51 protein-coding genes and 1 riboswitch (1 of these 52 running past the window's edge) are annotated in these 57,671 nt (G+C 45.1%); of the genes, 34 read left to right on the top strand and 17 right to left on the bottom strand.

The genetic code is table 11. The features are described from left to right. Window positions 1-207, top strand: partial view of a YbfB/YjiJ family MFS transporter gene (locus LG368_RS03270; RefSeq protein ID WP_226753300.1) — the final stretch only. 999 nt of this gene lie to the left of the window's left edge; the window shows 207 of its 1,206 coding nt (coding positions 1,000-1,206); the start codon falls outside the window, past its left edge; its stop codon occupies window positions 205-207. Window positions 208-263: 56 nt separating this feature from the next. On the opposite strand, the gene LG368_RS03265 is transcribed toward LG368_RS03270, so the two are convergent. Beyond that, window positions 264-1,016, bottom strand: coding sequence for an IclR family transcriptional regulator (locus tag LG368_RS03265; protein WP_226753299.1), 753 nt, complete (start codon window positions 1,014-1,016; stop codon window positions 264-266). A gap of 206 nt (window positions 1,017-1,222) precedes the next feature. Here LG368_RS03265 and metC point away from each other — a divergent pair, with 206 nt between their 5' ends. From metC to LG368_RS03235, 6 genes are read left to right on the top strand one after another with little or no spacing between them, the layout of a single operon-like run. After that, window positions 1,223-2,404 (top strand): cystathionine beta-lyase, encoded by a 1,182-nt coding sequence (gene metC / locus LG368_RS03260; RefSeq protein ID WP_226753298.1) that lies wholly within the window; start codon window positions 1,223-1,225, stop codon window positions 2,402-2,404. Between the two features lie 51 nt (window positions 2,405-2,455). Further along, entirely contained in the window at window positions 2,456-3,100 is a 645-nt protein-coding gene (locus LG368_RS03255; protein ID WP_226753297.1) for a VOC family protein, read from the top strand. Window positions 3,101-3,145: 45 nt separating this feature from the next. Continuing rightward, window positions 3,146-4,444: an NAD(P)/FAD-dependent oxidoreductase gene (locus tag LG368_RS03250; RefSeq protein WP_226753296.1), complete on the top strand. Its 1,299-nt coding sequence runs from the start codon at window positions 3,146-3,148 to the stop codon at window positions 4,442-4,444. 29 nt (window positions 4,445-4,473) lie between these two features. Further along, window positions 4,474-6,567 carry a hydantoinase/oxoprolinase family protein gene (locus LG368_RS03245; protein ID WP_226753295.1) on the top strand — a complete coding sequence of 698 codons (2,094 nt, stop codon included), beginning with the start codon at window positions 4,474-4,476 and terminating at the stop codon, window positions 6,565-6,567. Between the two features lies 1 nt (window position 6,568). Further along, entirely contained in the window at window positions 6,569-8,215 is a 1,647-nt protein-coding gene (locus LG368_RS03240) for a hydantoinase B/oxoprolinase family protein (RefSeq protein ID WP_226753294.1), read from the top strand. A gap of 46 nt (window positions 8,216-8,261) precedes the next feature. Next, entirely contained in the window at window positions 8,262-9,017 is a 756-nt protein-coding gene (locus tag LG368_RS03235; RefSeq protein WP_226753293.1) for an SDR family NAD(P)-dependent oxidoreductase, read from the top strand. A 72-nt stretch (window positions 9,018-9,089) separates the two neighbouring features. Here LG368_RS03235 and dxs read toward each other — a convergent pair whose 3' ends face one another. The 3 genes from dxs to LG368_RS03220 are packed head-to-tail and all read right to left on the bottom strand — an operon-like array spanning window position 9,090 to window position 12,135. Continuing rightward, window positions 9,090-10,967, bottom strand: coding sequence for a 1-deoxy-D-xylulose-5-phosphate synthase (dxs, locus tag LG368_RS03230; RefSeq protein ID WP_226753463.1), 1,878 nt, complete (start codon window positions 10,965-10,967; stop codon window positions 9,090-9,092). 50 nt (window positions 10,968-11,017) lie between these two features. After that, a complete protein-coding gene (locus LG368_RS03225) occupies window positions 11,018-11,896 on the bottom strand; it encodes a polyprenyl synthetase family protein (protein ID WP_226753292.1) in 879 nt (292 codons plus the stop codon). After that, window positions 11,893-12,135, bottom strand: coding sequence for an exodeoxyribonuclease VII small subunit (locus LG368_RS03220; protein WP_226753291.1), 243 nt, complete (start codon window positions 12,133-12,135; stop codon window positions 11,893-11,895). Before LG368_RS03220 ends, LG368_RS03225 begins: the two co-directional genes overlap by 4 nt. A 175-nt stretch (window positions 12,136-12,310) precedes the next feature. Here LG368_RS03220 and pomA point away from each other — a divergent pair, with 175 nt between their 5' ends. The 3 genes from pomA to dapB all read left to right on the top strand — a co-directional run bounded on the left by pomA (window position 12,311) and on the right by dapB (window position 15,015). Further along, window positions 12,311-13,066 (top strand): flagellar motor protein PomA, encoded by a 756-nt coding sequence (pomA, locus tag LG368_RS03215; RefSeq protein ID WP_226753290.1) that lies wholly within the window; start codon window positions 12,311-12,313, stop codon window positions 13,064-13,066. Window positions 13,067-13,092: 26 nt separating this feature from the next. Further along, window positions 13,093-14,085 (top strand): flagellar motor protein MotB, encoded by a 993-nt coding sequence (locus tag LG368_RS03210; RefSeq protein ID WP_226753289.1) that lies wholly within the window; start codon window positions 13,093-13,095, stop codon window positions 14,083-14,085. A 129-nt stretch (window positions 14,086-14,214) separates the two neighbouring features. Further along, on the top strand, window positions 14,215-15,015 hold the full coding sequence (dapB, locus tag LG368_RS03205) for a 4-hydroxy-tetrahydrodipicolinate reductase (RefSeq protein WP_226753288.1): 801 nt from the start codon (window positions 14,215-14,217) through the stop codon (window positions 15,013-15,015). A gap of 104 nt (window positions 15,016-15,119) precedes the next feature. Here the strand turns inward: dapB and LG368_RS03200 are convergent, their stop codons facing one another. The 3 genes from LG368_RS03200 to LG368_RS03190 all read right to left on the bottom strand — a co-directional run bounded on the left by LG368_RS03200 (window position 15,120) and on the right by LG368_RS03190 (window position 18,267). Beyond that, a complete protein-coding gene (locus tag LG368_RS03200) occupies window positions 15,120-16,292 on the bottom strand; it encodes a quaternary amine ABC transporter ATP-binding protein (RefSeq protein ID WP_226753287.1) in 1,173 nt (390 codons plus the stop codon). After that, window positions 16,285-17,184 (bottom strand): ABC transporter permease, encoded by a 900-nt coding sequence (locus tag LG368_RS03195; RefSeq protein WP_226753286.1) that lies wholly within the window; start codon window positions 17,182-17,184, stop codon window positions 16,285-16,287. Before LG368_RS03195 ends, LG368_RS03200 begins: the two co-directional genes overlap by 8 nt. An 81-nt stretch (window positions 17,185-17,265) precedes the next feature. Further along, window positions 17,266-18,267: an ABC transporter substrate-binding protein gene (locus tag LG368_RS03190; protein ID WP_226753285.1), complete on the bottom strand. Its 1,002-nt coding sequence runs from the start codon at window positions 18,265-18,267 to the stop codon at window positions 17,266-17,268. A gap of 266 nt (window positions 18,268-18,533) precedes the next feature. Between LG368_RS03190 and LG368_RS03185 the strand changes: the two genes are divergently transcribed. Further along, window positions 18,534-18,677, top strand: coding sequence for a hypothetical protein (locus LG368_RS03185; protein ID WP_226753284.1), 144 nt, complete (start codon window positions 18,534-18,536; stop codon window positions 18,675-18,677). A 29-nt stretch (window positions 18,678-18,706) separates the two neighbouring features. Here LG368_RS03185 and LG368_RS03180 read toward each other — a convergent pair whose 3' ends face one another. The 4 genes from LG368_RS03180 to LG368_RS03165 form a co-directional block, all read right to left on the bottom strand. Continuing rightward, window positions 18,707-19,189, bottom strand: a complete 483-nt coding sequence (locus tag LG368_RS03180) for a MarR family winged helix-turn-helix transcriptional regulator (RefSeq protein ID WP_226753283.1) — start codon at window positions 19,187-19,189, stop codon at window positions 18,707-18,709. 144 nt (window positions 19,190-19,333) lie between these two features. Then, a complete protein-coding gene (phrB, locus tag LG368_RS03175) occupies window positions 19,334-20,746 on the bottom strand; it encodes a deoxyribodipyrimidine photo-lyase (protein ID WP_226753282.1) in 1,413 nt (470 codons plus the stop codon). A 13-nt stretch (window positions 20,747-20,759) separates the two neighbouring features. Further along, the gene (locus LG368_RS03170) at window positions 20,760-21,740 is read right to left on the bottom strand and encodes a YbgA family protein (RefSeq protein ID WP_226753281.1); all 981 of its coding nucleotides are present in this window, start codon (window positions 21,738-21,740) and stop codon (window positions 20,760-20,762) included. Window positions 21,741-21,782: 42 nt separating this feature from the next. Then, entirely contained in the window at window positions 21,783-22,808 is a 1,026-nt protein-coding gene (locus LG368_RS03165) for an NAD(P)/FAD-dependent oxidoreductase (RefSeq protein WP_226753280.1), read from the bottom strand. A gap of 157 nt (window positions 22,809-22,965) precedes the next feature. On the opposite strand from LG368_RS03165, the gene LG368_RS03160 reads away from it, so the two are divergent. Continuing rightward, complete coding sequence (locus tag LG368_RS03160) at window positions 22,966-23,871, top strand: MerR family transcriptional regulator (RefSeq protein ID WP_226753279.1); 906 nt, start codon at window positions 22,966-22,968, stop codon at window positions 23,869-23,871. Window positions 23,872-23,969: 98 nt separating this feature from the next. On the opposite strand, the gene LG368_RS03155 is transcribed toward LG368_RS03160, so the two are convergent. Then, complete coding sequence (locus LG368_RS03155; RefSeq protein ID WP_226753278.1) at window positions 23,970-25,328, bottom strand: sodium-dependent transporter; 1,359 nt, start codon at window positions 25,326-25,328, stop codon at window positions 23,970-23,972. Window positions 25,329-25,799: 471 nt separating this feature from the next. On the opposite strand from LG368_RS03155, the gene ectA reads away from it, so the two are divergent. From ectA to LG368_RS03135, 4 genes are all read left to right on the top strand, one after another. After that, window positions 25,800-26,297, top strand: a complete 498-nt coding sequence (gene ectA / locus LG368_RS03150) for a diaminobutyrate acetyltransferase (protein WP_226753277.1) — start codon at window positions 25,800-25,802, stop codon at window positions 26,295-26,297. A gap of 88 nt (window positions 26,298-26,385) precedes the next feature. After that, window positions 26,386-27,699 (top strand): diaminobutyrate--2-oxoglutarate transaminase, encoded by a 1,314-nt coding sequence (gene ectB / locus LG368_RS03145; protein ID WP_226753276.1) that lies wholly within the window; start codon window positions 26,386-26,388, stop codon window positions 27,697-27,699. Between the two features lie 110 nt (window positions 27,700-27,809). Continuing rightward, a complete protein-coding gene (locus LG368_RS03140) occupies window positions 27,810-28,199 on the top strand; it encodes an ectoine synthase (RefSeq protein ID WP_226753275.1) in 390 nt (129 codons plus the stop codon). A 317-nt stretch (window positions 28,200-28,516) separates the two neighbouring features. Beyond that, window positions 28,517-29,959 (top strand): aspartate kinase, encoded by a 1,443-nt coding sequence (locus LG368_RS03135; protein WP_226753462.1) that lies wholly within the window; start codon window positions 28,517-28,519, stop codon window positions 29,957-29,959. Between the two features lie 65 nt (window positions 29,960-30,024). Here LG368_RS03135 and LG368_RS03130 read toward each other — a convergent pair whose 3' ends face one another. Beyond that, entirely contained in the window at window positions 30,025-32,229 is a 2,205-nt protein-coding gene (locus LG368_RS03130) for a bifunctional diguanylate cyclase/phosphodiesterase (RefSeq protein WP_226753274.1), read from the bottom strand. A gap of 338 nt (window positions 32,230-32,567) precedes the next feature. Between LG368_RS03130 and LG368_RS03125 the strand changes: the two genes are divergently transcribed. After that, a complete protein-coding gene (locus LG368_RS03125) occupies window positions 32,568-33,155 on the top strand; it encodes a hypothetical protein (RefSeq protein ID WP_226753273.1) in 588 nt (195 codons plus the stop codon). A gap of 111 nt (window positions 33,156-33,266) precedes the next feature. On the opposite strand, the gene LG368_RS03120 is transcribed toward LG368_RS03125, so the two are convergent. Together LG368_RS03120 and LG368_RS03115 are read right to left on the bottom strand one after the other, a co-directional pair. Next, the gene (locus LG368_RS03120; RefSeq protein ID WP_226753272.1) at window positions 33,267-34,481 is read right to left on the bottom strand and encodes a ribose-phosphate diphosphokinase; all 1,215 of its coding nucleotides are present in this window, start codon (window positions 34,479-34,481) and stop codon (window positions 33,267-33,269) included. A gap of 149 nt (window positions 34,482-34,630) precedes the next feature. Beyond that, window positions 34,631-36,118, bottom strand: coding sequence for a DUF3612 domain-containing protein (locus tag LG368_RS03115; RefSeq protein WP_226753271.1), 1,488 nt, complete (start codon window positions 36,116-36,118; stop codon window positions 34,631-34,633). Window positions 36,119-36,311: 193 nt separating this feature from the next. Here LG368_RS03115 and LG368_RS03110 point away from each other — a divergent pair, with 193 nt between their 5' ends. From LG368_RS03110 to LG368_RS03095, 4 genes are all read left to right on the top strand, one after another. Then, entirely contained in the window at window positions 36,312-38,480 is a 2,169-nt protein-coding gene (locus LG368_RS03110) for a malate synthase G (protein WP_226753270.1), read from the top strand. 68 nt (window positions 38,481-38,548) lie between these two features. Next, a complete protein-coding gene (locus tag LG368_RS03105; RefSeq protein WP_226753269.1) occupies window positions 38,549-40,144 on the top strand; it encodes an isocitrate lyase in 1,596 nt (531 codons plus the stop codon). A 242-nt stretch (window positions 40,145-40,386) separates the two neighbouring features. Beyond that, window positions 40,387-41,028 (top strand): TetR/AcrR family transcriptional regulator, encoded by a 642-nt coding sequence (locus LG368_RS03100; RefSeq protein ID WP_226753268.1) that lies wholly within the window; start codon window positions 40,387-40,389, stop codon window positions 41,026-41,028. Window positions 41,029-41,041: 13 nt separating this feature from the next. Next, a complete protein-coding gene (locus LG368_RS03095) occupies window positions 41,042-41,659 on the top strand; it encodes a LysE family translocator (RefSeq protein ID WP_226753267.1) in 618 nt (205 codons plus the stop codon). Between the two features lie 134 nt (window positions 41,660-41,793). Here LG368_RS03095 and upp read toward each other — a convergent pair whose 3' ends face one another. After that, complete coding sequence (upp, locus tag LG368_RS03090; RefSeq protein ID WP_226753266.1) at window positions 41,794-42,450, bottom strand: uracil phosphoribosyltransferase; 657 nt, start codon at window positions 42,448-42,450, stop codon at window positions 41,794-41,796. Window positions 42,451-42,768: 318 nt separating this feature from the next. Between upp and lon the strand changes: the two genes are divergently transcribed. The 10 genes from lon (at window position 42,769) to LG368_RS03040 (ending at window position 53,176) form a co-directional block, all read left to right on the top strand. Beyond that, window positions 42,769-45,222 carry an endopeptidase La gene (gene lon, locus LG368_RS03085; RefSeq protein WP_226753265.1) on the top strand — a complete coding sequence of 818 codons (2,454 nt, stop codon included), beginning with the start codon at window positions 42,769-42,771 and terminating at the stop codon, window positions 45,220-45,222. Window positions 45,223-45,323: 101 nt separating this feature from the next. After that, a riboswitch (TPP riboswitch) is annotated at window positions 45,324-45,432 on the top strand. Between the two features lie 82 nt (window positions 45,433-45,514). Beyond that, window positions 45,515-46,372, top strand: a complete 858-nt coding sequence (thiD, locus tag LG368_RS03080; protein WP_226753264.1) for a bifunctional hydroxymethylpyrimidine kinase/phosphomethylpyrimidine kinase — start codon at window positions 45,515-45,517, stop codon at window positions 46,370-46,372. A gap of 3 nt (window positions 46,373-46,375) precedes the next feature. Further along, window positions 46,376-47,236, top strand: coding sequence for an ABC transporter ATP-binding protein (locus LG368_RS03075; protein WP_226753263.1), 861 nt, complete (start codon window positions 46,376-46,378; stop codon window positions 47,234-47,236). Beyond that, window positions 47,230-48,003, top strand: coding sequence for an ABC transporter permease (locus LG368_RS03070; protein ID WP_226753262.1), 774 nt, complete (start codon window positions 47,230-47,232; stop codon window positions 48,001-48,003). Before LG368_RS03075 ends, LG368_RS03070 begins: the two co-directional genes overlap by 7 nt. 108 nt (window positions 48,004-48,111) lie before the next feature. Further along, a complete protein-coding gene (locus LG368_RS03065) occupies window positions 48,112-49,050 on the top strand; it encodes an ABC transporter substrate-binding protein (RefSeq protein WP_226753261.1) in 939 nt (312 codons plus the stop codon). A gap of 5 nt (window positions 49,051-49,055) precedes the next feature. Continuing rightward, window positions 49,056-50,063, top strand: coding sequence for a glycine oxidase ThiO (gene thiO / locus LG368_RS03060; RefSeq protein ID WP_226753260.1), 1,008 nt, complete (start codon window positions 49,056-49,058; stop codon window positions 50,061-50,063). Beyond that, a complete protein-coding gene (gene thiS, locus LG368_RS03055) occupies window positions 50,047-50,244 on the top strand; it encodes a sulfur carrier protein ThiS (protein ID WP_226753259.1) in 198 nt (65 codons plus the stop codon). The genes thiO and thiS overlap by 17 nt, the downstream gene beginning before the upstream one ends. Further along, the gene (locus tag LG368_RS03050) at window positions 50,244-51,023 is read left to right on the top strand and encodes a thiazole synthase (protein WP_264193956.1); all 780 of its coding nucleotides are present in this window, start codon (window positions 50,244-50,246) and stop codon (window positions 51,021-51,023) included. Before thiS ends, LG368_RS03050 begins: the two co-directional genes overlap by 1 nt. Window positions 51,024-51,035: 12 nt before the next feature. After that, window positions 51,036-51,638: a thiamine phosphate synthase gene (locus tag LG368_RS03045; protein ID WP_226753258.1), complete on the top strand. Its 603-nt coding sequence runs from the start codon at window positions 51,036-51,038 to the stop codon at window positions 51,636-51,638. Window positions 51,639-51,796: 158 nt separating this feature from the next. After that, window positions 51,797-53,176: an MATE family efflux transporter gene (locus LG368_RS03040; RefSeq protein ID WP_226753257.1), complete on the top strand. Its 1,380-nt coding sequence runs from the start codon at window positions 51,797-51,799 to the stop codon at window positions 53,174-53,176. A gap of 115 nt (window positions 53,177-53,291) precedes the next feature. Here LG368_RS03040 and LG368_RS03035 read toward each other — a convergent pair whose 3' ends face one another. After that, on the bottom strand, window positions 53,292-54,053 hold the full coding sequence (locus LG368_RS03035) for a TlyA family RNA methyltransferase (RefSeq protein ID WP_226753256.1): 762 nt from the start codon (window positions 54,051-54,053) through the stop codon (window positions 53,292-53,294). A 118-nt stretch (window positions 54,054-54,171) separates the two neighbouring features. On the opposite strand from LG368_RS03035, the gene LG368_RS03030 reads away from it, so the two are divergent. The 3 genes from LG368_RS03030 to LG368_RS03020 all read left to right on the top strand — a co-directional run bounded on the left by LG368_RS03030 (window position 54,172) and on the right by LG368_RS03020 (window position 57,253). Then, window positions 54,172-55,011: a sulfurtransferase gene (locus LG368_RS03030; protein WP_226753255.1), complete on the top strand. Its 840-nt coding sequence runs from the start codon at window positions 54,172-54,174 to the stop codon at window positions 55,009-55,011. Window positions 55,012-55,114: 103 nt separating this feature from the next. Beyond that, window positions 55,115-56,143, top strand: coding sequence for a glycosyltransferase family 9 protein (locus tag LG368_RS03025; protein WP_226753254.1), 1,029 nt, complete (start codon window positions 55,115-55,117; stop codon window positions 56,141-56,143). A 3-nt stretch (window positions 56,144-56,146) separates the two neighbouring features. Beyond that, the gene (locus LG368_RS03020; protein ID WP_226753253.1) at window positions 56,147-57,253 is read left to right on the top strand and encodes a glycosyltransferase family 4 protein; all 1,107 of its coding nucleotides are present in this window, start codon (window positions 56,147-56,149) and stop codon (window positions 57,251-57,253) included. Window positions 57,254-57,671 lie beyond the last annotated feature (418 nt).

Below are 57,671 nucleotides of genomic sequence, written 5' to 3'. Positions count from 1 at the left end.
ATGGGTAAAATGACGCTGGCTTATGGTTCCGCGCAGATTATTGCGCCTATGTTTACCGGATTGTTGGCATCGTGGTTTGGGTCTTACGCTCTTAGTTTGTATTTGTCTGGCGGTGTGATGTTACTGGGCGTTGGCTTGGTGGGTGTATTAATCCGATTAGACGCACAAGAGCTCGAAGGGCGCCGTATCTTAGCAGCCAATGCATGAAGCAGAGAGCACAACACAGAAGTGGCACCTGCTGCTAAGAGAGTGATATTGAACACTTAAATATCTTTTAAAGTGTTGCTTAGGCTTTGAGCGGCCAGTATTACTGTGCGTGACATGTTTTCGATATCGTCTTCAGAGACATTAATGGCGGGAGCAGACACGCCAATGGCGGCAATGACGTCGTTGTTTGCCGAAAAGACCGGTGCTGCGATACTGAGCACTTCTGCTCGGTATTCTCCCCTATCGATCGCGACGCCTTGTGCTTTTATAGTGTCGACTTCTTTGTCCAATACTTCGATGCTGGTAATGGTCTTATCTGTGTACAGTGTCAGGTTGTCGATTAATTTTTCACGCAGCGTGTCGTAGTGGAAAGCCAGCAGTGCTTTTCCTGTGGCGACGCAATGAATGGGCGCATTGCCACCCTTTGGTGTATAGGTTCGTACGGCTTTGGTGCTTTCTATTTTTTCGATATAAAGAGTGGACAGCCCATCGAGAACAGCCAAATACACCGCTTCACCTGTCATGCTAGAGAGGTACTGCATTTGACTGATGGAAAGCCCCGGTAAGTCGAGTTTTTCCATGATCATCTGACCTATCTTCCATGTTTTCATCGATGCAAAATACTGTTTGTTCGCATCTTGAGTCACATACCCCACCGCGATCAATGTCTGTAATAACCGAAAGGTATTGGACTTTGTCAGTTCTAAATTACGTGCCAGCTCAGAAACCCCTATGCCTTTGGGTTCTGCTGCCAGAGCTTCGAGAATGGATAGCCCTTTCGATAGTGTTGAATCTACCTTTCCTACCATGACTGTGTTGCCTTTAAGAATCTATTTGAATGACACGCAGTATAAAGAGATCCCCCTTCAAATTAAAGACAAACCCAGACCAACAGGGTAGAGGATATTTTGATCAAAACAGTTATCTTGTATCTTTTAGTAAAACTTTTGTTTCGTATATTGACACGAATGTTTTATTAATATTAAAGTGAGGCTTCTTTAATAAGGAATCTACTGTGAAAACGAGCGACGCTAACCTAACAAACGCACTGATTCATCTTGGCCGTGATCACCAAAGTCGTGGTCGCTCGGTGAATCTTCCCATCTATCAAGCTTCCACGATGTTGTTCAACAACCTAGAAGAATTTGAACAAGCCCGTGATACACGTTACGAAAAAGGCACCCTGTACTACGGACGCTACGGCACACCAGCCACGTTTGAGCTGGAAAACATGATGACAGAACTGGAGCATGGCGTTGGCTGTGTGGCGGTATCATCTGGCTTGACTGCCTGCGTGGTGTCTTTAATGGCCTTCGCAAAAGCGGGGTCGCACGTATTGGTGGCCGATACGGTATACGGTCCGACTCGGGCATTTTGTGACAATGTGCTGACGGGCTATGGTGTAGAAATAACCTATTTCGATCCCATGTTAGGGGCTGACTTAGCGTTGCTGGTTCAAGCGAATACGGCAGCGGTGTTCTTTGAGGCGCCAGGTTCTGGGTCATTTGAAGTGCCCGACATTCCAGCGATTGCACACGTGGCCAGCGCCGCCGGTGCGGTAAGTATTCTTGATGGTACTTGGGCAACCCCTTTGTTGTGTCAGCCGTTAACACTTGGTGTGGATGTCGTGGTGCATTCCGGTTCCAAATACATCAGTGGCCATTCAGATGCCATGCTCGGGCTCATCGTTGCAGGGTCACAGGTCCATTATGACAAAGTGAGAAAAATGAGCTTATCGATCGGTGATCGAGCTGGCGCGAATGATGTTTTTTTAGCCTTGCGTGGATTGCGCACATTGGCAGTACGTCTGCGTCAACACGCACAAAGTACCGTCGCCTGCATCGCTTGGTTGGAGCAACAACCGAGTGTGGATCGCATACTGCATCCTTCCCATTCCGATTGCCCTGGCCATGAACATTGGCATCGAGATTTCAGCGGCTCCGCTGGGCTATTCAGCGTGGTGTTTAAACCCGGTTTAGAAAATAAAGTCCGCCATATGATCAATAATTTGAGCCTGTTTGGTATTGGCCTCAGTTGGGGCGGCTTTGAGAGTTTGATTCTTCCTGTTGATCCAAGTCCTTATAGAACCGCAACAACGTGGAGCGCTACGGGGCCCACGGTACGGTTCAATATTGGTTTGGAAGACGTCGATTCTTTGCTCAGCGATTTAGACGCTGGCTTTGCTTATTTATCTTAAACACGACTTACCCCAAGACTTACTCCAAGACAACAAATAGAGGTTATGACGATGACGATACAGAACAAAATTGATCACATTGTGATTGGCGCAGACAGTCTAGAGCAAGGCATAGCCTCGCTTGAAGCATCCCTTGGTGTGACGCTGCCAAAAGCCAGCAAGCATGAAGCGATGAGCACTCATAACGCGGTCGCGCCGGTTGGCAACGAGAGTTTTATTGAGGTGCTCGCTATTGACCCAGAAGCGCCGAATCCTGGTCGAGCCCGTTGGTTTGATATGGACAACCCTCAAGTACAGGCGCGTTTTAAAGACTCAGCTCAGTCCTACCATTGGGTAGTGGGAACCAGCGACCTTAACGCCGTGGTTGAAAATAGCTCGATCGATTTAGGGGAAATTGTGACCTTTACCCGAGGGGAGCGCAGTTGGCGTTTGACGATTCCCAAAGACGGCTCCTTGTCTGAACAGGGTCTTATCCCGACCTTTATTGAATGGTCCCCTGGCGCGCATCCGTCAACAGGGATGAAAGACTTAGGCATCACATTGAACCGCGTAGTGTTAACACACCCAGATCCAGCTTCGCTGCAACAGAAGCTCGATGAGTTGGGCGTTTCTCATTTGGCAAGCGTATTGGCTGGCGACACCGCCGGTATTGCGTTTGAAATGCAAAATGACCAAGGTGACATCGTGTTGCTGTAAACGATTTGAGTGTTCATTGAGTAGGCTAAACAGAAGGGTGGTCAGATGACGTTAAAAGACAGTGAAAAAACAACAGGGGCAAGTCAGCCAATTTCTTTATGGGATCTATCGGCCCCTTCTTCTTCAGAAGAAGCACCATTAGAGGGCGGTATTGTCACAGACGTCGTCATTATTGGTGGCGGCTACACGGGTTCTTCCACCGCGTTGCATTTATCAGAGATGGGCATTGAGTGTGTGGTGCTTGAAGCTGAAAAAATAGGCTTTGGTGGTTCTGGCCGAAATTGTGGCATGGTCAACCCTGGTATTTGGCTACCACCTCAAGATGTGCGTACGGTATTGGGCGACGAATCGGCTGATCGCTTTCTGGATGTGATGGGCCGCGCACCCGATACGGTTTTTTCACTGATCGACCGTTTCAAAATGAAATGCGAGGCGACACGAAATGGCACCATTCATGCAGCCCATTCTCCGGCTGGCTTTAAAGAGCTGTCTGCCCGAGCCCAAGAATGGCAACGTCGTGGACGCGAGGTGATACTGCTCGATGAAGATCAAACGCAAGATAAAATTGGTACGTCTTATTTTTATGGTGGGTTACTTGATCCGAAAGCGGGCACCGTTAATCCAATGGGGTATGCCCGTGAATTGGCAGCCGCAGCGGTATCGAAAGGCGCCGTGATCTACTCGCAGACACGGGCATTGAACTTGACTCAGGTGAACGGCAAATGGCAAGTGCGCACCCAGCGTGGCACGGTAACGGCGAATCAGGTCGTGATCGGTGGTAATGCGTATAACGATGATTTATGGCCTGGATTAAAGCAGGCTTATACGCCGATCCACTTTTATCAGGTAGCAACCAAGCCTTTGGGTAAGATAGCCGACAAAATTTTACCGGAAGCGCAAAGTGTATGGGACACCGGGCTGGTAATGTCTTCGGTACGAAAAGACCAGTTTGGGCGTTTAATCGTTGGCAGCATGGGCAAATTGGCTGGCAAAGACAATAATCAGTCAGAATATTGGGCACAGAAACGCATCAATCAAATGTTTCCGTTTCTTGGCAAGGTAGAGTTTGAAAAGGCATGGCATGGAAAAATCGCCATGACACCAGACCATTTGCCGCGCATCCATATTTTGGCCCCTGGCTTGTACACGGCTGTTGGCTTCAATGGTCGAGGCATTACCACAGGCACGGTGTGTGGTGAAGCCATGGCGCAATTATTAACCGGCGCACCAGAACAAGACATTATGTTGCCGGTAACCGGATTAATAAAAGATCGAGCCGCGTTCATTCGAGAGCCTGCGTATGAGGCTTGTTTCAAAGCATGGTGCTATTACAAAAGCATTTAACGCAGTATCAGAATTAGGAGAAGTGAGATATGACGCAACAGCAAGCTCGAGTCGGTGTGGACATTGGTGGCACCTTTACGGACATCGCACTGGATTTAAACGGCACGCTTTTCACGGGTAAAGTGCTGACGAATTACCACCAACCAGAACAAGCGATTTTAGACGGTATTCATCTAGTGTGTGAGCGCGCTGGTATTGCCGAAACCGACATTACCACGGTGATTCATGGCACCACCTTGGTGACCAATTCCTTGATCGAACGACGCGGTGCTCGTACGGCGTTTATTACTACGGACGGTTTTAGAGACGTGGTGGAAATGCGTACGGAAAACCGTTTTGAACAATATGATTTAAACTTGACCTTACCAACGCCATTGGTCAAGCGAACCGATCGTTACACGGTAAAAGAACGTGTGAGTGCGTCTGGTGACGTCATTACCGATATAGATCCTAGCGAGTTAGCGGCGTTAGTGGAACGGATTGTGGCCGAAGGCTATGAAGCGATTGCGGTGGGTTTTATTCATTCCTATGCCAATGATGTCAATGAAGTAACCGTACAAAAAGCCTTTGCCAAAGCGGCGCCTGAGTTAAGTGTGTCTATTTCTAGCCATGTATCACCACAGATGCGTGAGTTTCAGCGCTTTAATACGGTGATCGCCAATGCTTATGTCCGACCACAAGTCGCGGCGTATTTGGGACGTTTGGTTGAACGATTAAAGGCAACGGGCGTGACTTGTCCTGTTTTCATGATGCACTCTGCGGGCGGTCTAATCAGTGTAGACACCGCGTCAGAGTTTCCTGTCAGATTGTTAGAATCGGGTCCAGCGGGTGGAGCAATTTTTGCCGCGAAATTTGCTGCCAGTTATGGTGAGAATCAAGTGGTGTCTTTTGACATGGGGGGCACGACGGCCAAAATTTGTCTTATTGAAGACGGCAAGCCTAAAACCGCCAATACCTTTGAAGTGGCCAGAACCTATCGTTTTGCGAAAGGCTCTGGCATGCCATTGTCGACCCCAGTGGTGGAAATGGTCGAAATCGGAGCGGGCGGCGGTTCCATTGCCCACGTTGATGACATGAAGCAGATTCGAGTCGGGCCCAAATCGGCCGCATCAGAACCTGGCCCAGCGTGTTACCAACGTGGCGGTCAGCATCCAACGGTCACCGACGCGAATTTATTGTTGGGGCGTTTAGATCCAGACTTGTTTGCCGGCGGCGATATTCCTTTGTCCGTTCCTTTGGCGGGTGAGGCAATGACGAACAAGGTGGCCTCTGTTGCCGGACTGGATCAGGAGCAAGCGGCCTTTGGGGTAACAGAAGTGGTCGATGAAAACATGGCCAACGCAGCCCGCGTACACACGGTTGAAAACGGCAAAGAAATTGGCAATTTCGCCATGATCGCCTTTGGCGGTGGCGCGCCCTTACATGCTTGTCGTTTGTGTGAAAAATTGAGCATGGATTATCTGGTTATTCCACCGGGGGCCGGTGTGGGCTCAGCGATTGGTTTCTTAAATGCGCCATTTTCTTATGAAGCGACCAAAGGCATGTACCAGCGCCTCACGGAGTTTGACCCACAACGCATTAACGCTTTACTTAGCTCGTTACGCGCCGAAGCCTTGGAGTTTGTTCAGCGTGGTGCGGGCGACATAGACACAACGACGCGTGTTCAAGCCTTTATGCGCTATACCGGACAAGGTGGCGAAATTGCCATTGATATTGATTACAAAGACTATGTTGCAAGCGATGTTGAGACGTTCCGTACTCAGTTTGAAGCGGGTTATCACCGTTTATTTGGTCGTACAATCGACGGTTTAGGCATTGAAATTACCAATTGGTCGATTACTGTTGCCTCAACATTAGCGCCTGTCGAGCCGATCACATTGCGTCGCTCAGGCAAGCAAATTGCCATCACTAAGACACGTGAGTTTTTTGACGCGGCGCTGCGCAAAGTGGTTACCGCGGCCGAAGTACAGCGTCACACCTTGCAACCCGGAGACGCCGTTTCCGGTCCCGCGGTTATTGTGGAGGATGAAACCTCGACCATAGTGACAACAGGTTATACCGTCGTCGCACAGGATGATAAGTCCATGTTGCTGGTGAATAAAAAAATCATGGGGGCTATTTAAAATGACATTAAGCAATGTTGATTATCAAATTATGTGGAACCGCTTAGTGGCGGTGGTGGAAGAGCAAGCGACGACGCTGATTCGAACCGCGTTTTCAACGTCAGTGCGAGAAGCTGGAGATTTGTCGGCAGGCGTGTTTGATTGCCGTGGTCGAATGATCGCACAAGCCGTTACCGGCACGCCCGGTCACGTGAACGCCATGGCGGAATCTGTGCCGCACTTTATTGAAGAGATTGGTTCGGACAACATTTGCGAAGGCGATGTGTATCTAACCAATGACCCTTGGAAGGGTACGGGGCATTTGCACGATTTCACTATGGTGTCGCCCGCTTTTTACCAAGGCAAGCATGTGGGCTTTTTTGCCGCGACAGCGCACGTTGTCGATATTGGCGGTCGGGGCTATGGACCTGATGCTAACGAAGTGTACGAAGAAGGTTTGCTGGTGCCGATTATGAAGTTCATCGACCGAGGTGAGGTGAATAAAGGGCTGGTAAACATCATTCGTAATAACGTCCGCGAACAAGATCAGGTGATTGGGGACTTGTACTCATTGGCGGCCTGTAATGCGGCGGGCGATGCACGCTTAATGGACATGATGAATGAATTTAATTTGCTGGAGTTAGAAACCCTGTCTGATTTCATCATCGACAACAGTCGTGCCGCCACCTTGGCGCGTATCGCGGCTTTACCCGATGGTACCTATCATAATGAGATGATGGTGGATGGCTATGAAGCGGCGGTGGACATGCGTGTGGCCTTGACCATTGCAGGCGATACCTTATTGGCTGATTTTGCCGGTACGTCTGGCCCCAGCAAATTTGGTGTGAACGTTCCCATGGTGTACACCCGCGCCTACGCTTGTTATGGCTTAAAGTGTGCGATTGCACCGGATATTCCAAACAATACTGGCTCATTAAAACCCTTTGATGTGACTGCGCCAGAAGGCTGTATCTTGAATGCGCCTCATCCGGCACCTGTGTCAGTGCGTCATGTATTGGGGCATTTTGTACCCGATGTGGTGTTAGGCGCCTTGCATAAATGCATTCCTGGCGTGTCACCCGCCGAAGGCGCCAGTGCCTTATGGAATGTGTTATTAAGCGCGCGTCCGACGGACCCGACTTCAGGCTTGCGATCTTCTGAAATCTTGATGTTTAACTCAGGTGGCATGGGCGCGAGAGCGACCTTGGACGGTCTGAGCGCGACCGCGTTTCCATCAGGTGTTAGCACCATGTCAGCAGAAGCCACTGAGCATGTTGGCCCATTGACGATTTGGCAAAAAGATTTATTGGAAGGCTCTGGCGGCAGCGGAGAGTTTCGCGGCGGCCTAGGGCAAACCATCGTCATCAGTGCGAACGAAGGTTATGAACTGTATTTTAATGCCATGTTTGACCGCATTCAGTTTCCTGCCCGTGGGCGTGAACAAGGCAAAAATGGAGGAGTAGGCAGCGTCATGCTGGACGACGGCACCGTTTTAAAAGGCAAGGGCCGCCAACTGATTCCTGCTGGACGAAAATTGATTCTGCAACTCCCTGGCGGTGGTGGTTATGGCGATCCGAAAAAACGACCAGAAGCCTTGGTGCGAGCCGATCTAGAAGCGGGCTACATTACACAAGATCAAGCGGTGAACGACTACTGTCTGACACTCTAAACATTGAATACTGAATACTGAAACACTTTATGATTTGGAGGAAAGCATGACAAATAAAACGAAATTGGCATTAGTAACGGGTGCGGCACAAGGCATTGGTTTGGCCTGCGCAGAAGCCTTGGCGGAAGACGGTTATAAAATCCTCCTAGCGGACATACAAGAAGAGACGGTTCAGCGTGCGGCTGAGACGATGGGAAATGGCACCGCGGCGTACGTTTGTGATATGGGGGATTCTGCACAAATTCTAGCCATGTTTGATCGTATCGAAGCAGAGCATGGCCCAGTGCATTGTTTGGTTAATAATGCAGGCATTGCCAATCCTGGCGACTTTTTAACCTTGGAAGAATCACAATTTCGTAAAGTCATTGATGTGAATTTAACCGGCACATTTATCGCCTTACAGCGTGCTGCGAAAAGCATGGTAGAACATAATATCCATGGCTCTATTGTGAATATGACTTCGATTAATGCGCAAGTAGCGATTCCAAGTATTGCCGCTTACTGTGCTTCTAAAGGGGGCGCGATGCAGTTGACCAAGGTCGCGGCGCTTGCCTTGGCAAAAAATGGCATTCGAGTGAATGCGGTCGGTCCAGGCTCTATTGATACGGAAATGATGGCAGGGGTGAACGCAAACCCAGAGGCGATGAAAAATGTCTTGAGTCGTACACCATTGGGTCGTATCGGCACACCGCGTGAAATTGGTGATACGGTTGCTTTCTTGGCCAGTGATAAAGCCAGCTATATTACCGGGGAAACCATTTATGTAGACGGTGGACGCTTAGGTCTAAACTACACCTGTTAATATTCAGTAAATAAAAAAAACACCATGACGACTTGATGCATCATGGTGTTTTTTATGTCGTTATCAAACAGATTACAGCGTGCTGAGTTTGTCCTGAATGCTTTTCAAAATCCCTGCTTCATCTAAGCCTACGCGTTCTAACATAGATTGATGGCTGGCGTGTTCTTCGTATTGGTCAGGTAAACCTAGGTGTAACACAGGCACCAATATGTCGTTGGCTTGTAGGAATTCACTCACAGCGGACCCCGCCCCGCCCATGATGGCATTTTCTTCTACAGTCACAATTAACTTGGCGTCTTTCTGTGCGAGCAGCGCTTCTTCGTCGATGGGTTTCACAAAACGCATATCCAATAAGGTGGCATCTAACGTTTCGGCCGCTTTCTTGGCATCGTAGGTTGGACGACCAAACGCACAGATAACAACGCCTGACTGGCCGCTACGCAACGTGCGTGATTTACCCAGTACCATGGTATCGAATGTTGGCTCGATAGGCGCACCAGGACCCGTTCCACGGGGGTAGCGTACCGCTGCAGGGCCTTTGTACTCATACCCTGTTTGCAACATCTTACGGCACTCGTTCTCGTCAGATGGTGCCATTACTACCATATTAGGAATGCAGCGTAGGTAACTTAAGTCGTATACGCCTGCGTGGGTCGGACCGTCTTCGCCCACTAAGCCAGCACGATCAATGGCAAACAACACGTCTAAGTCTTGCAGGGCCACATCGTGGATCAGTTGGTCATAGGCACGTTGTAAAAATGTGGAATAAATCGCCACAACCGGTTTAATACCGTCGCACGCCATACCAGCGGCTAAGGTGACAGCGTGTTGTTCCGCAATGGCAACATCGAAGTAACGATCAGGAAAACGCTCGGCGAAGGCGATCAAATCCGAGCCTTCTTTCATGGCCGGAGTGATTCCTACCAGCTTGTCGTCTTGTTCAGCCACATCGCACAGCCATTCACCAAATACATTACAGTATTTAGGACGTTTTACTTTTTGGACATTCGGTTTTGGATCAGGCTCTATTTTGTTGATGGCGTGATAACCAATAGGATCGCCTTCAGCAGGTTCAAAACCTTTGCCTTTTTTAGTGATCACATGCAGAAACTGTGGGCCAGTGCGGTCTTTCAAATTTGCAATGGTAGCGAGCAAATGGTCGATGTCATGACCGTCGATTGGGCCAATGTAATTAAACCCTAGCTCTTCAAACATCATGCCTGGCGATACCATACCTTTCATGTGTTCTTCGGCTTTGCGAGCCAACTCAAGAGCAGAAGGCAAACCAGAGAAGACTTTTTGTCCACCTTTACGAATATGATCATAGGTTTTGCTTGCCCAAATACGAGCGAAATAACTTGAGAGTGCACCAACTGGTTGAGAAATCGACATTTCGTTGTCGTTCAAAATCACCAGCATATCTGCCTTTACATCACCGGCGTGATTAAGGGCTTCGAATGCCATGCCTGCGGACATAGCACCATCACCAATAATAGCAACGGCTTTACGGCCTGTTTTAAGTTGGCGAGCCGCCAATGACATACCCAAAGCGGCACCGATAGAAGTACTGGAATGTCCCACACCAAAGGTGTCATATTCACTTTCTTCACGCTTAGGAAACCCAGAGATACCGTTTTCTTGACGGATATTCAGCAAAGCATCCCGTCGACCGGTGAGTATTTTATGGGGATAGGCTTGATGGCCCACATCCCAAACGATGCGATCTTCTGGTGTGTTGTAAATATAATGAAGAGCCACGGTCAATTCGACTACCCCAAGCCCTGCACCAAAATGCCCCCCTGTTTGTCCGACGCTGTACAGCATAAATTCACGCAGTTCACGCACCAGTGTTGGCAGTTGCTCTTTTTTTAAGGCACGTAAATCGGCTGTTGCGTTGACTTGATCAAGCAAGGGCGTGTGGGGTCGTGCTGTAGGGATTTCTTCGAACATAGGCACAGGTATCATCACGTATAGGTCAGTCTAATTAGCCGATTATTATATCAGTGGTTGCGGCCAATAATATAGTTAGCAAGCTCAACTAATGGTTGCGCAGCATCACCAAATTGAGAAATAGTCGTTATAGCCTGTTTGTTCAAGTCTTGCGCCAAGGCTTGTGCGCCCTCTAGTCCGAGTAACTTAGGGTAGGTGGGCTTGTTGGCGTCCTCATCGGAAAACTGGTTTTTCCCCAGCGTTGTGGTGTCACTGGTGATGTCGATGATGTCGTCTTGAACTTGAAAAGCCAATCCGATAGCGTTGGCATAATGATCAAGGGCGATAAGGTCATTCGCTGTTGCCCCTGTGCTGATGGCACCCATACGAATGCTGGCTCTAATCAAGGCGCCTGTTTTGTGTTGATGCATTTTTTCTAAGGCGTGAATATCCATGCTTTTATTGACGTTTGACAGATCAATCATCTGGCCTGTGACCATACCGTGCCGACCTGATCCATAGACAAGCTCCTGGATAAGCTGGAGTTGGCGATCTAGGTGTTCGTGTTTAACGTGACTGAGTAATTCAAAAGCAAAGGTTTGCAAAGCGTCGCCGGCTAAAATCGCTGTCGCCTCGTCAAACTGTATATGGCAAGTGGGTTTGCCACGACGTAAGTCATCGTCGTCCATGGCTGGAAGATCATCATGGACTAAGGAGTAAGCATGAATAGACTCGACGGCCGCAGCGCTGGCGTCGGTCAAGGTGTTTGCCTCACCAAATAATGCCGCAGCGGCATAGGTCAGCATTGGACGTACACGCTTGCCACCATTAAACAAACTGTAAGCCATCGCACTTTGCAAATGGGTTGCAGGCTCATAATTTCTGAGTGATTGAGTTAAGTAGTTATCCACTCGAGAGCGTGCATAAAGAGAGAAATCATCAAGGGTCACGAAGTATGCTCCGGATCAAAGGGTTCTAGTTGCTCGCCATGTTGTTTTTCCATCAAAATTTGAACTTTCTGCTCTGCCTGTGTCAGAACAGACTGGCATTCTTGGCTAAGCTTAACGCCTTTTTCAAAGGCTTTTAACGCTTCTTCTAAAGACAGTTGATTGGATTCAAGTTGAGTAACTAGGGTATCCAATTCACCAAGGTTTTCTTCAAAGTATCGGACGCTGGTTTTTCGTGACATAGTGACGACTCTTATTTAAACCCTCGCTTTTTAGCAGAAAAAGGCATGCTGTTCGAGAGGCTGTTAATGGAAAATTACAAATTATCTGTAAGAAGATGTCATTCTTCATCGGTCTTTCGTATAGAATTGTATCAATATGTGGGTTGTATTATAGCTTTATTGTTAGGAGACGTGTGTGGATATCGCAACGTTAATAGGACTTGTAGGATCGTTTATCGTTATTATCGCGGCCATCTTTGTGGGTGGATCGGCTGGGATGTTTCTCGATGTTGCCTCGACACTGATTGTGCTGGTGGGGTCATTGTTTGTGATATTGATGCAATACCCTTTGTCTCAGTTCTTGGGCGCAGGCAAGGTTGCAGCAAAAGCCTTCATGTTTAAAAGTGTTCCTTTGGACACCTTGATTGATGAAATCTATGGACTAGCCGACGAAGCACGTAAGGGTGGACTGCTTTCATTAGAAGGCAAAGAAGTCAGCCACCCCTTTTTGTCAAAAGGGATTCAAATGCTGGTGGATGGCCACGACGGTAATGTGGTCAAAAGTCAGCTGTCGAAGGATATGAATCAATCCTACGCGCGGCATGTCTCGGGTGCCAAGGTGTTTAAATCGTTCGGTGATGTTGGGCCTGCTATGGGCATGATAGGTACCTTGGTGGGTCTGGTGCAAATGCTGGCTAATATGTCTGATCCTAAAGCGATTGGCCCTGCTATGGCGGTGGCCTTGTTGACGACCTTATACGGTGCCATGTTGGCAAACATGGTGTGCTTGCCTATTTCTGCCAAGCTCGGTATCCGAGCGGATGAAGAGCTGCTTTGTCAAAAAATGATTATGGATGCCTTGTTAGCCATTCAGTCTGGTCAGAACCCTCGTATTTTGGATGGTGCGTTGAAAACGTACATTCCTGAGAGCAAAAGAACCGAACGTGAATAATATTTTATGGGTAAGCGGATAAAATAATGAGTGATGAAGAAGAACAAGATTGTCCCGAATGTGTAGAAGGCCTGCCCGCTTACATGGGAACCTTTGCCGATTTAATGTCGTTGCTGATGTGTTTCTTTGTACTCTTGCTGTCTTTTGCGGAAATGGACGTGATTAAGTTTAAGCAAATTGCAGGTTCTTTAAGCACCGCGTTTGGTGTCCAGCGTGATGTCGAAGCGGACGCTATTCCTATGGGAACGTCGGTGATTGCTCAGGAGTTTAGTCCAGGTAAAACGGAACCGACTCCGATTAACGAGGTAAAGCAAACAACCGATGATGTGCCTGAACAGACACTGGAAGTGATTTGTAAACCTGAAACCGCCAGTACAGATCAAAGAGAGTCGTCTGGTTCACCTTCACCCGATACCTTTGTGGATAAATCTCGTGCTGATTTGGAGCGAGAAAAGAAGATTCAACAGACGGAAGAAGACGCGAAGATGATTGCGGCCTTGATGGACGAAGAGATTTCAAAAGGCCTGGTTGAAATTGAAACACAAGAAGAAACCATTACTATTCGAATCAAAGACCAAGGCTCATTTGAGTCCGGTTCGGCAGAATTAAACTATGACTTTATTCCTGTGGTCGCGCTTATTCGTGATGTGTTAGTTGGCATTCAAGGGACAATTTCTGTTGAAGGGCACACTGATAATATACCAATAGACAGTCGTCGTTTCCGGTCAAATTGGCAGTTATCATCGGCGCGTGCTATTTCCGTCGCAGAAGAACTGTTTGCTACAGGGCAGCTGGACCAAGGCCGATTTGCTGTAACGGGATACGCTGATACCAGACCTTTGGTCGCAAACGATACGTCGGCTAGGCGTGCCACCAATCGACGTGTGGAAATTGTGATAAAACAAAATGATACCTCACGCCCGGTAGTACAAAATACGGTGGATGATATTCCTTCTGATGGTGTGATTGAATTTGATCGAGATATGATTGAAGAGTTAACACCTAATGAAATATTTTAAGATGAAACAGTGAATAAAAGGGCTTCGGCCCTTTTTTTATGTCTGAGTCCATGCCTTCTGATCTTTTAATGCTGAGATTCAGTGCAATCTTTGTTAAGGTTTGCGCAGACTTATATTGAGGAAGAAAAAATGCGAGTAGCTGTTATTGGTGCCTCTGGGCGCATGGGAAAAAATCTGATCACTGCGATCCAAGACGCTGACGGCGTATCTGTAGGCGCAGCGATTTTAAAGCCTGGTAGCAGTTTGGTGGGAGCCGATGCCGGTGAAATTGCAGGTATTGGCAAGATCGGTGTGATGGCGGTTGCTTCTTTGAACGACTGTGTGGATGACTTTGATGCGTTGATTGATTTCACCACACCCGCTTTAACACTAGAAAATGCGGCATTCTGTGCACAACATCAAAAAGCCATTGTGGTGGGTACAACAGGTCTGAACGATGACGAAAAAGCCGCATTGGATCAAGCCGCACAAAGCACGTCTGTTGTCTTTGCACCAAACATGAGTGTGGGGGTTAACTTAACATTAAAACTGTTAGCGACCGCGGCCCAAATCTTGGGAGACGACTACGATGTTGAAATCGTCGAAGCCCATCACCGTCATAAAGTCGATTCCCCTTCAGGAACGGCATTACGCATGGGCGAAGTGGTTGCTGAAGCCTTGGGACGCGATCTAAAAGAATGCGCTGTATACGGTCGAGAAGGTCAGACGGGGGCACGTACTCAAAAAGAGATTGGTTTTGAAACCATTCGTGCAGGCGATGTGGTGGGTGAGCACACGGTTTGGTTCGCAACAGAAGGAGAGCGAATCGAAATTACGCATAAAGCCAGTAGCCGTATGACGTTTGCTAAAGGCGCAGTACGCGCTGCTAACTGGTTGTCTGGGAAACCAGCAGGTTTGTACGATATGCAAGACGTATTGAACCTTAAATAATCGATACAATGCACTTATAAAAGACAAAAGACAAAAGACCAAAAAAATGGCCGTATGAAACGGCCATTTTTATGTCTGAGTTTTCGTAAGAAACGCCAGAGGGCTTAGGGAGACAAGACATCTGCCAATTTACTGGCTTCTACTCGACCCTTAAGCTCACCCTGTTTATTGACTACGGGAAGATCAAAGCGTGTGTTCAAAGACAGTGGGATAACGTCTTGTAACAAGTTGGTTCGACGTACGGTTGGCACCTTGATCAGCGCGGTTTCTAGTAAATCGTCATCTTGCATGTCGTCCAGTTGTTGCTTGGTTAACACACCTTGATAAGCATTGTTGTTGAATACGAATGCGTGGTTACGATCGGCAGGGAAACTATCACGAACGTCTTTCGCACTAATACCTTCTAACTTGCTGGTGTCAGCGGTCATGATGGTTTGCACTGTGAGCGCTCTGGCGCGGTTAACGTCTTTTGCAAAGGCTCTGACATACTCATCTTCTGGTTTCAGTACAATATCAACTGGGGTGCCGACTTGGACCAATTTACCGTCTTTTAATACCGCGATTCGGTCGCCAAGACGTAAGGCTTCGTCGAGATCATGGGTGATAAAGATAATGGTCTTTTGTAGGTTCTCTTGCAAGTCGATCAGCTGCTCCTGCATTTCACTGCGGATCAAGGGATCAAGAGCGGAGAAAGCTTCGTCCATTAGTAAAATTTCGGCATCGGTACACAAGGCACGAGCCAAGCCGACACGCTGTTGCTGACCACCAGAAAGCTGTGAAGGGAATTGATCTTCGTAGCCTGCTAAACCAACGGTTTCCAGCCAATCTACTGCTTTGGGTTTCCATTCGGCGCGTTTTTCGCCCTTGATCAATAAACCATAACCCACGTTATCCAGTACACAACGGTGTGGCATAAGACCAAAATGCTGAAATACCATGGCCATTTTGTGACGTCTAAAGGTGGTGAGTTCTTTGATTGGCAATTCCATGATGTCGTCGCCTTCGACCTTGATCTTGCCCGCGGTTGGATCTATCAAGCGGTTGAAGTGACGAATAAGGGTAGACTTGCCTGAGCCCGATAGGCCCATGATAACGAATATTTCACCACGTTTAACGCTTAGGTTAATGTCTTGTAAACCGATGGTGTGGCCAGTTTCCGCTAGGATATCTTCTTTTGACGCACCGGCTTTTACTTTCGGTAAAACGTTTTTCGCATCAGGGCCAAATATTTGGTAGAGGCCTTCAATTTCAATCAATGTTTCGCGTGTGTTATCCATTCTCAGTCCCTTCAAGGTGTTTTTGTGCGCGTTTTGCGTAGCTCTGAGAAACGCGGTCAAAGATGATGGCTAGGGCGACAATCGCTAAACCATTTAAAAGCCCAAGGGTGAAGTATTGGTTAGTGATCGATTTTAATACGGGTTGACCGAGGCCTTTCACCCCAATCATAGAAGCGACCACAACCATAGCCAGTGCCATCATAATGGTTTGGTTGATACCTGCCATGATGGTTGGCATTGCCAATGGAATTTGTACACCAAATAGACGTTGTGTTGGCGTAGCACCGTAAGCGGTGGCGGCTTCCAGTGTCTCTTTGTTCACTAGGCGTATGCCTAAGTTTGTTAATCGGATCACCGGAGGAATGGCATAGATCACCACGGCAATGACGCCTGGGATTCGACCAATGCCTAGCAGCATGACCACAGGGATCAAATACACGAAGGCCGGCATGGTTTGCATGATATCAAGCAGCGGCGTAATGATAGATTTCGCTCTGTCAGATCGCGCCATCAGTATCCCAATTGGAATACCAATACAAATAGAGAGGATAGTACAGACGGTGATGATGCTTAACGTTCGCATCGTGTCTTCCCACATACCAAAATAACCAATGGCAAGAAAAGCCGTCAGTACACCGGTGCACAGTTTCCAAGAACGTGTTGCAGCGTATACAAGACCGACAATAGCCGCTAGAACAATCCACCACGGGGTTTCAATTAAGAGGTTCTCAAACCAAACCAAAAAGTATAAGAGCGGGTCAAAGAAGTTTTCAATCGATTCGCCGTAGTTACGGGAAAAGTTCCGATAAGCACCGTCAAGTGTTTGTCTGATCGCGAGTAATTCGCGTCGACTCATATCGGGAAATTCTGTTAACCAAGAACTGTCTATCATAATTTCATTCTCAAGGTGTAAAGCAAATTAAAAGGCCGTGCTGTCTTGATCAGCACGGCTCGGTCAGCATTGAAAAGAAAATTAGAGGCTGTCGAGTGCGTTATCAATTTTCGCTTGCACGTCTTTACTGACCCACTGTGACCAAATCTCTGGGTAGCTAAACATGAAATTTTCAGCAGCATATTGACCATCTGCCTGATTGTCTTCCATCCAAGCCAACAACATATTCATTTGATCATTGGTTAGCGAACGCTGTGTTGTGTATTGGTATGCGTTAGGATTTGATTTCTTGAAGTTTGCGGTCGTTACTGTGTAAACAGGAGAAGGCGGGAACATGGTCACTTGAGGGTCTATGCAGCTTTCTTCAGAGATACAGCCCTTGTAGTGTTCTGCATCAATACCGCTTTCGAAGTCGACCTTAACCATGTCGTATTTACCAAGAATTGCTGTCGGTGCCCAGTAATAACCGAACCAAGACTCTTCACGCTCATACGCGCGGCTTAAAGAACCTGATAAACCGGCAGAGGAACCTGGGTCGATCAATTCAAATCCTGCTTCTTCTAAGTTCATGGCTTTAAATAAGTTGCCACCGGTAATTTGACATGCCCAACCAGCGGGGCAGCCGTAGAAAGCGGAGACAGAAGGGTCTTCAGAACTTGGGAAGTCCTTTGCGTATTTTTTAATGCCAGAAATGGTTGCCAGTTCAGGGTTTTCTTCAACCATGTATTTAGGTACCCAAAAACCTTCTTCACCGCCGTCGGATAAAGATTTACCTGCGATACTTAGCTTACCATCTTCTACGCCACGGTTAATTAAGGCTTCTACCGCGTTGGTCCATAGCTCTGGGGCAATATCTGGCTGGCCTTTTTCTGCCATAGAAGTACTGGTCGGCATGGTATCGCCTGGAATCAATTCTGCATCACAGCCGTAACCATGGGTCAGAATGAATTTATCGATGTTCGCCATGAGGGATGCAGAGTTCCAATTCATGTCAGCAATCTCAACTTTTCCACAATTTGTTGCAGCAAAAGAGGACGTGGCCGCGAGTGTCATAAGACCCGCAATAATGCTTTTTTTATACATTTTTATGTTCCTGTTATGAGTCAAAATATTAGTCATCAAACTATAATTAGTTTACACATCTAAGCAGTTATATCAATTTGTTGTTGTTGCTTTTTGTTAATAGATGTTTTTATTTCATATAAAACAATAGCTTATGTTTTATGGTGTGTTATTTTTTTGATGTGAAAAAATGGTGTTTTATCCACATTTCTGCGAGAACCATTTTCAAGTAGAAAGAAATAGGTGAATAACTTTAAGGACAGTTAAGCAAAAGATATGGGAAAAGTATGAAGACGTTTTGTCAGGAAAAAGACATTTTTGACCAAGAAGGTGTTAGTAAAGCGAGCAAAAAACAACAGAGACAGCAGAGTAAGAGTAAAGCGTTTATCGCTGGTTACTACTCTGCTTATATTGACGGGCTTAAAGAGTGAAAGAGATTTTTTAAAAGGGAAGTATTGTTCTAAATAGTGGGGGAATTAATGTCTAGCATAGGTGCGGCATCAATGTGCTCGGCATCCATCATCATGGCAATACGTTGCAAAGAGGATAACACTTGGGTTTGTTCCCAACCTTCTAGCGATTCAAATTCATCAACAAATTTTTCGTGTAATAAAGGAGGAGCAGTGTCTAGAATAGCCTTACCTTCCACCGTGAGCCTAGCATTTACAATGCGTTTGTCTTTTTGCCCGCGAACGCGCTCAACGAATTTTCGATCCTCAAGACGATTCAATATGGTCGTCACTGTGGCTTGACTCAAGGAAACACTGTCAGAGATACGGCGTACAGTGACGTCCCCAAGTTCTTCTATTGATCGTAAAACCATAATCTGTGGAATAGTTAAACCACAGGCTTTAACCACGCGTTTAGATTGCAAATCGGTTGCACGAATGATGCGTCGCAAGTGAACAAGGACATCGTGTAGGTGTTGTGGTGAATCAGGCATAACGTCAATAACCCCCTAAAAATTTTTACGGATTATATGACGTTGTTGAAGCGGGGAAAAGCGAAGTTTAAAAAATATTACAGTTCAAAACAAAAGTGGACATTTCGATGCTTTTTTGCCTCAAAATACCCACTTTTCACCCTATTACTTACCTTTTAGAGCATCAAAAGCAGCGATAGCCGCCAGGCGTGACGATTTGTAATCAATCACTGGGTCAGGATAACCACAACGACGGCGTTGTTCTGGTTTGGGGTTGTGGATAGATTTAGCGTCGAGTTTGGCCAGCTCCGGTACAAAGCGTCGAATAAAGTCACCTTCTTTATCATAGGTCTCGGATTGTCTGGTTGGATTGAAGACGCGAAAGTAAGGGGCAGCGTCACAGCCTGTTGACGCACTCCATTGCCAACCGCCATTATTGGCAGCAAACTCACCGTCAATTAATCGGCTCATAAAATACGCTTCCCCTTGTCGCCAATCGGCAAACAATAATTTCGTACAAAAGCTTGCGGTGATCATCCGTAGTCGATTGTGCATCCAGCCGGTTTGATTGAGTTGGCGCATGGCGGCATCCACAATGGGAAAGCCGGTTTTACCCTCACACCACGCTTTAAACTCACTCTCGTTTTGACGCCATGTGAGAGCATCGGTTTCAGGTTTAAAGGGACGATTCATGGACAAGGTTGGAAAGTGTCCCATTAATTGACGATAAAAATCACGCCAAGCGAGTTCTTTTAGCCAGATGCTGTCTTGCCAGCGCTTTTCTTCTTGGTTGCAGGTATAGAAAATGGCTTCAAGACATTGTCTTGGCCCTAATGCGCCGAGAGCAAGGTAAGGCGACAAGGTACTGGTACCGGGTTCAATGGGATAATCTCTTTTGGCTTGATAATGACGCTCTTTATGATGGCAAAATTGCCACAGTTTCTGTTTGGCGATCTCTTGGTCTGCCGGCCACAAATCGTCGCGATACTTTGTTTCCCAGTCAAAGTGCAGCGGTTCCCATGAAAGAGCGGGTGCTTGTGTCTCCGGTGCTGGTAATGGCGTGATATCTTGTTGGGCGAGCAGTGTGACCCATTTATTAAAGAAAGGCGTGAAGACTTTAAAGGGAGTGCCTTGCTGGCTAAGCACGGGTTGAGAAACAAGTAAGTCTGCGGCTTGGATATGGCTTTCTATATGGTGTTCGTTTAATAACGCGCAAACAGCCTGATCTCGTTGCTGCTCATGAACAGGAATGTCACTGTTAAACCAAATATGTTGGATGCTGTTTTCTAGGCAAAAGTCTCGAATACGATTCGGCGCTGATTCAAAGGAGTCTGTGTCTAAGCAATGAAGGGGAATACCTCGCTCTGCAAGGGCTTTAGATAAGTGGCTAATCAGACCCGCGCGCAAACTGTTCTTTGCGTCGGATTCGTTGTGCTCGCGCCATTGGGCTGGCGTGGGAGTCACCAATACCGCGATGCCGTCGTTTGTTGATTGAGCAGCCAGAGAGGCGAAATAAAGTGCTGGGTTGTCGGTCCAGCGTAGATCATTACGCAGCCAAACGAGGTGAGTGATCTTCATGCTTTGTCGTGCCTTAAACCGTATTACGGATACCAAGTGGAGAAGGGTAAGGGATAAAGTAACTTTGTTGGTTAATGTAATCGCTGCCATAATGTTTCACATAATGGTGCAATAAAGTAACGGGGGTGGCCAAGTTCACTTCACCGCGACGATATTGTTCGACTACTTCTAAAATATCTTTTCGGACTGACACATCCACCGCGTGTTTCAAATAACCCACAAGATGCATAAGTACATTGCAGTGATTTTTGCGTTTGGCGGGTTTTGAGAAGGTCGTCATTAACATCTCAAAATACGCCTCTTTTAATGCACAAAAAGATCTAGTGTCATTACCCGATAACATCTGTCCTAATTTTCGGTAAGTCGGTTGTGAATGCGCCATTACCATGTACTTATAACGGCTATGAAAGGCGATTAGATCTTTCATTTTTGCCTTTTCATCAACACTGTGGCGAAAATCATGGTGTGTAAAAACACGCAACAAGAAGTTTTCTCTCAACATAGGGTCGTTTAACCGTCCATCTTCTTCCACCGGCAACAATGGGTAGCGTTGCATCAGTGCTTTTGTAAAAAGTCCGCTGCTGCGTTGCTTATGTGGATGGCCGTTTTCTTGATATACCTTGATGCGCTCCATGCCACAGCTAGGGGATTTCTTCATTAAGATGTAACCGTCTAAATGAGCAAGATTGGCTAAGTATTTATCAGAAGCGGCCATAAAAACATCAGAGACATCTTCTTCTGAATTTTTGCTAAACGTCATTCTGGGTGCGTTAGGATCACCTTCTAGGCGCAAGGTCGGTCTAGGCGTACCAAATCCTGCCGCTATCTCAGGACAGAATTTTTGATAGTCAAAATATTGGGTTAATACCTTGTCGCAATAATCAGAGTGACTATGGCCACCATTGTAGCGGACGTTATCACCTAATAAACATGAGCTAATCCCAACGGGGATCTTGTGATCAAGGTGATCTGGAGAATGCTGAAAAATTGTCATAGTAAATCCCTCCAAGAGGCGGTGACAGTCAGTAGATGAACGCTAAGTGGTGGTATGGTTCAGTTGCATCTGTTCAATAACAGAAAGTGCACTTAGCAAGGCGCCTTCAGCATTTCCTTGACAGAGCCAATCACCTGCTAAACCAAGGTTTTGTGCTGGATACCATACACCTGCGGTCGCATTTTTATGTCCGGTAAATCGACTTAAGAACCAACGATGCGGTTCACCATGACGCAATACTGGAAGTGCTGTGATTGCTTGAAAGGCTTGAACTAATGCATCAGCGGTCGTGGCTTTGTCTTGATCGAGAAAATGTTTTGACCATTCAGGGGTAGCTTGTAACACCCAGCGTTCGACAGACTCTTTATGACGCATGGGTTTATCGCTGTCTTTTAAGAGCTTTTTAAGAGGGGAGTCAACTGGGGTGATAAAGGCGCTTTGCTGGCTCGGTGCTGTTTCTAGCCACATTGCCCATTGAGATTGGTAACCAGCACATGCTTGGTTGGTTATTTGAAGAGGCTCTGACAGTGTGCTGTGAGTCGACAAAATGGCGGCCGTTTGTGGTGCAGGTGCCGTAAGAACTATTTTCTTTGCTATGGCGACAGTTTGGTACTTGTCGTTGCGTATTTGCCATGCCACTGAGTCTGCATTGTCGGGTGTTGTCAGATTGACTTGGTCTAGGTGATGTACTTTTGTATTGGTCATAAAGTGCGTATCACCGAGCCAGTGACGGGCAATGCTGCTCATCTTGGGTGTGCCCACAAAAGTAGGCGTTTGGTCAGTGGAAACAAGGTCCCAGCGCGCAGCTATGTTTTTCGCTTCGAGAGACTTAAACAGAGACAATATTTCTGGGTGTGTTGTTTTTACGTAGGTAGCACCCAGATCGCAACTGACTTCATCATTGATGCGTTTGCTACTGGCACGGCCACCACTGCCACGGCTTTTATCAATGACGCAAACAGACAAGCCTGTCTCAGATAATAGATGCGCACACAGGCTACCAGCGAGTCCAGCGCCGATGATGGCGACATCAAAGAGAGGGGGGTGTTGACTGATTTGGTTGTCCATTTTGGTTGCTCCTAAGCACTGAATTACTTTCTTATACAATATATAATTCTGTACAACAAAAGCAACTAGTTATACAAAAAAATATTTGTATAGTATTTTCTGCCAAGATGCGATTAGATAAAAGTACGTTAACAAAAAGTAAGCTGTGGACAAGACAATGACGCATACTATTTCAACGCCTTCTACTGGGCAAACAGATGAAGCGCGTTTTCCTATTCGCGAATTATCCTTAAGAACCGGTGTTAACTCGGTTACGCTTCGAGCTTGGGAGCGTCGTTATGGGTTATTAAAACCCAAGAGAACCGACAAGGGACATCGTTTGTATGATCAAGAGGATGTGCTTCGCGTCGAAGGCATTGTGCGTTGGATACAACAGGGCGTTGCAGTCAGTAAAGTGAGAGCCTTGTTGGATCAGGAAACCCTAACCGGTGCAACGCTCTCTGCTCGCGATTCAGATAATGAATGGCAAGATTGGCGCAGAAGACTTATCACCGCGGCCGAGTTGTTTCAGGAAGAGAAAGTGGCCCAGCTATGCCAACAGCTTTTTTCTCAATACCCTGCCGAAATTGCGATTCGTGATGGCTTGCTGCCTGTATTTGATCAACTTGGCAAAGGGTCAGTATTGGCTTTTTGTGAGTCAGTGATCTTGAGCACCTTGATACATCGTGTCAGTCAATTTAAAGGCCAACAAAGGGCCGCGAAAAAAGTACTTATTACGGGCGGGTCCTCACAACATCTTCTGTGGTGTTATATGTCAGCGGCAATGTTGCTGGACAAAGGCGTATCTTGCTTGATTGTCCCCAACGTTTATCACAGTAATGATTGGACTGAGATCGTCATTAAATCGGCTGTACATTCCGTACTTGTGTTTTGTGATAAAGCATTAGCCGCAACGTCAGAAGAGATTATTGAACAAATGGATCAATGGCAAAAGCCTGTTACGGCCATTGGTGCTGGCTTTTGGCTCGCAGCTTATGAGTCAGGCAACACAAAAGTGGGTCAAGTGAGCGTGTACTCAGAAGCATTAGAAGGTGTTTTGGCGTTTTCAGATCACTGCCAATAAAAAAGCCTCACCTGTGGTTGGCAGAGGTGAGGCTTTTTATGATTGTGCTTTTACTTAATAGTGCTTTTACTTAATAGTGCTTTTACTTAATAGTGCTCTTATTTGATTGGGTTAAGCAAAAAGTACAAGACAACAGCAACGGCGACAGGAGCGGTAAACTTCACTGAAATGCTCCAAGCTTTAAACAAGACGCTTGGTAATTGCAGTTCATCTTGGGAGAATTTCGCTTTTACAACCCAGCCTGCAAACAGAGCGGTCAAGATACCACCTAATGGCAACATGATGTTTGCTGTGATGTAGTCTAGGAAGTCGAATGTGTTCTTGCCGAAGAAAGTGACATCCGATGTTAAGTTAAATGATGCTAAACAGGCGATTCCTAAGGCCCAGATTCCCACACCTATTCCAATGGCTGCTGTGGGGCGTTTTAGCCCAAAACGCTCGACCAAGAAAGCAACAGAGGGTTCCAGTAGTGAAATAGCAGATGTCCATGCGGCTACGCCAACAAGGACAAAGAAGAGAACGCCGAATAACTGACCAAATGGCATTTGTCCAAAGGCGACAGGTAAAGAGATGAACATTAAACCAGGCCCAGCGGCAGGGTCCATGCCATTTGAAAAGATAATTGGGAAAATAGCCAAACCAGCGACGAGGGCAACGAGAGTATCCAGTATGCCTATGGTTAATACTGTTTTGCCAATGGATGCGTCTTTTGTCATATAGGAACCGTAGGCCATGATAATTGCCATGCCTAGGGAAAGAGTAAAGAACGAGTGCCCTAAAGCAATTAAAGCTGCACCCCATGTTAGTTTGTCAAAATCAAACTTGAACATGAAATCCCAGCCTTGTGCAAAGCCATCCGTCGTGATCGCGTAGCCAAGTAGTACGAGGAGTAGCACAAACAGTGCTGGCATCATGATTCGTGTTGCGGTTTCGATGCCTTTATTTATTCCTATTGCGACTACAGAAACGGTCATAGCACAAAAGAGAGTGTGCCAAGCTAACAGCATAGCCGGATCAGCAAGCAAGTTATCAAAAGCGGTACCCGCTTGAGCCGACGTTGCTCCTATCATATCACCTGAGAGCATAATCTTTAGATAATGCAGTACCCATCCACCGACCACTGAGTAGAAGGATAAGATGAGTAGACCAGAGATCATCGCCATCGTGCCAACGAGTCCCCAAGCCTTAGGACTATCTGACTCTGTCGCAAGATCGCTCATCGCATCAATAGGGTTCTTTCGAGCACGACGACCAATAAACACTTCGGCCATCATAATAGGAATACCGACCAATAAAATACAGGCTAAATACACAAGGACAAAAGCGCCACCGCCATTTTCGCCTGTGATGTACGGGAATTTCCAGATATTGCCTAAGCCGACCGCGGAACCCGTGGCAGCAAGGATAAAGATCCAACGGCTTGCCCACGAGCCATGGATAGAGGTTTTATTTGTCATAATGATCTCTGGTTAATTATTTCTAAAGGATTGAACGTGATTTCTAAACAGCGTTCGAAAGGGGGGAAAGAGTCTTGCCTGTGTCGGATACTCACCTGTATCAGGCAACTGGCTTGCAAAGTCAGTCAACAAATTCCGTCGCTTTTCGAATAGGGGCTGGATTTTCCGAATTTCATTGCTCAGATGCAACTAAAATTGACTTCTTATGTTGCAAAACTCAAAAAGCCTGCTCTAAAAATGTGCGCTATGTCTTTGTTTTAAAGGTGTTTAGAGTAAAAATGTTTTGTTCTCTAATTAATTTCTGGCTTTTATTTTGTTTTTACGTATAATGATTAGACATCAAATTAAATTACACCTGATTAAATGCTTAGTCATATTTATTTCATATAAATCAGTTACTTTTATTGAGAGCAATAATCTGATTTGTATTTTTATGAAATAAGAATGATTCGTTAACTAATGGGTTTTGTTATGAGTTCTAAAGAAATTAAGTTTGTTACGCCAGATGCTTCTTATGGAATGGCTGTGAACCAATTAGTGGCATCGTGCCCACCACTGGATACAAATTCTGCCTACTGCAATCTGCTACAAGCCAGTCACTTTCGTGAAACGTCTGTTGCAGCGTGTTTAGATTCAGGAGAAGTGGTCGGTTTTGTCTCGGGTTATCTTATTCCAGAACGTCCTGACACCCTGTTTGTATGGCAGGTCGCTGTCAGTGAAAAAGCGCGTGGCCAAGGGCTTGCAAAACGAATGATTTTATCGCTGTTAGAGCGACCTTCTTGTTCTCATGTGCATCACATAGAAACCAGTATTACTGCCTCGAATAATGGCTCTTGGGCCTTATTCCGCCGCCTTGCCAGTCAACTAGACGCCTCTTTAAATGAGTCTGTAATGTTTGACCAGCATGCGCACTTCAATGGACAACACGATACCGAGCATCTGGTTCGTATTGGTCCCTTCTCTTTATAAGTCAACATTGAGTGAGCTGGAAACCTTGTTTCGCTTGCTCCCATTGACGACCGCTTATGAATTTAGTCTATTAAAGGATGATAAAAATATGAAAATTTTTGACGAACTCGAATCAGAAGTACAATCTTATGCACGCTCTTTTCCTCGTGTTTTCCATCGCGCAAAGGGTGCTCACTTATTCGATCAGGAAGGAAACAAATACCTAGACTTTTTAGCGGGTGCTGGCACCTTAAACTATGGCCACAACAACCCAATTTTCAAAGAGAAATTGGTTGAGTACATCTTAGAAGATGGTATTAGCCACGGTCTAGATATGCACACAAAAGCGAAGGGTGAGTTCTTAGAGTCTTTCAAACAATACATTTTAGAGCCTCGTGGCTTGCAATACATGGTTCAATTTACAGGGCCAACAGGCACTAACGCTGTTGAAGCCGCACTGAAATTGGCTCGTAATGTTACAGGTCGCGAAAACATCATCAGCTTCACGAACGGCTTCCATGGTTGTAGTTTGGCGGCGTTATCCGTGACGGGTAATTCTCATCACCGTGGTGCAGCGGGCACCAGCTTAGGTGGCGGTGTATCAACCGTGCCTTTTGATGGCTACCTAGGTGATGGTATTGAAACCACAGAATATTTAGATAAAGTTTTGTCTGATTCAAGCAGTGGCGTTGATACACCAGCAGCCGTGATTGTTGAAACGGTGCAGGGCGAAGGTGGTATTAATGCGGCCAGTGCAGGCTGGTTAAAAAACCTTGAGACAGTGTGTAAAAAACACGGTGTTTTATTGATTGTGGACGATATTCAGGCTGGTTGTGGTCGTACAGGAACCTTCTTTAGTTTTGAAGATTCTGGTATTACCCCTGACATTGTGACCATGTCGAAATCATTGAGTGGCTACGGTTTACCTTTTGCTGTTGTATTGATGCGTCCAGAGTTAGATGAGTGGAAGCCAGGTGAGCACAACGGTACTTTCCGCGGTAATAATCTTGCTTTTGTAACGGCAAAAGCGGCGATTGAAACCTACTGGAAAGACGATGTCTTTGAGAAAGACATTAAACGCAAAGGCGACTACATTTTTTCTCGCACACAAGAGATCGTGAACGAATTTGGTGAAGGTAATTTTATCCTTCAAGGTCGCGGTATGATGCGTGGTATCAATTGTGTCAGTGGTGAGCTGGCCAGCAAAATCACCAAAAAGTGTTTCCAAAATGGTCTGATGATTGAGACGTCGGGCGCAGACGACCAAGTGGTTAAATTTCTTTGCCCACTGATTATCAGCGATGAAGACCTAAAACACGGTATCGATATTTTAGAAAACGCTATTCGTGAAGTCTGCGCAAAAGAAGACGATATGCCAGAAGCGAAAAGTTACTTTGATGAAAACTATGACATTGCCGTGTAACCATTAACACGACGTGTTGAGTATTCTTTAGACATTTCCCGTTTAACACTGGTGCTAAGCGGGAGATGAAAGCACCAAAGATTTAAGATAAAAGCAGAGAAGGAAAGACAATGTTTGCACGTGATTTAGCCGAATGCGAAAAAACCGAACGCCGTGTTGTTTGCCCAGAAAATAACTGGGAAAGCACACGTCTTATTTTGAAAGAAGACAACATGGGCTTTTCTTTTCATATTACGACCATATATGAAGGCAAAGACTTTGATATGCATTATCAAAATCACCTTGAATCTGTTTATTGCATATCGGGCGAAGGTGAAGTTGAAAGCCGTGAGACAGGTCAGAAACATCATATTAAACCTGGTGTTGTGTATGTATTAGACAAGCATGATGCGCATACTTTGCGTGCCTTTAAAGAGTTGAAGCTTGCTTGTGTGTTTAATCCGCCGATTACGGGTAAAGAAGTTCACAACGCCGAAGGCGCGTACGAGCTTATCGATTAAGGTTGATACCAATCCGTTTTCTCTCTTTTATTTTCTGATTACTCAGGAGCAAAAGAGACCGAAGGATATAACTAAGAACAGATTCTCGTATTAGTATGACGCTGTTCTTGGTTTCCTTCACACTAACTTCTTAGCACCCGCCATTTATTCCGCTTTTCTATTCTTTTCAGGCATGAGCAATGCGTGTTTCATAACACAGTTTGGGTGCTTAAAATTACGATTAATGCTTAAAATTTCCGCAACCTTGTGACAATATAGCGGCAGTTTTGGCTTCCGGTTGAAGATTGCTTTCGACCCCTAGATAAATTGGGTAAATGATGGGACAACATACAGTTGAAAAAATTGGCGGTACGTCCATGAGTGACTACCGTTCCGTTCGCGATAATATTATTTTTAAGCCGACGCGAGTCGAAAGTATGTACCAGCGTATTTTTGTTGTTTCTGCCTACGCTGGCATGACAGATAAATTACTAGAGCACAAAAAAACGGGAGATGCGGGTGTGTTTGCCTTGTTTGCTCAAGAGCGTCAGCAAACAAACTGGTTTCCTGCTCTACAAGATGTTCGTACGGCGATGTTAAACATTAACCATGAACTGTTTGAAGAGGGTGCGCTTCGCCAAAAAGCAGATGATTTTCTTAATTGTCGCCTTCAAGATGCCCAAGAGTGTCTAGAAGACTTGCATCGTCTTTGTCAGCACGGTCATTTTTCCATCAGTGAGCACCTTGCCACTGTACGAGAAATGCTGGCGAGTTTGGGAGAAGCTCATAGCGCCTGGAATACCGCGCACTTATTGCAACGTGATGGTGTTAATGCGGTGTTTGTTGATTTAACAGGTTGGAACAGCCCGAGTCATATGTCACTTGATGAACGTATTGTTGACGCCTTCAAAAGCATCGATTTAAGCAAAGAGTTACCGATTGCAACGGGTTATGCACACAGTGAGACTGGGTTAATGTCGACGTTTGACCGTGGCTACAGTGAGATGACGTTTAGTCGCATTGCTGTATTAACACAGGCGCATGAAGCGGTTATCCATAAAGAATTTCACTTGAGCAGTGCTGATCCACGCCTTGTTGGTGAAACAAAAGCCGTGCCTATTGGCCGAACCAACTACGATGTTGCAGATCAACTCGCTAACTTGGGTATGGAAGCGATCCACCCGAAAGCGGCAAAAGGTTTGCGTCAAAGTGATATCGCATTGCGTGTGAAGAATACCTTTGAGCCTGATCATACTGGCACCCTTATCACAGGGGATTACATCAGTGACGAGCCTTGTGTTGAAATTATTGCGGGTTGTCGTGGTGTGTTTGCCGTCGAGTTATTTGATCAAGATATGGCCGGCGATATTGATTTGTTCGACAGTGGTATTCTGAAAGTCTTGAATCAATTTCATGCACATATTATTGCTAAAGATATCAATGCTAATACCATTACACACTATTTGGCGATTAACTTAAAAACGTTGAAGCGTGTGATGCGTGTGCTACATGAGCGCTTTTCTGATGCAGAGATTACTCAGCGTAAAGTCGCTATTGTGTCGGCCATTGGTAGCGATATGAAAACCACAGGTATGTTAGCTAAGGCGGTTAAAGCCATTGCGGAGCAAGATGTAAACGTATTGGCTATGCACCAATCCATGCGTCAAGTCGACATGCAGTTTGTGGTAAACGAAGAAGATTATGAAAAAGCCATTTGCAGTCTGCACAAAGAGTTGGTGGAAGCGCAAAATCACGGCAGAGCGATTTGCTTAGCGTCTTAACGAACCAATACGTTATTTGAGTGGATTAATAAACCCTAAAAGTGATGAATGCTTTTAGGGTTTTTTTATGGATCAGAGTGGATTAGCGGTTTACCAAGGTTAAACTCTTTTGCTGGGATGGGTTTGCTAACATAGTAGCCTTGGCCGAAATCGCACTGAAAGGCCTCTAATGTTCGCCATTGTGCGCGTGTTTCTATGCCTTCGGCTAATACTTTGACATTGAGTTTGTGCGCCATGGCAATAATGGCTTCAACAATCTTAGAGTCGTCCGGGTTGTGCTCTAAATCGGTCACAAAGCTACGGTCTATCTTCAGCATATTAACCGGTAGATTTTTTAGTTGAGAAAGAGAAGAGTAACCAGTACCGAAATCATCGATTGAAATACAGACTCCCATATCTTGTAAGCACTGAAGCATTTTCTTGGCGAGAACCACATCTTTTAAAATAGACGTTTCTGTTACTTCAAAGCCGACTAGATGAGCGGGTACTTGATACTTTTCTAACAAATTCTCAACCAGGCTAACAAAGTGTGGGTCAGCGAGTTGGGCTGCGGCTAAATTAATATGTAAGGTGATATCGGGGCGTTTCTCTTTCTTGCGCTGTGCTAAGTAAGCAATGCTGTTTTCCAGTACCCAATAGCCTAGATCGACAATTTTTCCGGTACTTTCTGCAATAGGGATAAAGTCATTAGGAAAAACCAAACCTTTTTCCGGATGATTCCAACGAACTAAAGCTTCTGCGGCAAAAATTTCGTCGGTATGTAGGTTAAATTGAGGCTGAAAGTACACTTCAAACTCGTTACGCTCTAATGCCAATACCAAATCGTTTTCCGCCTCAATAAGCGCGTGAGTATCTATTTTCATTGCTTCAGTATAAAAAGCATACTGATTTTTACCGGACAATTTTGCCTGATACAGTGCCATGTCAGCGTTTTGCATAATGGTCACAAGGTCACTTCCATGTTCGGGGATCATGGCAATGCCTAGAGAAGTGCTTAACGAATACTTTTTCTGGTCAAGACAGGCGGGTTCACGAACGCTGTTAAGAATTTTTATTGCATGATCACTGGCTTGCTCTGGATTGGTTATGTCGCCAAGCAAAATACCAAACTCATCTCCACCAAGTCGCACAACAAGATCCAGTGGTCCCTTAATCGCATTAAGCCGTTTGCCAACGATAATTAATATTTGATCGCCTACATCGTGACCTATGGTGTCGTTAATGCGTTTGAAATTGTCTAGATCAAAGTAAATAAAGGCAGACATTCGCTTACGTTTTTTGTTGTTGTCTAGAATGCCAGCCAGACTGTCTTGAAGAAATCGGCGATTTTTTAACCCAGTCAAGGGGTCTTTATAGGCGAGTTCTTGTAACTCTGCTGTTTTATTTTTGACTTGAGTGCGTAGTTTTAAGGGCTGAATTAAAATAGCGTATAAGGAAATTGACAGTAACAAGGCGATCAGAACAGAAAGTAATATTCCCATTCCTCTTAATTGTCCCAGAGGTAAATCTGTATTGGATTGTTGACTGATACTTAACGTCCAAGTCCCCACTGGAAGCATCAAACTGGTGGAAGCAGACACTTTGGCAAGCGGTCTTGAGGAGGAAGAAAGAGTAATCTCTTCACGTGTTGCTGCGTGTTTACGGGTCAGTTTGAACTGATAATCTTCATTCTCTAGTTGTCTTAATTGAGTTGCGTTTAATAAGTTGTCTAAATAAACGACGGCTGACGCAAACCCCCAAAACCGTTCTTGATCTGTGTCCCTGTTAAGAAAAACAGGGGTTCGACTGACGACGGCAACACCACCTTGTACCAAGGCAACAGGGCCGATAATGAACATACTGCGATTTTTGATAGAGAGAGAGGCCTCTTTTTTAAACGCCGGCCCTGTAATAATATCCAAACCTTGAGCGGCTTCATTCCCTTCAAGAGGGTAGATATTGGAAATGATGCCGTTGGGGGCAAGCTGAAGGCTTTCGATACCGCCGATTGACTCGATGAGTTTCTCGGCATAAATATCAAACCAACCTGTTTCACCTTGTTTTTGTTCCACTTCATAGGCGAGTATTTGCGCTGATGTGAATGCAGCAGAAAGACGTCTTTCTAAAATCGATGCTTGTGTTCGAGAAATGCTGCTTAACAAGAACTCTTGCTGACGAACCATCGCTTGGTGATTAGATTGTGCCCAAGAGACGCCCAAAGAAAGAATAATGACAAAAGAGACAACAGAAACTATAAAAGCGTAATACGACTTTAACTCAATATTTTTCAATTAAACAATCCTTTGTCGCGAGTTAAACGTGACCGACGATGAAGAAAAATACACATCATAATCAACAAAAGTAACTTACCGTTGCAATTAAGTAAAAGGTTATATCACTTATTTGTTTGTACTTTTGTTAAGACAAAGCCATCAATTTTTTACTTTGTTTAAGCTGACTTTTTGTTCAGTTGATCTGAGTCAGGCTCTACAGGCGTATATTTAGGGAGTTTTTGATGGTGGATGACTGTTTGACTTCTTTCATTATGATAAGGTTTCTCCCATCAAAAAAGCACCTATGTTTCCCATAGGGCATGTGACTTCTTTTTAGAAAAGATAAGGATGAGATTGTGACAGACACTCACTTAGCAGAGGTTAGTAAGCTAGACAAGCTTCGCTCGGCTTGGTTGCCAGCGGTTGAATTTCTTTTCGGCCCAGCAGCGAATGAGGCAAAGTTTGATGGTTTTGTTGTTCGTGATGACATAAGTAAACCGGGAGCCGTCTTTTCATTCCCAGATGAACCTTTCCGTTATCAGATTCAAATGCCAGACAAAATATTCACTAATGACGTCATGATGTTAGCAGACGTGATGCAAGAGTTAGTACGTGGTCAGTTTCCGGTTGGAATTGGCAGCAAAGAGACGCTGGTTCTGTGTGAAGGCGCTGCTGTTTTTGGTGCTGTTACCGCCATAAAGCAAGTCTTTGGCGATGAGGCCGTTGACTCATACTTAAACGCGCTACGTGAAGAGGCATTCGCCTTTTATGATGCGTTTTCTTATACGGCTGTGTTGTTGGCCGAAGACCCGCAAGCTATTAAGAAACTGCGTGAGTTGAAGCCCTTCCTCTATGACGTTGAAAAAGCGGATTTTGATGCGGCGGGTGTTGCCGAAGTCGATCGTAAGATCAAAGACTTATTACTGCTTAATTTTCACGCATGATCACAGCAAAATGCATCAAGAAAAAAGACCCAACATACTGATATGTTGGGTCTTTTTTTCATTAAAGCAGCTCACTAATTCGAAGAGAATCAATAGAGCCAATTTATGACATTAGTGACCTTGAAGCTCAGATAACTCTTCACTAAACCAAATTTTGCGTTTAAAGCGAGGGTTTTTAGAAGACATATCGATCTTGTATGGATTGGCTTCTTGGGTTTGAGGCAATTCAAGAATGTTGCATAACTCTTGAGCCAGCCATTTCTCTATCTTAAGAACAACCATCTTCTTACGTAGACGGCCTTGTTCATCACGATTGAGAATAGTCGGCAGAGTGTTCAAAGTAAGAATCTCGCCTAACGCTGGGTGTGCCATACGTTCGCGGCCTTCATCGCTTGCATAAAAATGTGACACGGCAAAGACCATGCGTTTTGGATTGATCTGCTGCAAGAACTGGCAAGATTTTACGACCGTTGAACCGGTACGAACCATGTCGTCAAACAACACGATACTCGCGCCATCTAAACCATCAAAGGTGTGCTCACTTTCTCTGTGTAGCGTAATTTCAACTTTACGCTCATCGGTACGCTCTTTATCAAGCATGATGAATTTGGCTTTGGTTAGACCAAGCGTATTAAACATTTCTTTAACGAAATCGCGAGCACCCTTGTCTGGTGCACACAGTACAAGACCTTCACCGTCTTCACCGTAGTCCAAAATATTGGAGTTTAGTAAATAGTGCGCATAAATTTCATAAGGGATAAGGTTATGGAAATCACCTTCAAACACTTCGTTAAACATTTTCTGCACGGAATCAGAGTGGTTGTGAATCGTCATAACGGTATCCACACCGGATAGCTTCAACAGCTGAGCGTACAGTTTGGCGGTAAAAGGCTGACCATCAAACTTCTTCACATCTTTTACATCGCGTTCGAAGCTGGTTTCACCAAGGTCAAGGTGAGGGCCGCGGTCTTGTGCACTGTAAAACAAATCAGGCTCAACAAGAATAACGCGTTCCGCCCCATTTTCTTTTGCTGCACGCGCAATGATTAAGTTTGACATGGCAAGTTCTTGACGGCTTTTAACGTGACTGCCAGTACTGACAATGATGACCGCCTTACCCTTAAGTTTGCGACCAATGTTATCGAAATCAGCCTCGTCTGAAATAAAACGAGGGCAAAATTCAGAGTTCATGAATTGCTTCATGCTAATTAAATCAGCGATGTCATCGTATTGACCCATGGCATAGGCAATATCAATAGCAAATGGATTATCGGAAGAGTTACTAACCACTACGACGTTAGTTGGCTTACCGGTCGACAAAGTCATGAAAGATCCTTACTAAAGGGAGGGAATTTATGCCAATTTTAATACGTGTTTGGCCGTTCCGATAGACCTGATTACGTATAATCGGCATTTTCCTGTAAAAGTTGTCAAGTTGTTTCGTTCTTGCTTCGTTTCTTACCTGATATTAGCGACTAATGATGGCCGCATTGTTTATAGCAACTGGGTGATCGTGGGCAAACGGCACCTCGAGAGCAAATTAACCTCGCGTCGCTTTCTATTCCTCGTTCAACCCAATTGATATTGAGTATCTTGGCGACACTCATTAGGTCTTTCTTAATGCTCTTGGGGATATGGGAGGAACCGCCGCCAGAAACACAAGCTTGTTTAAGGTCATTGGCGATGGCAATGGCATCCCGCCCTTGTGCCGCGATGGCAGGATTAAGGTCAATACCGGAGCAAATGACATGGCTGTTTCCTGCTAGATCTGCCACCTTAATGGATTCACATGCATAAATACGCGGTTCGTCGGCAACGTTTAAGATCGATATCTGAGCGGATGAACCAGAGCTTTGTTCGTTGATTTTACGGAAGACGGCCCAGTGATGGCAGGGGTCTTCTACTAAGCTCATATTGCCCCAGGGTAAGGGGATACCGTTTCCACGATACACGGCTTTGAGTTTACCTGGTGCATAGGCATCAAAATAGTGCCAGTGAGGATAGGGAGACGCCGCTGTCATACGTCGCATGGCAACGGATTCAGAGACACCAGCGAGTTGGGCCGTATTGATTTCATAACCGTTACGATCGAGCATTTGTCGAAAAGGCACTTTAGGGCACAGTAGGGCGCCGGCAAAAAAGCTACACTCAAAGTCTCTCCAAGCATATAAGATATCTTGAGCATCCATACCCGATGACTGAATAGGGTCGCTTTTGGCTTGCAGCGGTGAGATCTCGTTTCGTCCAGTGACAAGAATGTTTTTCGCACCATCCTTGTCATGTAATACGGTATGACCAATGTGAACCGCTAAGTTGTATTTTAAACGGTGAGGTTGCGCTTTCATGATCTGATTAATATAGATCGTGTTAGGTGGATCAAAGAACGAGGTCACCACATTATTTTGGTTGGCGCCAATTTCTTTGATCACAGCAGCGGGTGTTTTTCTAAACCATTTGATTTGTAATCCCATTTGTTTGGTGATGGCAACAAGGTCTTCTAGGCTTAAGGGTAAGCGTTTTAGCCCTACTTCTTCCGCAGCGCGCTCCAGATCTGGAAAATGGTTCTGGTGGTGCTCTTGGTGGGCTCGGATGAGCAGATGTGCAAACTGACGACCACTTGTGCCGGTCTGTGACAACATTTCAGGAATAGCAATCTGTAATATATCTTTTGAGAACAAAAAATTAGGCTCTAATGCCATACCACTGATGCCACCACCAGAGCCTTTTGACGGAACGATGGCGTCTTCCTCAGGTATATCATCGAGAAACCAGTCCACTTTTTTCTGGAAGACGTTCGCGATGACCTCTAGAACATCTTCACTTGGAATGCGTTTGCCTCTTTCAATCATCGACAAATAAGACACAGAAGGTGCACTTTCTGGGTCGATTTTTATGCATCGTGAGGACAGGTCCTCCATCGTCAAACGGTTGCGTTTACGGAGGTTGCGGATCTTAGTGCCCAAAAAATGAGCTTTGCGATTTAAGCTGTTTTTGTTTTTCATTTTTGTAAAATTTACACTGTGTAATTCTTATTGTGAAATTTCATCTTAGTTGGGCGTAAGCTGTTTATCAAGCAATCGGGGAAGAGTTCTTAATAACTTTTCTCTGGCTACAAAATAAAGATAAGAATAAAGCTCACTAGAAAAGGAAAGCGAGATGAATATGCCTTCACCTAACAACAACAGTGCTATCCACCCTGGGTTTAGCAACTTCATCAACGAAGAAGTGCTTCCCCTTCATGCCATTGAGCCAACCAAATTCTGGCAAGATCTTGAAAAGCTTGTTTCTGATCTGGCCCCAATCAATCGTCAATTGCTGGCGACTCGCGACAGCATGCAAGAGCAGATTGATCACTGGCACCTAGCCAACAAAGATCAACCGATTAACATTAAAGCATACGAAGCCTTCTTACGTGAAATTGGTTACCTTGTTGAAGAAGGTGACGATTTCCAGATCACGACTGAGAATGTTGACGTTGAAATTGCTGACCTTGCAGGCCCTCAGCTAGTGGTTCCTGTTAAAAACGCTCGTTTTGCTCTCAATGCCGCCAATGCTCGTTGGGGTAGCTTATACGATGCCTTTTACGGTACAGACGTAATCGCTAAAACAGACGGTTTGGAAACAGACAAAGGTTATAACCCTGCTCGTGGTGATGCGGTTATTGCCAAAGCGAAAGCTTTTCTAGATGAAACGTTTCCATTAGAAACAGGTTCTCACCAAGATGTGAGCAGCTACATGGTGTATTACAACCACCTGTTGGCTTTCTTCGAGGACGGCAGTCAGGCCGGCCTAAAGCAGCCTAATCAACTAGTTGGTGTGAACGGACAACGCAGTGAACCTGAGGCTGTTTTGCTAAAAAATAATGGCTTGCATGTTGAGATTCAGTTTGATCGCAATGGTCCAAATGGCTCAAAAGACAAAGCCAATATCAACGACATTGTGGTTGAGTCTGCTCTTAGCACCATTATGGACTGCGAAGATTCTGTTGCCGCGGTTGATGCGGAAGACAAAATTGAAGTTTACCGTAACTGGTTAGGTTTGATGCAAGGTACGTTGGAAGCGCGCTTCCAGAAAGGCGGTAAAACGCACACCCGTCGCATGAACAACGATCGTATTTTTACAGATTTACACAATAACGAATACCGTCTGCACGGTCGCTCTCTTCTACTGGTACGTAACGTTGGCCACCTAATGGACAGCGATCTAATGAGAGACGCGTCCGGTGCCCTTGTGCCTGAAGGCATCATGGATGCTGTGGTTACCGTGTTAATTGGTGCCTTAGATCTTCAACGTACTGAAGGGCTACGTAATACTCGTACTGGTAGTATCTACGTTGTGAAACCTAAAATGCACGGACCAGATGAAGTGGCTTTTAGCTGTAAACTGTTTAGCCGTGTAGAAGAAATGTTAGGCCTTGCTCAAGATACCATCAAAATTGGCATCATGGATGAGGAGCGTCGTACCACCGTTAACCTAAAAGAGTGTATTCGTCAGGCAAAATCTCGTGTGTTCTTTATTAACACGGGTTTCCTAGACCGTACGGGTGACGAAATTCACACGAGCATGCAAGCGGGCCCATTTTTACCGAAAGATCAGATTAAAACACAGCCATGGATTCAAGCTTACGAGAATCGAAATGTTGATATCGGCTTACGTTGTGGTCTACCAGGTAAGGCGCAAATAGGTAAAGGTATGTGGGCGATGCCAGATGACATGGCCGCGATGATGGAAGCAAAAATTGGTCATCCAAAAGCCGGTGCAAACACTGCTTGGGTACCATCGCCAACAGCGGCCACACTGCACGCTCTGCATTATCACCAAGTCAATGTTTTTGATGTGCAGGATAAGCTAAAAGCGCGTCCGCAAGCGAACTTAACTGACTTGCTAACGATTCCTACTATTCCTAGCAATATGACTTTGTCGAGCCAGGTGATTGAGCGTGAAATTGAAAACAACGTTCAAGGTTTATTGGGCTATGTTGTTCGCTGGGTAGAAGATGGCGTTGGTTGTTCTAAAGTGCCTGACATTAACAACGTTGGCCTAATGGAAGACCGAGCGACACTGCGAATTTCCAGTCAGCATTTAGCAAACTGGTTGCTGCATGGGCTGTGTACTAAAGAACAGATAGACACCGTTATGGAACGTATGGCGAAAGTCGTTGATGAACAGAACAAAGACACCGCAGGCTACCAACCTATGGCGTCAAATTCAGATAGCTTTGCGTTTAAAGCAGCGCAAGATCTGATTTTTAAAGGGGTTGTGCAAGTAAATGGCTACACCGAACCATTGCTTCATGCCTACCGAGTAAAAGTAAAACAAGCTTAATCGCTATTTTCTGTAAATAGCATGTGTAAATAACCGATTGATACAACCAAAAAAGAGCGAGAAAGAGAATGGAAACTTACAAAAATAAAGCACAACAAGCTGGCGAAACAATCAAGCAACAAGGCACAAGCTGGGCGGCGATTAACCCAGAATACGTTGCAAGAATGCAGCTTCAAAACCGCTTTAACACCGGTCTAGATATTGCTAAGTACACTGCAAAAATCATGCGTGAAGACATGGCAAACTATGACGCTGACACAGCAAACTACACTCAGTCTTTGGGCTGCTGGCACGGTTTTGTTGGTCAACAAAAAATGATCGCTATCAAAAAACATTTTGGTTCAACTCGCAGCCGTTACCTATACCTATCTGGTTGGATGGTAGCCGCAATGCGTTCTGAGTTTGGTCCTCTTCCAGATCAGTCTATGCATGAAAAAACATCTGTTCCAGAGTTGATTGAAGAGCTATACACCTTCTTGAAGCAAGCCGATGCTCGTGAACTACAACACTTGTTCAAAGCGTTAGATGATGCTCGTGAAGCGGGTGATAAAGCGGCTGAACAAGCAGCTCAAGAGAGTATCGACAACTTTGAAACACATGTTGTGCCAATCATCGCTGACATCGATGCTGGTTTTGGTAACGAAGAAGCTACTTACTTGCTTTCTAAGAAAATGATTGAAGCGGGTGCTTGCTGTATCCAAATCGAAAACCAAGTATCTGATGCGAAACAGTGTGGCCACCAAGACGGTAAAGTAACCGTTCCACATGAAGATTTCTTAGCGAAAATCAATGCAGTTCGTTACGCTTTCCTAGAGTTGGGTGTTGATGACGGTGTTATCGTTGCTCGTACTGACTCCTTGGGTGCTGGCTTGACTCAAAAAATCCCAGTATCTCAAACTCCTGGTGATCTTGCAGACCAGTACAATGCTTTCATTGACGGCGAGACAGTAACTTCTCTTGATCAAATGAAATCAGGCGACATGATGATTAAACAAGGTGATCGTTTGATCAAGCCAACACGTTTGCCAAATGGTTTGGTTCGCTTCAAGCCTGATACTGGTGAAGACCGTGTTGTAATGGATTGCATCAACTCATTGCAAAACGGTGCTGATCTATTGTGGATCGAAACTGAGAAACCACACATTGGCCAAATCGCGTCTATCGTTTCTCGTATCCGCGAAGCAGCGCCAAATGCGAAACTTGTTTACAACAACAGCCCATCCTTCAACTGGACATTAAACTTCCGTCAACAAGCATTTGATGCTTGGGCTGAAGAAGGTAAAGATGTTTCTGCTTACAACCGTGCTGACTTGATGTCTAGTGAATACGATGACACTGAATTGTCAGCTGAAGCGGATGAGCGTATCCGTTGCTTCCAACGAGATGCAGCAGCGCAAGCGGGTATCTTCCACCACTTGATCACTTTGCCAACGTACCACACTGCTGCTTTGTCTACTGACAACCTAGCAAAAGATTACTTCGGCGAAATGGGCATGCTAGGCTACGTAAAAGAAGTTCAGCGTAAAGAGATCCGTCAAGGTTTAGCTTGTGTTAAACACCAAGACATGTCTGGTTCTAACATGGGTGATGATCACAAAGAATACTTCTCAGGTGCGCAAGCTCTGAAAGCTTCTGGTAAAGACAACACAATGAACCAGTTCTAAGCAGTATTGTTCTCTATCGTGTAACCACGAGAGTGATGCAATAATGACTAAAGGCCAGCAGCTTTCCCCCTGCTGGCCTTTTCTATTTTATATTGTAATACACGTATCTTTTATGTACTTGTTGCCCCAAGCTTTCTATTTTAGAAACACTCGCAGTAAATAATGTTACTCTTCTTTGTTATCGAACAGGATGCTTTCGATATTCCCCCTTTGTAATAAGAAAATACAGTGAGGCTTGTCCCTTGAGTAACGTAAAACGACCAAAAGATCAGCTTAAAGCACACATTCGAGAACAAAATCAGACGCATATTCTAGAAACGTCTGAGCGTGTCTTTGCGCGTCAAGGCTTGGCTAAAACCACCACACAAATGATTGCTGATGAAGCAGGATTACCTAAGGCCAATATTCATTATTACTACCGTTCTAAGAAAGATCTGTTGGAAGCGGTTTTAGAGCGTATCTTGCGACTTTGGCTGCATTCAGTCAGTGAATTTAATGTTGAAGAGGGCCCTAAAAAAAATCTGACGCGGTACATTAGTGAAAAAATAGACCAATCCCGTACGAATAAAAATGCGTCAAAAATATTTGCAATGGCGCTCATTGGTGAAGAGGCCTTTGTACTTGATTATTTGCGTCGACTTTTTGTGACGGAGTTAAGTCGAGAAAAAGCCACTATTCAACATTGGGTAGAAAAGGGTCTGATGCAGCCGGTATCAACAGAGCATTTGTTTATTAGTATTTGGGCAATGACACAAACCTATGCAGATTTTGACGCTCAAGTGAAAATTTTACTGCAAAAAGACACCTTGGAAGAAACGGACTATAACGATGCCAAGGATTTTATTACTCGTATGGTATTAGCTGGCTGTGGTGTCACAGAATAAGGGAGTAAAAGACATGACATTAGAAAGTGGAATTACGTTCTTTTTAGCTATTTTTATTTTTAGTATCACGCCTGGGCCTGGTGTGTTTGCTATTTTGGCGAGAAGTATGACAAAGGGCGTTGGTGCCAGTGTATCTTTGAGTGTGGGTATGGTGTGCAGTGATATTGTGTATCTAGTGATGGCCTGCTTTGGTTTGGCCGCGATTGCGTCGAGTTGGGAAGTGCTCTTTCTTGTTATTCGTTATGCAGGGGCGACTTATCTTATTTATCTAGGGTGGAAAATGTGGACTGCGCCGGTATCCCCTGCGTCTGTCGAAAAAGAGAAGGGCGCTAAAACCGACATTGCCAGTTTTATACAGGGGTTTATGATTTCTGCTTCTAACCCGAAAGTAATTCTTTTTTATGTGGCTTTTTTACCCACTTTTATGGATCTCACAGTATTAAGTGCCGGTGATATTGTCTTGGCATCAGTACTTGCATTTGTCGCTTTATTTCTAGGGTTAATGCTGATTGCAACCAGTGCTTCACAGGCAAAACGTTTGTTGAAATCAGAGCGTTCAATGAAGTCTTTGAATCGAACCGCAGGGGGGATTATGGCCAGTGCTGGGGCTTTTTTAGCGCTTAAAAGTTAGTCGTTCAGGTGAGATTTTAAGCCTTGGACAAATAATGTTTTTCAACTCAATATTGTTTGCTTTGAGGATGTAGAACGTATAAAAAAATGAAATCCCCCTAGAAGACAGCGTCATCATAGGGGGAAGGTCAATACTTAGCGTGTGCCGTAAATACGATCACCGGCATCACCAACACCAGGACGGATGTAGGCGTTTTCATCTAGGCCTTGATCAATCGCACCGATATACATAGCCACATCAGGGTGAATTTCCTTAAATGCTTCAATGCCTTCGGGGGCTGCAAACAAGCAGATAAAGCGAATGTCTTTTGCGCCCATTTCTTTCATTTTATCAATTGCCATGATGGCAGAGTTTCCCGTTGCCAACATAGGGTCCACAACGATAATGGTTCGTTCGTTGACGGAATGTGGCATTTTCAAATAATACTCAACGGGCTGCTTTGTTTCTGGGTCACGGTATAAGCCAACATGCCCGACTCGTGCGCTAGGAGACAGTTTTAGTACGCCTTCTGCTAGGCCGTTGCCTGCTCTCATGATGGTCACAATACAAAGTTTTTTGCCTTTTAGTACTGGGCACATGGCCTTTTCTAGAGGCGTTTCAATTTCAATATCGACGGTTTCTATATCACGGGTTGCTTCGTAGCCAATCAGTGTGCCCAGCTCTTCCACTAACATGCGAAACTCGCGTGTGCTGGTATTTTTGTCACGCAAACTGGTTAATTTGTGCTTCACAAAAGGGTGTGTCACCACATGGATATCAGGGTAGGTAGTAAGGAGCTCGTCGCGCGTCATGGTGCTTTCCTTTTTGTCACGGTAAATAGAAAAAATGCTTGAGTAGTACAGACATCATTATTTCTATAATAACACTAAGTCAAAAGCGACCAAATCATTAATCTTGTCTACTAGGTTAACTTTCTGCCTATACGGATTAAAAAGGCGCTTATTGGGCAGAATAAGTGTGCAAGAGATTAGGAAAACGGCTTAAGACATTGTTTTTGTTCATATCGCCATTACATAGATTTTATATACAACCAAAATAGTCATAAAAGCCCATTGATACACAAGAGAAGAGGTTTTTATGTCTCTAATACACGTTTTGAGATTTTTATTATGAGCGATGATGAACTCTATTTAGACGAGCAAACAATGCAAGAGCAGGATGATGATTCGGTGGTCGAGGAAGACAACGAGGTGGTTATCAGTGACCCAAAAGGCTTGGCTTTGCCTGATGATGTATTACCTGACACCCTGTATATTTTACCCATTTCGAGTCGACCTTTTTTCCCGGCGCAAGTACAGCCTGTTATGGTGGATGCGGATCAATGGGAGGATACCTTAGAGCGTATTGCAGAACACCCGCAGGCAGCCGTAGGGTTAGTGTATGCAGATAAAAAAACCAAAAAAGCCCCAACAATCGCTGAGTTTCGTGCGATCGGTTGTGTCGCACGTGTACACAAAGCAGAAAAACAAAACGATAAACTGACGTTTGTTGCGCAAGGGGTTAAACGTTTTGAAGTAGTTGAATGGTTAAGTGAAGAAGCCCCATATCTGGCACGCGTGCGCTATCTGAGTGATGTTAAGTCACAAGGAGACGAGGCTAAGGCGTATTCGATTGCCATCCTGGATGCAATCAAACAGTTGATTCGTCTGAACCCTTTATTCAGTGAAGATCTAAAGCAATACCTAGGGCGCTTTTCATTTAATGAATCCGGACTGTTGGCCGACTTTGCCGCCTCGATCACCTCTGCGGATGCGGAAGATTTATATGACGTGTTGGCTACAGTGTCGGTGCAAACACGTATGCATAAAGCTTTGACGCTACTGAAAAAAGAGTTAGAAATTGCACGTTTACAAAATGAAATCAGTGCGGAAGTGAATGACAAAATCAGTAAGCATCAACGAGACTTTTTCTTAAAAGAGCAGTTGAAAATCATTCAAAAAGAGCTCGGAATTTCAAAAGATGACCGCACGTCAGACGTGGAAAGCTTTCAAGAACGATTGGAAAATAAGGTATTACCCGAAGCTGTTGAAGAAAAAATTCATGATGAACTGCACAAATTAAGCATTTTAGAGACTGGCTCGCCAGAATACGGCGTAACGCGCAACTACCTTGATTGGGCGACGTCTTTACCATGGGGTGTCCATTCAAAAGATAATCTTGATATTGCGCTTGCACGAGAGACATTAGAATCTCATCACGCAGGGGTGGGGGACATTAAAGACCGTATTGTCGAGTTCCTTGCTCTGGGAGCCCATCGTGGTGAAATGGGAGGCTCGATCTTATTGTTGGTAGGTCCGCCTGGTGTGGGGAAAACTTCGATCGGTAAATCGGTTGCGGCGTCCTTAAATCGTAAGTTTTATCGCTTCAGTTTAGGTGGTATGCGAGATGAAGCTGAGATAAAAGGCCATAGACGAACCTATATTGGGGCATTGCCAGGTAAATTTGTTCAGGCATTAAAAGATGTGGAAGTGGAAAATCCTGTCATCATGCTGGATGAAATCGATAAGATCGGCAACTCTTTTCAGGGTGACCCTGCTTCTGCGTTACTCGAGGCATTGGATCCAGAACAAAACAGCGAGTTTCTAGATCATTATCTAGATATGCGAATTGATTTATCGAAGGCCTTGTTTATTTGCACTGCAAATCAGCTGGACACGATTCCATCGCCGTTATTGGATCGTATGGATGTTATTCGTTTATCGGGTTATATCGGTGATGAAAAGCTTGCTATAGCAAAACAGCATTTGTGGCCTAAACTGCTCAAAAAGAACAAACTTCTAAAGAAACAATTAAACATAACCGATGCCGCTTTACGCCATATTATTGAGCATTACGCGCGTGAAGCGGGTGTTCGTGGTTTGGATAAGTTGCTGCAAAAAATCTTACGTAAAAGTGTGGTGTCTCTTATAACCGGTGAAAAAGAACACATTAGTGTGGGCGTTAAAGATGTTGAGACTTTACTAGGCATGCCTTATTTTCGACCAGAGAAAACCTTGCAGGGAGTTGGTGTGGTCACCGGCTTGGCATGGACTTCTATGGGAGGCGCCACCTTACCGATTGAAGCCAGTAAAGTACACGATTTAACACGTGGTCTAAAATTGACGGGTAAGCTTGGCGAAGTGATGAAAGAGTCGGCAGACATTGCTTATTCTTATGTGTTTTCGCACACCAAAAGCTACCAAAAAGCGCCTGAGTTTTTTGATAGCAGCCTAGTGCATTTACATGTGCCCGAAGGCGCAACGCCAAAAGATGGCCCAAGTGCAGGTGTGGCTATGGCAACCGCTTTGATGTCTTTGGCGCGAAATGAACCTGTTCGCCGAGGTTTGGCCATGACCGGTGAGTTGACATTAACGGGGCAGGTGCTGGCGGTTGGTGGTATACGTGAAAAAATTATTGCGGCAAAACGCAGTAAAATCAGCGAAGTTATTTTGCCAGAGCCTAATCGTTGTGATTTTGAAGAGTTACCTGATTCGGTCAAAGACGGTATGACGGTACATTTTGCAGAGCGTTTCACCGATGTAGAGAAAATTGTGTTTAACAAGAGTGGTGCAAGCTTGCACTGATTGGAGTGTTGACATACTGCTTTGTTAAGGGCATGATTTTCGAAATTATTGATTAAATGATGTTCTGTGTTGTGTTTAATGTGACACAGAATAAGTAATGAAAATGTTGGTCGGGGTGCTCTGTCGAGCTGAGATTGAAGGAATGAACCTTCTAAACCCGTTGAACCTGAACCAGTTAATACTGGCGTAGGGAACTGGCGATCCTATCTACTAACTCATGACAGCAGGCTCTATCGAGCTCTTCTTTGTGATGATGTGTTCTTAGGCTCCCATTTCTACGCGGAGCTTATTTATGACACGAAAACCCACTCCTATTACCCTTACAATCGCTGGTTCAGACAGTGGTGGCGGCGCCGGCATTCAAGCGGACATTAAGGCCATTTCTGCGACGGGGGGCTACGCTTGCTCTGTTATCACCGCACTGACGGCACAAAACACATTAGGCGTCGACGCCATTATGAGCGTCGAGCCCAGTTTTGTTCGTTCTCAACTGGACAGTGTCTTTAACGATTTAGACGTACGCGCTGTCAAAATCGGCATGCTTTCAGACAATGACGTGATCAAGTGTGTTGCTCAAGCGCTTATTGATTATAAACCTGAGTTTGTTGTGTTAGATCCTGTGATGGTGGCTACTAGCGGCGATGTGTTGTTGGATCGTTCGGCCGTGGAGTGTTTGATTACTGAGCTGATACCATTGGCAACTATTATTACGCCGAATTTATATGAAGCCCATATTTTGCTTAATCGGCCCTTGGCTCCGTCAGCGAAAGAGCTGCCAAAGACGGCAGAAGAATACCAAGAGCTAGCAGAAGCGCTCATGGCGCTTAATTGTCAGAATGTGCTTTTAAAAGGTGGCCACATGGGGTCGTCTTTGAGTACCGATATTTGGTGTGCCCAATCGTCTTCACATGCCTTTCACTCAACAATGTTCTCTGCGAAAAGAGTAAACACCAACAACACTCATGGTACGGGCTGTACTTTATCGGCAGCGATTGCCAGCTTTCTAGCGCAAGGCTACGCTCTAAGCGACTCTATTCAGTCAGCAAAACAGTATATTTCTAAGGCGATTGAAACGTCTGATCAGCTAAACGTAGGCAAAGGATCTGGCCCAGTGAATCATTTTTACGAGTTGTTTCAAAACGCGGAGTAAAACATGGACGTGGTATCAAACGTTTCTCATGCCAAAACACAGGATGTTGATGTCTCTTACGAGATTCAAGCAAGCTTGTGTTACGCGGATCAGACGAAGCCTGTTTATAAAAATTTGCGTATGACGCTACCGAAACAGACATTCACGTGTTTGCTCGGGGAAAGTGGCTGTGGAAAAACCAGTTTACTTAGGCAGATTACCGGTTTTGACGATGGGTCTTCGCAGTCGGAATGCATTGTGACAGAAGTAAACAAAGGCGTTCGTCGTACGGTGACCTTGTCGGATAGCATCGCTTACATGGCTCAGCAGGACTTACTGATGCCTTGGCTAAACAGTCTTGAAAATGTTTTATTGTGCGACTACTTAACACAACCTCTTTGGCATAAGTGGCGAAGAAATACCGCAAAAAAAGAGAGGGAGAAACGGGATAAAGCGCTCTTTTTACTTGAGACATTGGGTCTTGTGGAGGCGGCTTACAAGGCGCCCAATCAACTATCTGGGGGCATGAGACAACGAGTTGCTTTGGCACGAACGTTGATGCAAGACAAACCGGTTGTGTTAATGGATGAGCCCTTTGCCGCGTTGGACGCAATAAATCGTTATAGACTGCAAGACCTTGCTGCAGAAATGCTGGCAGAGAAAAGTGTGGTGCTGGTTACCCATGACGCTCAAGAAGCGATCCGTCTGGGACAGCAAATATTAGTGTTTCCTAACCAGCGCGATAATCAAGAGAGCGATGTTCAGCCCGTCTTTGATTTTGTCAGACCAAGCTTCCCAGAAACCGCCATACCACGGCCAATTAATGCGGAATTAGGTCGCTATCAGGCGGCTCTTTTACAAGCAATGGAGGCGGTGCCATGCTAGCCATTTTTCGTTTAAGAAGGGCCTCTTCACTTAATCTGATTCGATTGATGGTGATTGTCGCTGCCTTATTGTTTGCTTGGTGGGCCTTGGTCTTTATCACGAATGTTCCGCATTTTATTTTGCCAGCGCCGCAGCGTGTATTTGTTACGCTTTGGGAACTCAGGTCGCTGCTGTTTTCACATTTTCTGGTCACCCTATTGGAGATCGTCGGGGGGCTGATGTTAGGCGTCATTTTAGGTTTTTTGTTTGCCATTAACATGCAGTTATTCCGTCTGGTTAGGCTTTGGCTGCTGCCCGTGTTGTTGTTTAGTCAGGCTGTCCCGGTCTTTGCTTTAGCGCCTATTTTGGTGCTGTGGCTAGGTTATGGCATGTTTTCCAAAGTCGTGATGGCCGCGATCATTATTTTCTTTCCTGTCTTAATGACCTGTTTTGACGGTCTGCGTAACACGCCAACAGGCTATCTCGATCTGGCGAAAACCATGAATGTGAAACCATGGCAAATGGTGTGGCGAATTCGCTTCCCGGCGGCGCTGCCGGTCATTGCCTCTGGCTTAAGAATGGCGGTGGTTGTCGCTCCGATTGGTGCCATTATCGGGGAGTGGGTCGGTTCTGGCGCGGGATTGGGTTATTACATGCTACACAGCAATGCGCGCATGCAGGTAGCGGAAATGTTTGCTGCTCTGCTGGTATTGGCTTGCTTGTCTATCAGCCTTTATTACCTAGCAGATTGGCTTCTTAAAAAATGGATACCTTGGGGGCAGGGGTAGGCGTTGAGGAAAGGAAATACGACGAAGTTAAGCAACTCATGGGTTGTTTGATACGAGTTGAGTAAGTAATTGATAACGAAACAATAAAAACTCTTAAAGGAAAAAGAAATGCAAAGATTGTGCGTGCGTTCGGTGATCATAGTGTGGATGTTTTTGGCAGTAAGCAGTGCCTACGCGGAAGAAAAGTTGACGTTAATGTTGGATTGGTTTGTCAATCCAGACCATGGCGCTTTAATTGTGGCGCAACAAAAGGGCTTGTTTGCAGAGCAAGGTTTGGATGTTCGTATTCAAGAGCCGACAGACCCCAGTATGCCAGCAAAATTAGTCGCAGCCGGCAATATAGACCTGGCTGTGTCTTACCAACCTCAGCTTATTCAAGACGTGGCTATTGGTCTGCCGCTGATGCGTATTTCTACTCTGATTGGCACTCCGTTAAATACCCTAATGGTGTTGGATTCCAGCGAAATTAAGCGTATTGCCGATTTAAAAGGAAAAACCATTGGCACTTCGATTGCGGACGGTGTCAGTGAAGCCACGGTAGAGGCGATGTTGAAAAAGTCAGGTTTATCCATCCATGATGTCAACATTATCAATATGGGGTGGGGGTTATCCAGTGCGCTTGCGTCTAAAAAAGTCGATGCGATCTACGGTGGTTATCGTAATTTTGAGTTACATCAACTGGCGATCGAAGGGTTTAAGGGGCGTGCTTTTTACGTGGAAGAAGAAGGTGTGCCGCCTTATGACGAATTGGTTGTCGTGGCAAAAAAGGGGCATGTATCACCCGAAACGCTCGGTAAGTTTAACCGTGCTGTTGAGTTGGCAACACAGTACATAGTGAATCATCAAGAAACGGCATGGGATATCTTTAAATCCTACAAAGGCGATTTAGACACAGAGTTAAACAGACTGGCTTGGAAGGATACGGTGGTACGTTTTGCTTTGCGCCCTGCTGCAGTAGATGTACAGCGTTATGAAGAATATGCGGCCTTTTTAAAACAAACAGGTTTGATTAAAAACGTACCAGAGAGTCAAGATTATTTGTGGTGAGCGAAATGAAAGTCAATATTATTGGTGCTGGTGTTGCGGGATTAACCCTTGCAACAGAGTTAATAGAGCGTGGCGTCAACGTGCATATTTATGAGCGCAGTCGCTATGTGGGAGAGCAAGCTTGTTCTTGGTTTGCTGGAGGTATGTTGGCGCCTTGGTGCGAGCGTGAAAGTGCAGAACCTGCAGTATTGCATTATGGTAAAACGGCATTAACCTGGTGGGAGAAACACCTTACGGGAACGAACGCGGCGGTGGTCTCAAAAGGTACCATGGTCTTTGCGCAGGTGAGAGATCGTCAGGAGTTATCCCGTTTTAGCCGTCGAACAGAGCGTTTTGAATGGATTGATAATGAGGCTATTTCGACACTTGAGCCTGACTTTTCCGGTAGGTTCAAGCAAGCCTTATACTTTCCTGATGAAGCGCATGTTAATCCTAGATTAGCGCTGGTGGCATTGTTTGAGTTACTGACAAAAAAAGGCGCACATTTTCACTTTAACCAGTCTGTTGAACCATCAGAATTTGGTGGGGAAACGGTTGTGGATTGCCGTGGCTTGCTGGCTAAGCCAGAGTGGTCGGACATCCGTGGTGTGAAGGGAGAGATGCTAATCATACGCACCGAAGAGATCACGCTGAACCGTCCGGTACGCCTACTTCATCCTCGTATTCCGTTTTATATCATTCCAAGAGAAGATCATCATTTCATGGTGGGTGCCACTATGATTGAGAATGCGCAACGGGCGAGATTCAGCGCACGCTCCATGTTGGAGTTGCTAAGCTCAGCCTATGCTTTACACCCGAGTTTTGCGGAAGCGGAAATCGTTGAAATGGGTGTCGATGCTCGCCCAGCGTTCGCTGATAATTTACCTAGATTGCAAAAAGACGGGAATATTTGGCGAGTGAATGGCTTGTATCGTCATGGCTTTTTATTAAGCCCCAGTATGGCGATTAAAGCCGCGGACGCGATTTTAAATCAAGACGACAAAGTGGAGCAGATGAATGAATATCTTAGTTAATGGGGTGTCTACGGAGGTCGAAACACCTCACCTAGATCAGCTGTTGATTGCGTTAGGTTACGCCGATTCTGTGGTGGCAACCGCCGTTAACAGTGACTTTGTTCCGGTTTCTTTGCGGTCCAATACATTACTCAATGAAGGGGATCAACTAGAAATTATTTCCCCAATACAAGGAGGCTAATGACCATGTTAGATCTTTATGGAACCCGTATTCAAAATCGCTTGTTATTGGGAACAGCACAATACCCTTCACCGGCGATATTGGCTGATTCAGTGCGGGAAAGTGGCACTGAAATAGTCACAGTGTCGCTACGTCGTGAGGCGGGTGGCAGTAAAGAAGGGCAAGATTTTTGGGCCTTGATAAAAGCATTAAACGTGCGTGTTTTACCTAATACAGCAGGCTGTTATACGGTAAAAGAGGCAGTGACAACGGCACAAATGGCAAGGGAAGTGTTTCAGACCGATTGGATCAAATTGGAAGTGATCGGAGAAGAGGACACCTTACAGCCGAATGTCTTTGCTTTGGTGGAAGCCGCGGAAATATTGATTGATCAAGGCTTTAAAGTATTTCCTTACACAACAGAAGACATTATTGTAGCGGAAAAATTGGTTGAGCTAGGCTGCGAAGTCTTAATGCCCTGGGGTGCTCCTATTGGCACTGGACGTGGTTTAAATAACCCTTACGGGTTGAGAACCATGCGTGAGCATTTTCCTGACACTACTTTAATTGTCGATGCGGGAATTGGTTTGCCTTCCCATGCTGCTCAAGCCATGGAACTAGGGTACGACGCAATATTGCTTAATACGGCGGTATCGGGCGCTGGTACTCCAAAAGCCATGGCGAAAGCGTTTGCGATGGCGATTGAAGCGGGCCATATGGCATATTTGGCGGATCCTATTGAAATGCGTGATATGGCGCAACCTTCTACCTCTATGATGGGGAAGGCTTTTCTCTCTTAACGAGTGTGAGACATGATGAATACGTTGGATACTTTTTACCCTGTTTTTGACTCTTATGAATGGTTAGAGCGTCTGGTGCCATTAGGTATTAAACTGGTGCAATTGCGGGTGAAAGATCGACCTTTGGAAGAAGTCAGAACGCAAATACAGAAATCAAAGCAACTTTGTGAAAAATATGACTGTCAGTTGGTGGTGAATGATTATTGGCAACTTGCTATAGAAGAAGGTTGTGACTTTGTTCACTTAGGACAAGAAGACCTAGACGATGCTGATATAGGTGCTATTCAAAGAGCAGGTTTGAAATTAGGCATTAGCACCCACTGCCAAGAAGAGCTAGAGCGAGCGTTGCAGTATCAACCCACTTATATCGCGTTAGGCCCAGTGTACCCCACTATTTTGAAGAAAATGAAGTGGCACCAACAGGGATTGGAAACCGTTTCCCAGTGGAAGGCGCAGTTAGAAACAACGCCGCTGGTAGGCATTGGTGGCATCAGTGTGGAAAGGGCTCAAGGTGTACTCGATGCAGGAGCGGATGTGGTGGCCGCAGTGACAGACATCACGTTAAATGCCGACCCAGAAGCGCGTATTGCACAATGGTTGCGTGCAACGCGATGATACAAGATCTTTTTGTGCTAGATTAATCCTTATAGGGCGCTTTCTCTTGGTTAGCGATACATGAGAAAATAAAAACCGAAAAAGTACCTACTTTTTCGGTTTTTTTGCTTATTCGCTCACCCGTACCCAAGTGGTACGCGATTGCTTAGGGGATATGAATGCCACATACGGCAAAGCTCACACAAGGTTCTACTTTTAAACACGTCGTTACCATGTCTGCCACGGGTGCCCTTGGTTTGATGTGTATGTTCCTCGTTGACTTGGTTGATATGTTGTTTCTATCGATGCTGGGAGAGAAAGAAGCCGTCGCGGCAGTGGGTTTTGCCAGCAGTATTATGTTTTTTACGGTATCGCTTAGCATTGCGGTGGCGATTTCGGCAACCGCTCTGGTGTCCAAGGCGATTGGTGAAGGGCACATTGAATTAGCAAAGCGCCGAGCGGTCAATGTGTTGGCTTTTGGTATTTTCTTTTCTACTGGGGTTGTATGGTTCTTGTGGCCTAATATCTCGCATATTTTGCTTTACATCGGTGCGACCGGTCGAACGTTGGACTTGGCGACAGGCTATTTGCAAATCCTAGTATTAGGTATGCCTGCGGTTATGATTGGCATGATTGGCTCTGGCATTATGCGTGCTTTGGGGGACGCTCGTCGTGCAATGTATACAACATTAGTGGGTGGGTTGGTGAATGCGGTACTCGACCCTATTTTTATCTTTGCTTTTGGTTTAGGTGTACAGGGTGCGGCCATTGCGTCTTTAATCGCTCGCTTTTCCATGGTGGCAGTATCTTATTATGGTGTTGTGCACATCCACAAAATGTTGGGTGAGTTTGATTTAATGGATTTTTTCAAAGATGCTAAATCGATTAGTGTCATTGTTGTGCCTGCGATGCTCACCAATATGTCTTCGCCTCTGGCGAATGCCATTGTGATGGAGCATACCTCAACGTTTGGTGATGATGCTGTGGCTGCCGTTGCCGTGATTGGTCGGGTGATTCCTGTGGTGTTTGGTGGATTATTTGCGTTGTCAGGCGCGGTGGGGCCGATACTGGGACAAAATTATGGCGCAGGCCGCTTTGATCGTATGCACAGTACCATTAATAGCGCAGTCACTTATGCTTTCGTGTATTGCGTGGTGTTGTGTGTGGGGCTTTATCAGGCGCAGGGTTGGTTGGTTTCTGTATTTCACGCAACCGAGGGGAGTGCAGCGCTGATTCGATTCTTTGCTACCTTTGTGTCATTTAGCTTTTTCTTTCAGAGTCTACTGTTTATTGCGATTGCGGTCTTTAATAATTTAGGAAAACCACTCAACAGTACCCTACTAAACTTCGGTCGAGCGACAGTCGGCACCTGGCCTCTGATTGTAATTTTTTCAATGTTTATGGGGGCAGAAGGCATTTTATTTGGTCAAGCGGTAGGGTCGGTGATTTTTGGCTGCTGGGGATTTTATATGGCACGGCGCTACATCGATACGCTAGAAGCAAAGGAAGCGCAAGAGGTCACATTGAGTCATTCGCCAGCCTATAACGAGGTTATTTAATCGAATCAAGAGGCGACATGTTCATCTATTTGACCGTGAACTTGTAAGGAATCTGATTGAATGACACTCGACAGAATAATCCACGAAGAGACAGCAAGGAAAAGGAGTGACTGGATTAAACAGTTCGCGTCGCCCAAAGTAAAAACTCTTGATTACCATCGCCGCCTTTAATAGGGCTTTCCATATAGCATTGGACTGTGAAACCTAATGCCGTAATAAAGGCTTTCATGTCGTTACCCATTTGTTCAACACGCTGTTTGTCTTTCACGATGCCACCTTTGCCAATGTGGGCTTTGCCGACTTCAAATTGGGGTTTGACTAAGGTAATCAAGTGGCCAGCGTCTTTTAATAAACAGGGAAGCTGGGGGAGAATTTTTGTCTGCGAGATAAAAGATACATCCATCACGACAAGGTCAAAGCCGTCTTTAGGTAAATGCCCTTGTAAATCCTTTGAGGATAAGTGGCGGGCATTGATTCCCTCTAAACAAATAACCTTATCGTGATCGACCAGGCGTTTGTCTAATTGCCCATGCCCGACTTCAACGCCGACGACTTTGGCGGCACCGTGCTGAATCGCGCAGTCACTAAAGCCACCGGTTGATTGGCCAATGTCCAATACCTGAAATCCTTTAATGTTCAGTTGCGTCTGTTGCAACGCTCCCTCAAGCTTTAATGCCCCTCGAGATACGTATTTGTCTGCTTCATCCTGTATAATTTGAATGTTTGTATCCAAAGGCAACTTTACGCTGGGTTTAGTTGCTGTGATCCATTGTTGGTTAACCTGATAAGAGACACGACCTTCGCTAATAAAGGTTTGTGCCTGTGAACGAGATTTGGTTAAATTTTGCTCAGTAAGAAGAAGGTCAAGACGCAACATAAGGCACTCAATAAAAGATATTAACGGCAAATATTAGCAAAAAACACAAAATCAAAGTAGATTTAATCCCCATGGAAACGATTATTTTGATGCATTCACTACTGCTTGAGGAAGGCTCGTGCTATTAAATACTCTCATTGATACAAATGAACTGACGCGGTTAATAGGCCAACCGAAGGTGGTTGTTTTAGATTGTCGATTTTATTTAACAGATCACAAAAAAGGACAACTAGAATATCAAGAGGGACATATTCCTGGTGCTATTTTTGTTGATGTTCACCATGAATTGTCTTCTGCAGAAACCGAATTCTCAGGACGTCATCCTTTACCAGATGAAAATGTGTTTTCTACTCAGTTACAAGCATGGGGCATAGAGCAAGACAGTATTGTTGTTGTGTATGATGCTTCAAGTGGCTCCATTGCCGGCCGTGCTTGGTGGATGTTGAGTCAACAAGGCATTGATGTGCGTGTCTTAAATGGCGGCTTCCCAGCTTGGTTAAGCGAAGGGGGAGATGTATCTTGTGAGGTTAACGTACCGGTTGTGGCATCAATGCGTTTTGAAGTCTCTTTCCCTTGGTCAGTAAGCGAACAAGCTGTTGCAGAAAACTTAGAGACAGATCAATTCCAGCTGGTTGATGCCCGTTCTGCAGGACGTTTTAGGGGGGAAAACGAGACCATAGACCCAGTGGGTGGTCACATACCGGGAGCAGTAAATCGACCTTTTACGGATAACTTAAACGCAAACGGTTATTTCAAAGAAGCAAACGTGCTTCATGACGAATGGCAATCTTGTTTGTCAGAAAGTCACCACGAAGACAGAGTGTATTATTGTGGATCGGGTATCAGTGCTTGCCATAATATATTGGCATTAAATCATGCAGGTATACCGGCCAAACGCCTCTACATTGGCTCTTGGAGTCAATGGTCAAAACGAATGTTGAGGGCGGCTAGTTTTTGACACTGAAAACATACAATACTTTGTACGGCCAGCGTATATAAAACTGATGTCATACGTCCATGAAATATGGATATAAAAAGTGAACGAAAGTAAGAGACATTCAATGCCAGTAATTAAAAAAATACTTGTGGTGCGCAATGATAAGATTGGTGATTTTATGCTTGCTTTACCTGCCATTCAAGTTATCAAAAAAGCGTTTCCTGAAGCTAGAGTAACGGCATTAGTACCAAATTATACGAAAGACATTGCAGAGTCGTTTGAATGGATCGACGAAGTAATCATCGATTCAAAAGACTCTAAGAAAAAAAGAGGTTTGGCAAAACAGCTAAAAGTTGAAAGTTTTGATGCGGCTATTTGTTTGTTTTCCAATACTTACAATGCCACCTTGGTTCGTCAGGCAAAAATCCCGATTAGAGTTGCTCCCGCTACTAAGCTTGCTCAATTTTTATATACGCATACACTCCGGCAGCGTCGTTCTACTTCAAGTAAACCCGAATTTGAATATAACTTAGATTTAGCTCGTTATTTTATTAAAGTGTTGGGTGGAAACTGCTTACAAGAAGAAAGACCTCTACTTTCTTATGCTACACAAGTGTTAGATAAGCAACGTAGTAAATTGCTGAAGGTAGGTATACTGACACCAGAAAAACAATGTTTTATTCACCCTGTAACGGGAGGATCTTCAAATACTTTGAGCATTGCTCAATGGGTTAAGCTAATTAAATATTTGAATCAGTTAGATTTATTCCATTTTGTTATTACTGCAGGCCCTGGAGAATCGCTAATATCACAATCTTTAGTGGATGCTCTGCAAGCTGAAAAAATAAAGGCTGCCTTGTATGATAAAAATGATGGGGTTGCTGATTTTATGCGATCGATTGCATTAGCTGATTTGTTTATTGCTGGTTCAACTGGCCCTCTACATATTGCAGGTGCACTGGACGTGCCCTGTATAGGTTTCTATCCTAGTCGGCGGTCAGCAACGCCACTACGTTGGAAAACGCTGAACAGTGAAGGTTACTGGCTACCATTTTCGCCTAGTGGGCAAGAGGACAGTTTAGAAAATCTAGACGTAGATAATATTTTTCCTGAGATCAAGCTCTGGTATTTTAATTTAGCAAAGAAAGGTTGAGTGATGCCTAGATCTTTAAATATATTGCATATGTGTTTATCGAAAGGGTTTGGTGGCTTAGAAATGTATCCTATTCGGGTTGGCTCGGTCATGCTGACCAAAGGGCATAATGTATTCGGTTTATCGCAGGAGGGTACGCCAGTTCATGCTCAAATGCAGAGCGTATTTAATAAAAATTATACTTTACAGAGTCGTGGCGATGGTTATCGCCATTTATTGAGGTTGGCAAAGTGGATTAAATCTCAACAGATTCAGTATGTGCATTGCCACAAATCCAGTGATTTAATGTTAGCGGTATTGTTGAAAAAATTGTGTGATTTTAAGTTGATTTATACTGACCATATGGGAGCAAAGCGTCCGAAAAAAGATATCATTCACCGTTTTATTTATCGTAATGTGGATTTGGTGTTGTCGATTAGCTACTTTACTCGGGCACGAAATATCAAGGCACTACCTATTATTGAAAATAAAGTAAAGACTTTATGGTTAGGCACTCAGATGCATCAATCCGATGAAGTAGAGAGTGAACCGTTGGATCTAAAGCGGCAATTCTCTTTGTCCTCAGATGCCATTTTGATGGGAATTGTTGGGCGATTGTCGAATGGGAAGGGGCATCCGGAGCTTTTGAAGGCGCTTGCTAAACTTAAGTCCAAACCAATTTATTTAATAATAGTAGGTGGTTTGACAGCAGAGACAGGAGGTGATGCCGATTATTTGAAAACGTTACAAGCCTATATTGCTGAGCAAGAATTAACAGATAAGGTTATTTTCTATGGCTTTTCAGATGATCCTAATAGTTTATTGAAAGCTATTGACATAGTGGTTATTCCGTCTCATAACGAGGCATTTGGGCTAACTGTTATCGAGGCAATGGCGGCAGGAAAAGCTATTATTGGGTCCAGTTATGGTGCCATCCCAGAAATTCTAGAGTCATCCGGTAGATTGGTTGATCCTTTTGATACGTCTGCATTCGTTGAAGTTATTCAACAACTAAGTAACGATCCAGCAGAAAGGTTTCGTTTGTCAGTGTTGGCGCAAAGTCGAGCTCGTGAATATTTTGACCAGGAAAAGCATGTTGATGCCCTGTTGACTTTATATCGAGAGACTTAGCTCAGCACCCTAACATTATTCAGGGCGTTTGGGTTGGGAGCGAATCCATAAATCGGCATATCTTACGAAGGTTGAATACACGAAGTATTAAAATTTTTTCCCAACCCTGTTCTGGCTACTTTGGCTCCTCATTATACCAAAGGTATTGCACAGTCGTTTCCAACGGATTGATGAAATAATTAGTCGTCCCTGAATAACTCTCAACCTATTGAATTTATTGTGTTTTTATTAGATAGTTTATGTCTAAATCTTGCTGTAAATACAGTGTAAGGCCCAAAAAGTTGCAGAATTGGTGAGTTTTATGAAGCCTCGTCAGACAGAGAGCATTCCACAAAAAGATTTATTTCAACCTCAGCTCGTAGACATCATTAACTCGAATCATCCTTTAGTAAGGTTATCCAAGACTATTGATTGGACC

Source organism: Marinomonas algarum (genome assembly GCF_020532605.1).
GTDB classification, from domain to species: Bacteria; Pseudomonadota; Gammaproteobacteria; order Pseudomonadales; family Marinomonadaceae; genus Marinomonas; species Marinomonas algarum.
This window is presented reverse-complemented; position numbering and strand designations above follow the sequence as displayed.

Bases quoted from the DNA above. Each gene is read 5' to 3' on its own strand.
- LG368_RS03255 (WP_226753297.1), top strand. From the start codon at position 2,456: ATGACGATACAGAACAAAATTGATCACATTGTGATTGGCGCAGACAGT.
- LG368_RS03040 (WP_226753257.1), top strand. From the start codon at position 51,797: ATGCCACATACGGCAAAGCTCACACAAGGTTCTACTTTTAAACACGTC.
- LG368_RS03120 (WP_226753272.1), bottom strand. From the start codon at position 34,481: ATGACTTTGTCGACCGGTAAGCCAACTAACGTCGTAGTGGTTAGTAAC.
- LG368_RS03070 (WP_226753262.1), top strand. From the start codon at position 47,230: ATGCTAGCCATTTTTCGTTTAAGAAGGGCCTCTTCACTTAATCTGATT.
- upp (WP_226753266.1), bottom strand. From the start codon at position 42,450: ATGACGCGCGACGAGCTCCTTACTACCTACCCTGATATCCATGTGGTG.
- LG368_RS03195 (WP_226753286.1), bottom strand. From the start codon at position 17,184: ATGATAGACAGTTCTTGGTTAACAGAATTTCCCGATATGAGTCGACGC.
- thiS (WP_226753259.1), top strand. From the start codon at position 50,047: ATGAATATCTTAGTTAATGGGGTGTCTACGGAGGTCGAAACACCTCAC.
- thiD (WP_226753264.1), top strand. From the start codon at position 45,515: ATGACACGAAAACCCACTCCTATTACCCTTACAATCGCTGGTTCAGAC.
- LG368_RS03020 (WP_226753253.1), top strand. From the start codon at position 56,147: ATGCCTAGATCTTTAAATATATTGCATATGTGTTTATCGAAAGGGTTT.
- LG368_RS03185 (WP_226753284.1), top strand. From the start codon at position 18,534: ATGAAGACGTTTTGTCAGGAAAAAGACATTTTTGACCAAGAAGGTGTT.
- LG368_RS03135 (WP_226753462.1), top strand. From the start codon at position 28,517: ATGGGACAACATACAGTTGAAAAAATTGGCGGTACGTCCATGAGTGAC.
- LG368_RS03220 (WP_226753291.1), bottom strand. From the start codon at position 12,135: ATGTCACGAAAAACCAGCGTCCGATACTTTGAAGAAAACCTTGGTGAA.
- LG368_RS03155 (WP_226753278.1), bottom strand. From the start codon at position 25,328: ATGACAAATAAAACCTCTATCCATGGCTCGTGGGCAAGCCGTTGGATC.
- LG368_RS03160 (WP_226753279.1), top strand. From the start codon at position 22,966: ATGACGCATACTATTTCAACGCCTTCTACTGGGCAAACAGATGAAGCG.
- LG368_RS03190 (WP_226753285.1), bottom strand. From the start codon at position 18,267: ATGTATAAAAAAAGCATTATTGCGGGTCTTATGACACTCGCGGCCACG.
- ectA (WP_226753277.1), top strand. From the start codon at position 25,800: ATGAGTTCTAAAGAAATTAAGTTTGTTACGCCAGATGCTTCTTATGGA.
- ectB (WP_226753276.1), top strand. From the start codon at position 26,386: ATGAAAATTTTTGACGAACTCGAATCAGAAGTACAATCTTATGCACGC.
- LG368_RS03065 (WP_226753261.1), top strand. From the start codon at position 48,112: ATGCAAAGATTGTGCGTGCGTTCGGTGATCATAGTGTGGATGTTTTTG.
- lon (WP_226753265.1), top strand. From the start codon at position 42,769: ATGAGCGATGATGAACTCTATTTAGACGAGCAAACAATGCAAGAGCAG.
- LG368_RS03165 (WP_226753280.1), bottom strand. From the start codon at position 22,808: ATGGACAACCAAATCAGTCAACACCCCCCTCTCTTTGATGTCGCCATC.
- LG368_RS03045 (WP_226753258.1), top strand. From the start codon at position 51,036: ATGATGAATACGTTGGATACTTTTTACCCTGTTTTTGACTCTTATGAA.
- LG368_RS03140 (WP_226753275.1), top strand. From the start codon at position 27,810: ATGTTTGCACGTGATTTAGCCGAATGCGAAAAAACCGAACGCCGTGTT.
- LG368_RS03200 (WP_226753287.1), bottom strand. From the start codon at position 16,292: ATGGATAACACACGCGAAACATTGATTGAAATTGAAGGCCTCTACCAA.
- LG368_RS03025 (WP_226753254.1), top strand. From the start codon at position 55,115: ATGCCAGTAATTAAAAAAATACTTGTGGTGCGCAATGATAAGATTGGT.
- LG368_RS03110 (WP_226753270.1), top strand. From the start codon at position 36,312: ATGAATATGCCTTCACCTAACAACAACAGTGCTATCCACCCTGGGTTT.
- LG368_RS03240 (WP_226753294.1), top strand. From the start codon at position 6,569: ATGACATTAAGCAATGTTGATTATCAAATTATGTGGAACCGCTTAGTG.
- thiO (WP_226753260.1), top strand. From the start codon at position 49,056: ATGAAAGTCAATATTATTGGTGCTGGTGTTGCGGGATTAACCCTTGCA.
- LG368_RS03095 (WP_226753267.1), top strand. From the start codon at position 41,042: ATGACATTAGAAAGTGGAATTACGTTCTTTTTAGCTATTTTTATTTTT.
- LG368_RS03235 (WP_226753293.1), top strand. From the start codon at position 8,262: ATGACAAATAAAACGAAATTGGCATTAGTAACGGGTGCGGCACAAGGC.
- LG368_RS03105 (WP_226753269.1), top strand. From the start codon at position 38,549: ATGGAAACTTACAAAAATAAAGCACAACAAGCTGGCGAAACAATCAAG.
- LG368_RS03075 (WP_226753263.1), top strand. From the start codon at position 46,376: ATGGACGTGGTATCAAACGTTTCTCATGCCAAAACACAGGATGTTGAT.
- LG368_RS03050 (WP_264193956.1), top strand. From the start codon at position 50,244: ATGACCATGTTAGATCTTTATGGAACCCGTATTCAAAATCGCTTGTTA.
- LG368_RS03170 (WP_226753281.1), bottom strand. From the start codon at position 21,740: ATGACAATTTTTCAGCATTCTCCAGATCACCTTGATCACAAGATCCCC.
- LG368_RS03245 (WP_226753295.1), top strand. From the start codon at position 4,474: ATGACGCAACAGCAAGCTCGAGTCGGTGTGGACATTGGTGGCACCTTT.
- phrB (WP_226753282.1), bottom strand. From the start codon at position 20,746: ATGAAGATCACTCACCTCGTTTGGCTGCGTAATGATCTACGCTGGACC.
- LG368_RS03265 (WP_226753299.1), bottom strand. From the start codon at position 1,016: ATGGTAGGAAAGGTAGATTCAACACTATCGAAAGGGCTATCCATTCTC.
- dxs (WP_226753463.1), bottom strand. From the start codon at position 10,967: ATGTTCGAAGAAATCCCTACAGCACGACCCCACACGCCCTTGCTTGAT.
- dapB (WP_226753288.1), top strand. From the start codon at position 14,215: ATGCGAGTAGCTGTTATTGGTGCCTCTGGGCGCATGGGAAAAAATCTG.
- LG368_RS03210 (WP_226753289.1), top strand. From the start codon at position 13,093: ATGAGTGATGAAGAAGAACAAGATTGTCCCGAATGTGTAGAAGGCCTG.
- LG368_RS03250 (WP_226753296.1), top strand. From the start codon at position 3,146: ATGACGTTAAAAGACAGTGAAAAAACAACAGGGGCAAGTCAGCCAATT.
- LG368_RS03180 (WP_226753283.1), bottom strand. From the start codon at position 19,189: ATGCCTGATTCACCACAACACCTACACGATGTCCTTGTTCACTTGCGA.
- LG368_RS03035 (WP_226753256.1), bottom strand. From the start codon at position 54,053: ATGTTGCGTCTTGACCTTCTTCTTACTGAGCAAAATTTAACCAAATCT.